Here is a 53,419-nt window from a genome sequence, read left to right on the forward strand (position 1 = left end):
CTGACACCTGCCTTGCGCGTCGCGGCGGCAGCCCGCGCAAACGTATCGAAAGTCGACATGGATATCTTCCTCGCGCTTCAGTTCTGGGGAATTCCGGGAAACTGTGCGAAGCTTCGTGTCCGGAATTGCGTTGGTAAGCGGCCTCGATCAGGAGCCGGAAACGACCTTCAGGTTGCCGCCATGGCTGCCGCCGGCAAAAACCTTCTTGCGGCCGAACTCGTTGTTGAAGCTGAGCCGCTGTTCGTCCCTCGTGATGCCGAGTTCCGGGAAGAGCAGTTCGGCGACGCGATAGGCCTCTTCCAGATGCGGATAGCCGGAGCCGATCACCGTATCGATGCCGACCTCCTGATATTCGCGCAGGCGCGCTGCCACCGTCTTCGGCGAGCCGACGAGCGCGGTGCCCGCACCGGCACGCACCAGGCCGATGCCGGCCCAGAGGTTCGGCGACACTTCGAGCTTGTCGCGGCGGCCGCCATGCAGGGCCGCCATCCGCTTCTGACCGACGGAGTCGGATTCCTTGACGAAACGCTCCTGCGCTTCGGCGATCGTCTCGTCATCGAGATGACGGATCAGGCGATCGGCGGCTTCCCACGCTTCCTCGTCCGTTTCGCGGACGATGAAATGCAGGCGGATACCGAAGGAAACCTCGCGGCCCTTGCCGGCGGCGGCTGCGCGCACTTTCTGCACCTTTTCGGCAACCTGCGCCGGCGGCTCGCCCCAGGTCAGATACTTGTCGACGCGGCCAACGGCGAAATCGATGCCGGCATCCGAGGAGCCGCCGAAATAGAGCGGCGGGCGCGGCGACTGCACCGAGGGGAAGCCGAGGCGTGCTTCGGTCGCCTTGATATATTTGCCGTCATAGCTCGCCACGCCCTTTTCGAGCAGTTCTTCGAAGACATGGAAGAACTCGTCGGCATGGGCGTAACGCTCGTCATGCTCGAGATGAATGCCGTCGCCGGCAAGCTCCGCCGGGCTGCCGCCAACAACGATGTTGAGCAACAGGCGTCCATTGGAGATGCGGTCGAGCGTCGTGGCAAGGCGCGCATAATAGGCCGGAGACGCTGTGCCCGGACGGATCGCCACGAGGAACTGAAGCTTCTCGGTCTGGGTCGCCAGCGCCGATGCCATCACGAAGGATTCCTCGCAGGCGACACCAGTCGGCAGCAGCACGCCGGAGTAGCCGAGGCGATCCACCGCCTGGGCGATTTGCGTCAGATAGCCGATTTCGGGAGCGCGATTGAGATCGGTGGAGCCGAGATAGGTTCCGTCACCGGACGTCGGGATGAACCAGAGGAAATTGATCGGATCGGATGAGGCGGTCATAAGCGCGTTCCTTCTTATGGATATCTGAAATCAGCTTCACTGGGCATATCGTGACATAGACCACAAATTATATCGACAATATCAATTTGCGATTCTGGCTTGGTGTGGAGAATAATTTTGCCCGGTTCCGCGGCATGGCCACGCTCCCATGCCGCGGCCCGCAGACCTCTGCCCCAAGGTGTAGGCGCCAAGAGCTGACGGCGTCAGCTCGCCTTCGGCCGCCAAACGATATCGCCGGTGGTGAGCTTCTTCGGCACGATGCCGAGATTGTAGAACTCGTCAGCTAGCGCCTGCTGATAGCTTGCGGCCGCATCGGTGACGGTCGTCACGCTACCGAGATCGGCGCCGGGCCGCTGCAGCGTCACTCGCGTGATGTTTTCAGGGACGCCGGTAATTTCCGAGAGCTCCTTGACCGTCGCATCGAGATTGTCCTGTGCTGCGCGCCCCACCTTGGCGAGCTCGTCGAGTACACTGACGATGACGGTGCCGCTCTGATCGGTGAAATCTTTGTTGGCGAGGAAGAAGCTGTAGTAATCGACGATGCCTTCGGCCGTCGTCAGGATGCGCGTATCAGGATCGGCCTCGGCGATGGCGAGATACGGATCCCAGATCGACCAGGCATCAATGCTGCCATTCTTGAAGGCGGCCGCTGCATCCGGCGGCGCGAGATCGATCTGCTGGACATCGTCGGGCTTCAGCCCCGCCTTGCGCAAGACCTTGACCGTTACGTTGTGGGCGCTGGAGCCGCGCTTGAAGGCCACCTTCTTGCCCTTCAGGTCTTCCAGCGTCTTAATTGGCGAATCCTTGCGCACGAGAATGGCTGAGCCAGCCGGGCTACCCTTGTAGACGCCAACATAATAGAGCGCCCCGCCGGCCGCCTGGGCAAAGAGCGGCGGCACATCGCCCGTGGCGCCAAAATCGAGCGCACCGGCGCCAAGTGCTTCCAGAAGCGGCGGGCCTGACGTGAATTCTGACCAGCTGACCGTAATTCCCTGATCGGCAAGCCGCTTTTCGAGAGCGCTGCGTCGCTTGGCAAGTGCCAACACGCCGTTCTTCTGCCAGCCGATGCGAAACTCTGTTGCCGCGGCTCGCGCCGCACGGACGGATGGCAGAATGGTGGTGGCGGCCGCTGCCCCGAAAAGTCCCAGTGTCTGTCGGCGTGTAATCATCTCTATCCCCTTCCTTTGGCTGGCGGGTGCTCCTGCTGCCCCGCTCGACCCTTCGATGGATTTATGATGATTTCTATAAATTAGATCGACAACAGAATTTATCATATTCGCGGAATCTGAAACTTTCCCAACCCCGATTTTCGCAGATTGAAGAAATTTTGTTCCAAGGCAGGCCACTTCCACCGCTGCCATGGCTTTCCGTCCCTGGCTGTTTCCTTTAATCCTCTGAGCCTGTTTGCAAGCAGTTATGGAGGACAAATATATGGCGAAAGTCGCTTTCATCGGTCTCGGCGTTATGGGTTTCCCGATGGCGGGCCATCTGAAAACAAAGGGCGGCCATGATGTCACCGTCTATAACCGCACGGCCGAAAAGGCCGCCGCCTGGGCGGAAAAATTCTCCGGCAAGTCCGCCCCTACCCCGGCCGAAGCTGCTGATGGCTGCGATTTCGTCTTCGTCTGCGTCGGCAATGACGATGATCTCCGCTCGGTGACATCAGGCGAAAACGGCGTGCTGAAGAGCATGAAACCCGGTTCCGTGCTGATCGACAACACAACCGCAAGCGCCGAGGTCGCCCGCGAACTCTATGCGGCTGCCAAGGCGAAGGGCGTCGATTTCATCGACGCGCCCGTCTCCGGTGGTCAGGCGGGTGCCGAAAACGGCGTGCTGACCGTCATGTGCGGCGGCGATGAAGCCGTCTTCGAAAAGGCACGTCCCGTCATCGATGCCTATGCCCGCATGGTCGGCCTCATGGGACCGGCAGGTTCCGGCCAGTTGACCAAGATGATGAACCAGATCTGCATCGCAGGCATCGTCCAGGGCCTTGCCGAAGCCGTGCATTTCGGCAAACGCGCCGGCCTCGACATCGAAAAGGTGGTCGATGTCATCTCCAAGGGGGCCGCTGGTTCCTGGCAAATGGAAAACCGCCACAAGACCATGAACCAGGGCAAGTATGATTTTGGCTTTGCCGTCGACTGGATGCGCAAGGATCTTGGCATCGTCCTGACGGAAGCCCGCCAGAATGGCGCCAAGCTGCCGCTGACAGCCCTCGTCGACCAGTTCTACGGCGATATCCAGGCGCTCGGCGGCAACAGGTGGGATACGTCCTCGCTGCTCGCCCGCCTCGAGAAGTGATTGGCCCAGGAATATGAGCCCCTCTTCGAGCGCAACTGAGCTAATCGAGCATCTGCAGACGCTGCGCTCCGAAGACAATATCGCCGGCATGGCGCGTTTCGGCATCGTGACCGAAACCGCCATCGGCATCTCCAATCCCGTCCTGCAGAAGATCGCCCGACTCGCCAAGAGGGATCACGTCAGGGCGAAAGAGCTTTGGGCAAGCGGCATCCGCGAAGCGCGAATGCTGGCGCTCTACACGTTCGACCCGAAAAGTCTGACGGCAGCCGAGGCCAGAACACTGGCCGCGGACTTCAATTCCTGGGAGATCGTCGATTGTGCCGCCGACCTTTTCGTCGAAGCCGGCCTTGATAAGCTGATCGCAGACTTTGCAGCCGACGAACGTGAATTCGTCCGGCGAACCGCCTTCGCCATGATCGCCGGTGCAGCCGTGCACCGGAAGAAGGACCGGGATGAAAGCCTGCTTAGCTACTTGCCGCTGATCGAAGCCCACGCGACGGACCCGCGCAATTTCGTCCGCAAGGCCGTTAACTGGGCGCTGCGCAATATCGGAAAGCGCAGCCGCGCCTGCCACGCTCCGGCGCTGGCTCTTGCCGAACGCCTTGGAGCAAGTGCCGATAAGACTGCACGCTGGATCGGCAAGGATGCGGTCAGGGAATTGACGAGCGAAAAGCTGCTCGCCCGGCTCTAACCTTATTGCGCCGCGATCGCTGCGCTCGTTGGAACGATCTGATGCTGCTTGGATTTCTCGACGAGGAAATCGATTAGTGCGCGCACCGCCGGCGGCATGCCCTTGGTCGTCGTGAAGACCAGATAGAACTGGCTCTCCGCCGTCTGCCAGTCCGGCAGCACGCGAACCAAGCGGCCGGCCTGAATATCCTCCGCGCAGGCACGTTCGAGGATGAGGCCGTAACCGACACCGGCACGAGCCGCATCGAGGATTGCCGTCATGCTGCGGCAGGTCAGCCTCGGCTGATGCCGCACGACCTTCTTCTCCTCATTGGGACCAACCAGCTCCCAAGTATGGAAGGACATCCAGGTGGACATGGCGAGCGTCGGTCCGTTGGCGAGATCATCGACACAGCTGAGTTCACCCATGCGCTCGACCAGCGAGGGGCTGGCAACGAGAATGCGCCGCGCCCGGTCGAGCTTGCGCATCACCAGGCTCGTTTGCGTTTCCGGCTCGCTTGCTGCCCGCACTTCGACATCGATTCGCTCGTTGATGAGGTCGGTACGCCGATCGGAGCCGATGATCTGCAGCTTGATCTTGGGATAGCGCTCCAGAAATTCAGGCAGAACCGCGCCGAGTGAGTTATCGACAAGACCGAGCGGGCAACCCATGCGCACGATCCCCTGCGGATCGGATTGAGCTTCCGTGACGATCGACTTGGCACGATCGGCTTCCCGAAGAATCGTCTGGCACTGCTCGTAGAAGGCCTGACCGATCTCCGTCACCCGGAAGTGACGTGTGGATCGCTCGATCAGCCTCGCCCCAAGACACTCCTCCAGACGGCTGACACGTCTGCTGAGCTTGGACCGAGGTATTTTCAAAGTTCTACTTGCGGAGGCAAAGCCACCGCTGGAGACGACGGCAGCAAAATAGAAGTAATCGTTAAGATCGTCCATAATCGAAACCTACCCGAGAGTAGTAATGAATGCCAGCCCCTAGGATGTTCCACCTGTGACGTTACAGTCACATTATTGGCATCAAATCCGAGAGGATAGAACCTGGCCTGACGCGAAGCTTGCCGGACGGGATGACGCAACCGCAAGATGCATGTCGCACAACGAAATATGGCGCAATCAACCAAGGCAATGAATGCGCTGATAGTTTTGAAATGTGCTCGAAATCAGGAGAAATTCCGGAGGAAAACCTGTTGACCAACAAAACCGGTAAGCGTGGCGGCGCTTCTGGCTTCATACCGGTTCTGAACTGCAAAGGACTGGCCCAGCAGGGAAAACCGGACCAGTCCCTCGTTACTGATCGGAGGTCATTCTGATCAGAAACTCTTGGGATTAGGAGACCCCCGGCACGAGGCCGGGGGTTCCGTCGTTCAAATTAGAACGAGCGCTGCAGACGGAAGTAACCGGTCGTGACGTCGTCGCCATCTTCCGGATCCAGGTACTGGACGGAAGCCTTGGCGTAGAAGTTGTCAACGATCTGGTAGTCAACCGTCAGACCGACCTTCCAGGCATCGCCGAGACCATCGAAGTCGTCAGGAGCGCCAAGCTTGGCCGGGGTGCCCCAGTAGTTACCGTAGTACTGAACACCGGGAGTGATCTTCAGCTTGTCGGTAGCCTTGATGGCGTATTCGGCAGCAACTGCCCATTCAGCCTGCGAGTAGTAGGAGTTCGGGCCGCTGGAGTAGACGGCTGCGAGGCCGAGCGTGCCCGGGCCGAGTTCAGCCGTACCCATTGCACGGATTGCGCCGTCTTCGTTGTCGAAGTCCCAGCCGCCGGTGACCTGGTAGCTGAAGGCGCCAGCCGTGCCGCCGATGCCGAAGGCTACGCCGACATTGTTCGGAGCTTCGTCAGTCTTGAAGACGCCGTCTTCCAGTTCGTCAACGCTGAGGCCAGCGTAGAAGGAACCGGTCTCGTACTGATAACGGATGGAGTTATGCAGCGTTTCGACAGAACCGATATCGTCCGTTTCGCCGGAGAGACCATCGTCCCACCAGGAGTAGAAGAGACCAGCGCGGAAGCCCGCGACGTCGAGGTAAGCGGAGTCGAGCTTCGTTTCCTGGGTCGATGCGTTGTCGGCATTGGCCTGGAGAACGATGACGCCGGTGAGCGGGCCGTATTCGGTGTCGCTCTTGGCGGTGAACTGAACCTGACCACGGGTTACAGCATCCCAATCCGAGTCGCCGCCAACGTTTTCGCCGACATTAACCTGGAAACGGATGTAGCCTTCGATCTTCAGGCAGGTTTCCGTGCCCGGGATGTAGAAGTAGCCGGTGCCGTAAGCGTCGCAGACGCGAACGTACTCAACCGGCTCCGGCTCGGCAGCAACGATTGCGTCTGCTGCAAGTACCGGGGTCGATGCAGCAAATGCTGCTGCCGACGCAAGCAATACCATCTTGATGTTCATTGTAGAATTCCACTCCTTTGTCGATCGGGGCTTTCTCTGTCTCCGAAGATCCAAAGCCGACCCGTTTGAACAGCCTCACGGCGTGCGGATCGATCGAACCGCCAAACGTTCATTCCACAGACATCAGACTGTAGCAATTCGTGAAGGGAGCCAACGCTCATCGCGCACATGCTTTCTGCATGGAGCGTGATTTTTATACAACAATTTCAATAAGTTGGATGGTCAACGCGCGAATGCCGCCGCGATAACCCGTGGTTTTCGCAGGCGGCTGAAATGATCCTCCCAGGCACCGCAAAATGGAGCAGAGCTCAACGATTTCGCGAAGCAACCGAACTCTAGCGCCGGCTAAAGACCATATAAAGATCGGAATTTAGGACATGGTGTTCTGAAATCGAACCTAATGGTGCGGATCGCGACCATTAATCGATTTGAGGCCTGCTTATTGTTGTATAAACAACCGCAGGTTCGCAATTTGACGTCGATTAAACGCTTCGCCAAATGCAAAAAAATCGTGCATCGCGCGATATTGCGCCGCACCAGCATTGATTCAGTGTGCCTGGAACCCCCGGGACCACGTCCTGAGCCGGTACTCATGCCTCCCAACGTGCGGCCAACTCATGACCGCGTGGATCGCATAGTTCCATGACAGGAAGATTACAATTTGGAAAGGTTTTGTACCGCCGTCAAGGGCCTGGCGCTTCACGAGCGGGCTTAGAAATCGTGGATGAACTCTGAGTCGCCTCGTCTGCGGAAGCGCATTCGCTCTCCTGTTCAGCAGGCACGATTCGTTCGCGCCTGCCAGGAATCGTCAGCGCCGTATGAGGCGCGCCTGGCCAATTCAGTCCTCGTTGGACTTGGCGTTTTCGAGAAGCATGTAGTCGAGCGGCAGCTGTGTCGAATACTTGATCTGCTCCATCGCGAAGGCAGACGAAACATCGCGAATCTCGATCTTGGCGATCATCCGCTTGTAGAAGGCGTCATAGGCGGCAATGTCGGGCACGACAACGCGCAGCAGATAGTCCACATCGCCGCTCATGCGATAGAATTCGACGACTTCGGGGAAGTCTGCCACGACCTCCGAGAATCGGCGCAGCCACTCGATCGAATGGGTCGCTGTGCGGATAGACACGAAAACCGTGACCTTGGTGTTGACCTTCTCCGGATCGAGGATCGCCACCCGGCGCTTGATGACACCGTCTTCCTCCATCTTCTGGATCCGCCGCCAGCAGGGCGTCGTCGAAAGGCCCACCTTCTTGGCGAGGTCTGCAACGGCGAGCGTCGAATCTTCCTGGAGCAGGCGCAGTATCTTTCGGTCGAGGCGGTCCATGCGAAAATAAGTCCCTTTCGAATTATTTTCTCTGTATAGCGCGATTCCGGCCAACGAAAAGAATTTTGTTTCAGGAAGTAAGCATTTCGATTCGCCGGCGCAGTTCCGGGAGCAGTTCTTCTTCGAACCACGGATGCCGTTTGATCCAGCCGGTGTTGCGCCAACTCGGATGCGGCAGCGGAAGAACGGCCGGCTTGCCCGGCATGGCAAGACTGTCCCGCCAGGCCCGCACCGTCTCTGTCATGTTCTCGCGCCGCATTTTCCCCATATGCCATGCCTGAGCATAGCCGCCGACAGCCAGCACCAGTTCGATCTGCGGCATGACCGAGAGCACGCGGCCCTGCCAGACGGGCGCACATTCCCGGCGCGGCGGCAGGTCGCTGCCCTTGGCATCGTAACCTGGAAAGCAGAAACCCATCGGCACGATCGCGAATCGATCCCGGTCGTAGAAGGTCGGCCGGTCCACCTGCAGCCATTGGCGCAGCCGGTCGCCCGAGGCATCGTCGAAGGGCAGGCCGCTTTCATGGACGCGCAGCCCCGGCGCCTGGCCGGCGATCAGCACCCGCGCACTCGACGAGAGCACCGCAACCGGCCGCGGCTCGTGCGGCAGGCGATCCTCCATGCCGCGCAGAGGCGCATCGCGACAGATACGGCAGGCGGCAATCTCTGCCCGCAGCCCGTCCAGTCGATCGTCGCTCCAGATGCTGTTCATTGCGCTCCTGTCCACTCACTAATCAGCCGCCGCAAGCCGGAGCTTTCATGCCGTGCCTGATCCCTGACGTCACGCGGCATCTCGAAACGACCGGCCCAAAGCCCAAGCTTCTGCACCCTCGCCTGCTCCTCCTCGCGCCGATAGCCGCCATAGGAAACCGCCATGCCGCCGGCCACCATACGCGCATTGATATCGCCGGCACGATTGCGGCAAATTACCAGAAGCCGGTCGTAACGGTCGCGCTCGCTTCCGCCGCATTGCGTATCATCATCCGAGACGAGCTGCTGCAGCGTATGCTGCGCCAGCCTGCCGCAGGGCCATTCCTGCCCCGCCCGCTCGCATGTCTGCGTCAGTTCCGGCGCATCAATGCCTTTGAGCCGCATGCGCTCGCCATCAAGAACGAGGCTGTCGCCATCAACTGCACGGAAGGCGCCTTGATGCTGGATGTCGGGCCTGTCGTTCAGCTTGGCGGCAATTAATGCAACGAGAACAAGAAAAGCGAACGCGATCGTCCCGTCTCGGATCAACGAGAATAGCCGTGCCACGCTTTTGCCTCCTTGAAAAACAAACCCTTGGCAAAGATGGCAAACATCTTCTTAAGAATTTCCGGTTAAGCTCTTATTCATCTGCAGGAAAAGTTTCAACGTGCACATGAGTACCGGCGTCAGCACATCAACCGACAAGATTATTGTCGACAAGTCGCGCGGCCACCGCAACAAAGCGGTATCCAGGGCTGTGCGGCAGACGCGCGAACGCCTGCAATCTGGCCATGCTTCCCGCTCTGCTTTCGATCGTGACGTGCTGCGGATGTATGTCGCTGCGGTGCTGCAGGGCGCAGCGATCATGCCGCTCTTCGTCATCATCGTCGCGGCACTCGGTACCTACTTCACCGAGGATACGAGCCTTTTCTTCTGGGCGTTGCTGACGCTGACCTGTCATACCGTCAATATCCTTCTGGCGCGTCGTGCCAGGAAGCAGGAAATGACTGCAGATAGCGTGCGCCGCTGGCGCAAACTATTGCTGGCCGGCCAGTTTCTGATCGGCTGCTGCTGGGCAATCTTTGCCCTGCAGAGCTGCTCGGCCTGCGAACCCTCCAGCTTCACGCTCTATAAGGGCGCCACGCTGTTGATCGCGCTGTCGGTCACCACCATGTCGAATTTCATGCTGACCCCAGCCGTGCTCGTCGGCTTTGCGCCGGCGGTCGTGGCGCTCGCCGCAAAAAGCGGCCTGTCACGCGACATTCTGGAAGTCTGTCTGGCCGCTGTCTTCACCACGACAGTGGTCTTCTTCAATTACATCAGCGATCGGCTTTTTCAGTCCAGTCTGAAGATCCTCTCCTTCCAGTCGGAGAAGGACGATCTGATCGCCGAGCTGGAAGTGGCAAAATCCATGTCGGACGAGGCGCGGCGCCGCGCCGAGGAAGCAAACCTCGCCAAGTCGCGCTTCCTCGCCTCGATGTCGCATGAGCTTCGCACGCCGCTGAATGCCATTCTTGGCTTCTCCGAAGTGATGTCGGCGGAGGTCATGGGGCCGCTCGCAAATCCGACCTATAAGGAATATGCCGGCGATATCCATCGTTCCGGCCAGCATCTGCTCGATCTCATCAACGAAATCCTCGACCTCTCGCGCATCGAAGCCGGCAAGTATGAGTTGAGCGAAGAAGCGGTCTCGCTGCTCGATATTGCCGAAGACTGCATCGGTATGGTGCAACTTCGGGCGCGGGCCAAGAACATCATCATTCACGATCAGGTCGAACGCCAGCTTCCAGCAATCTGGGCGGATGAGAAATCCATTCGCCAGGTCGTGCTCAATCTCCTCTCCAACGCCGTGAAATTCACGCCTCAGGGTGGAGAAATCAACGTCAAGGTCGGCTGGACTGCCGGCGGCGGCCAGTACGTTTCAATCAGGGATAACGGCCCCGGCATTCCCGAAGATGAGATCCCGATTGTACTCTCGGCCTTCGGCCAGGGTTCGATCGCCATCAAGAGCGCCGAACAGGGCACAGGCCTCGGCCTGCCGATCGTCCAGGCGATCCTCGCCAAGCATGACGGCCAGTTCGTCCTGAAATCCAAGCTGCGCGAAGGCACCGAAGTCATCGCCATCCTGCCGGCCAAGCGCGTGTTGCAGAGCATTCCGGCCGTGGAAGAGGCGCAGCCGGTCGTCAAGAAGCGCCGCAGCTTCGCCTAGTCAACGTACTCGTTCAGAAGAACAGGTGCCTTACGATGACGAAGCCGAGATAAAGGCAGCATGCGGCAATCATGCAGGTCACGGCGAAGGAGCCGAGATCCTTGGCATGTTTGCCGACGATGGAAATTTCAGGTGAAATTCGGTCGATCACTTCCTCGACAGCCGTATTCATCGCCTCGATGGAAAAGAGCCCGAGGAAAAGCAGCGTCGTGACGACGAATTCGGCAGCATCGGCGCGGATGAGGAAAAGCACGATCAGTGCCGCGACGAAAAAACCGAGTTCCTGCCGGAAGGCCGCTTCCTTGAAGACCCGCAGGAACCCCGCCCAGGAATAGCCGGCCGCAGCTATGAAGTGGCGAAATCCCGTTTCCTTGGTTACGGCAGGTTTCGTCCCAGGTTGCGTCAACGGCGCCTCGTTTCCTCCAGGCCGGCCTTCTTGCCGGCGCTTTCATTCATGAGCGGATACGCAGATATCGCTTCCCCGGTCTCAGCGCAAGCAATGCGCCGGCCGGGCTTCGATTCCTGCCCGAGAGCGGCGGATAACCTCCGACGCATTTTCCCGTAAAGCCTGGGGATTATCGATCCGGACCCGGGACCTATTGCAGCCAGAACGCCCGTATCTCTTCCGGCGTAACCTTGCCATCATTGTTCGCGTCCACAGCGTCGAATATCCGCTTATGGATAGCCGTCACTTCCTCGAACGACAGAGCGCCGTCCTCATCGGTATCGGCAATCGCGAACATGACCTTCATCATAAACCCGCGCATCATCGGCATCCCGCCGCCCGGTTGCATCATGTGCCCACCCATCATGCCGGGCTCCATCATATTCCCGCCCGTCATTCCGCCATACATCATGCCCTGTCCTTCCGGCATTGCCCCCTGGCCTTGTCCCATCATGCCTCCCATTCCCGATTGCGGGGCCGCTTGCGACATATTCAAGGGATGATGGGGATCCGTCTCGTTCGTCTGCGCGAAAGCGGAACCGGCTCCGCCGGTCACAATTAGCGCGGCCAGCAGGACTGCGTTTGGAATGCTCGTCATTCTCATGTCGTTTCTCCTTTGCTTGCGGCTCCGTTCCCCTGCTCAGCCGAAGCGCCGGCCGATGAAATCGAAGATAGTTGCGATCATTGAAACTGTCCATGCGACCAAGACGACACGTCTGACGGTAGACGGTTTCCTGCCGATCATACTTGATTCAGGTCAACAATGCCGTAACGATACCGGTCATCTCGCCTGATTGGCGCCGCCCGAATCCACCTGCGTGGAGCGGTGCGGCGGGAGCGATCCGACGGACTTCGCTCCCGATTCCGAGGGGAATTCGACCCTTAGTGTTTGCCGGTAACGCCGGCCTGGCTGAACGTCGCCATGCCGGAATGGCAGGCGGCCGCCGCCTTGACGATGCCGGCGGCAAGGGCGGCACCCGTGCCTTCGCCAAGCCGCATGCCGAGCGCCAGAAGCGGCGTCTTGCCGAGCTGTTCGATGGCCCGCAGATGGCCGGGCTCAGCCGACACGTGGCCGATCAGGCAGTGGTCGAGCGCGGAAGGATTGGCCGCCCGCAGGATCGCGCCGGCAGCGGTCGCAGTATAACCATCGATCAGCACCGGAATACGCTCCATGCGCGCCGCAAGGATGGCGCCGGCCATCGCTGCGATCTCGCGCCCGCCAAGCCGGCGCATGATCTCAAACGGATCGCCCAGGTGATCGCTGTGCAGTTCCACGGCACGCTCGACGGCATCGATCTTGCGCTCCAGCATCTCGCCTTCCGAGCCCGTGCCCGGACCAACCCAGTCGCGCGCCGTTCCGCCGTAAAGCGCATAATTGATCGCGGCTGCAATCGTCGTATTGCCGATGCCCATTTCGCCGATGCAGAGCAGGTCCGTGCCGCCGGCAATCGCTTCCATGCCGAAAGCCATGGTGGCAGCGCAATCGCGCTCGGAAAGGGCCGCTTCCTGAGTGATGTCACCGGTCGGGTAATCGAGCGCCAGGTCGAAGACCTTGAGGCCGAGATCATTGGCGACGCAGATCTGGTTGATCGCCGCCCCGCCGGCGGCAAAATTCTCCACCATCTGCTGCGTGACTTCCGGGGGGAACGGCGTGATGCCCTGCCGCACGACGCCGTGATTGCCGGCGAAGATCGCCACCAGCGGCCGGTTGACGGCGGGCGACCGGCCCGTCCAGGCGGCGAGCCAGAAAGCGATTTCCTCCAGACGGCCAAGCGCACCCGGCGGCTTCGTCAGTTGCGCGTCGCGTTCCCGGGCGGCGACCAGCGCGCGGGCGTCCGGTCCCGGCAGGTCACGAAGAAGGGCGCGAAAATCGTCGAACGGCAGGCCTGAAACGCTCATCTGAATGGCTTTCCTTGTATTCTTGTCTTTTCCCGGCAAATCGGGTTCTTTGCTTGGCGACTCTCTTAAAGCGACCGGCCCGGGCTCACAATGTCAAAAAGCCGCGTAATGACAAAAGCGCTGGTGAGAGCGGGGACTGCAGAGAATGATCAAGAATACAGTGCTCGATACCGCCCGCGCCGTGGCTTTCCTGAGCCGCATTCCCTTACCGCCATGGCTGTTTGCCGGATATGACGGCAAGCTTGGCCGGCTCGTGCGTGTCTTCCCGCTCGCCGGTCTCGTCATCGGCGCCCTGCCCGCTCTCGTCTTCCTCTTCATGCTCGTGTTTCATGCCGACCGCCTGATGGCGGCCTTCGTGGCGCTTGCCGTGCAGACGATCCTGACCGGTGCGCTCCATGAGGACGGGCTTGCCGATACGGCGGACGGGATAGGCGGCGGCAAATCGCGCGAACAGAGCCTGATCATCATGAAAGACAGCCGCATCGGCAGTTACGGTGCAATTGCCCTCATCCTTTCCTTCGCACTCAGGGCTTCCGCGCTCGCAGCGGTTGCCCGTGAAGCCCCGCCCTTTGCTGCCGCACTTGCCATTCCTGCCGTCGCCGCCCTCAGCCGCGGGGCGATCACCTGGCACTGGCAGCGCCTTCCTCCCGCAAAGTCGGATGGGCTCGCTGCCTCCGCCGGAAGCCCCGCCGAGCCGGCGATGCAGATCGCCCTCGTGTCCGCGGGTTTTGCGACGGCAATGCTCATCTGGCCGGCGCTCGGTCTTCAGCCGCTCGTCGCCGCCCTTCTTGGCGCTGGCATCTCCACGCTTGCCTTCACCTGGTTCATCCGTCGCAGGCTCGGCGGCCATACCGGCGACACGCTCGGAGCCACTCAGCAGATTTGCGAGCTCGCAGCCTTCTGCGCACTTGCCATGGCCCTCTGAAATCCCGATATATCGTCCATGCGAACACCCTGCATCCGCGTATGCTGCCTGGATCCTCTCACTGGTCTTTGCACCGGATGCGGCCGCACAACACGTGAAATCGCCGGCTGGATGCGCATGTCGGATGAAGAGCGCGAGGCCATCATGCAGAACCTGCCGGCTCGCCTCGCCGCCCTAACGTCCGAACCGATGAGAACGCTGGAGGTGGCGGGCTGATGCGCCTCATCCTCCTGCTTGCCGTCATCGGCATCGGCCTTGCCATCCTGCTCTTCAACAGTGATCAGAGCCGGATTTTCGGATTGGAGAGCGATGATTTCGGCCGCTTCGTCTACCTGCTGCCGCTCTCTCTGATGCTGGCTGCCGGCATCTGGGGCAGCCGCCGCAATATCGGCCAGACCATGCGGCAGCTGATGATCTGGCTCGTCATCATCCTGGCGCTCGCCACCGCCTATCTTTATCGCCAGGATGCGAGTGCTGTCGGCAATCGTCTGCTCGCCGGCCTCATGCCCGGCCGCGCTGTCGTCGTCACGACGAGCGAAGGCGGCCAGGAGGTCATCGTGCACAAGATGCTGAACGGCCATTTCCAGGCCGAAGTCTCGATCAATGGCCAGTCCGTGCCGATGCTGGTCGACACCGGCGCCAGCATGGTTGCTCTCTCTCATGAGGATGCGCAGCGCATCGGCATTGATCCGAAGCAACTCACCTATTCCATGACTGTCATGACCGCCAATGGCCGCGCCCGCGCAGCACCCGTTACCCTCGATCAGGTGGCGATCGGCCCGATCCTGCGCAGCAATGTCGCTGCAACCGTCGCCGAAGACGGCAGGCTTGACCAGAGTCTGCTTGGAATGAGCTTCCTCGAAACCCTGGGCTCGCTGCAGATGCAGACGGATGAGCTGAGGATGCGGGACTAACGGCCGCATCCGCCTTGCGGGAGCGACCAAGCCGCCCTAACCTCCGCCGATCTCCGCCAAAGAGGTCTCATCCGCCAATGTCCACCACCATCGCATTGTTCGGCGCCGGCGCCATGGGTAGCGCCGTCGGCCGCCGTCTCGCCGAGTCCGGCGCCAAGGTCATCACTTTTCTGGAGGGCCGCGAAGCGACAATCGAGCGCGCCCGCGCCGCTGGCCTCTTGGCTGCGCCGCTTTCGGCCTTTGCCGAGGCCGATATCATCCTCTCGATCGTTCCGCCGGCCGAAGCACAAAAGGTGGCGGATCTCGTGGCTCCCGTGCTGCGGGAATCCGCGAAGAAACCGGCCTTCGTCGATCTCAATGCCATCAGTCCGAAGACGATGGAAGCGCTTGCGGCAAAACTCGCACCGTCAGGCGTCAAAATCATCGACGGTTCGATCATCGGCGGCCCGCCGGTATCGGGCAAGGCCGGTCCGGTCATCTGCCTCAGCGGCGAACTCGCCGGCGAGCCCGACCTGCTCTCCCGTTTCGGCCTGAAGATTCGCCCGGTAAAAGGCCCGGTCGGTGCCGCCTCGGCCCTGAAGATGTGTTACGCCGGCATCAACAAGGGCATCACCGGCTTGTCTGCCGCGATGCTGCTTGCGGCTGCCCGCAATGGCGCCAGCGAGGCGCTGAAGGTGGAACTGGCCGAAAGCCAGGCCGAGCATTTGCAGCGCCTGCGCCACTCAATTCCGGACATGTATCCCAAGGCCTATCGCTGGGTGGCGGAAATGGAGGAAATCTCCGAATTCCTCGGCGCAGACAATCCCGCTGCCCTCATCTTCAAGGGCATGGCCGGGATCTTCCAAGCGATCGCCGACGATCGGACCGAGGGTCGGGAACTGATCGCCACGCTCGACCGGATGCTGGAGAACCGGCATTAGACCGGTGACAAGCCCCGCATGAAATCCACAATCGCGCGGCTCACCGTCTCCGGCTGTTCCTGCGGCAACCAATGGCCCGCACCGGGCACGAACTGCGTCGTCCGCAGGCGAGGCGCGAGCGCCGGCATCGCCGCGATGATCTCCCGCATGCCGGGAATAGCAAGGCCGGTATCGCGTTCGCCGGTCATGAACAGCGCCGGGATCTCGACCTTCCTGCCTGCAAAGGCTTTCTGCAATTCCCAGTTCCGGTCGAGATTGCGATAATAATTCAGGCCGCCGCGAAAACCCGACTCCTCGAACGCATCGACAAAGACTTGAAGATCGGACTGCGGCAGCCAGCCGGGAAGGCTTTCGCTTTCCGGCAGATCGGCGAGCAGACCGGAGGCGCGCGACACCATCCCGAACGGATTGGGCGTTCGGTCACCCGGCAACCGCGGACCGGCGTCACCGCTGGCCGCGCTGTAGATCTTGCGCAGCGTGACGTCCACATCCCGTTCGAACTCGGCTTCTGCCACTCCCGGCTCCTGGAAATAGAGCACATAGAGCAGGTGATCCGGCGTCGCCGGAAAGATTTTCGTCGGCGGCACGGGTGGCTGGCCCATCAGGGGAACGCTTATGGCGACGATGCCGCGGAACCGGTCCGGGCGCATCAGCGCCGCCTGCCACGCGACCGTTGCACCCCAGTCATTGCCGACGATGACAGCCTTTTCCTCGCCGAGCGCGTCGAGGAGCGCGACCATATCGGCCACGAGATCGACGATCGTATAGACGCCGGTCTCGCGGGGGCTTTCGGTACGGCCATAACCGCGCATATCGGGCGCTACCGCATGGAAGCCCGCCTCGGCAAGTGCGCTGATTTGATGGCGCCAGGCATGTGAGGTCTCCGGAAACCCATGGCAGAGCAGCACCAGCGGCCCTTCGCCGGCCTCAGTGATGTTCATCCTCAAGGTTGCGGTTTCAATCACGCGCTGCTGCATCTCTGCCTCCTCGATACCAGGGCCGTCGCACCCGGAAAAATGGTGTCCGGGCAGTGTTGAATCTTTTATTCCGTATCTTTTTACGTTACAGAAAACAGGAGTCAATAGATCGTAACATCATTTGTTACGCTATCGGGAGGCACAGATGCGGCAAGACGGAAGACTGGCGCGGATGATCCATGTTCTCGTCCATATGGGATTGCTGGGCGGCCGGGAAACGAGCGAACGCATTGCCCAGATGCTAAACACCAACCCCGTTGTCGTTCGCCGCACCATGGCGTCGCTGCGCCAATGCGGCATCGTCGAATCGGAAGGTGGCCGCGGCGGCGGCTGGTCGCTGACAAAACCGCTCGCGGATATCACCATTCTCGATGTGCAACGCGCCCTGCAAGGTGAAACGATTCTCGATGCGCCGCTTTCTAACGATCACCCGTCTTGCCCTGTCGAGCGCGCCGCCAATGCCAAACTGCAGCACGCCTTTGAAAGTGCCGAACAGACGCTGGAGCGGGAATTCCAGAAGGTGACGCTCGCCGAAATCGGCGAGACCGCCATGGCTTCGGCCAGAGCCGGAAAGGCTGGCTGACGCCCACCGGTGCGCTTGCGAATGGCCGGTGAATCTGCCAATTTTCAGCAAAACAACAAGACCACAAAGAACAAGAAGAAACTCCTAGTCTGGTGGCACCCAATCCCGATCGCCTTTTCCAAAGGCTTGGCGTGTCCGGTGCGACAGGAGTTTGACGATGAATGCATTCTGGCCCTTGTTCGTCGGCGGCGTGGCTCCCGCCATCTTCTGGGGCATCACCGCCATTTTTCAGAAGCAGAGTGCGGTGGCCGGCGCCGGCTCTTCCGCCTATCTCATTACTTTCGGGCTGACGCTCGCCATCGCAGGCGCGATCGCCGCATTGCTCTGGCGTCCGGCACCGTGGACACCTGATGGCATCGGCTTCGCCGCCCTTGCCGGCATCTGCTTTGCGCTCGGCACCGGCCTCATCAGCTATGCACTCTTTTCCTATGGCGTGCCGGTTTCGAAGCTTGCGCCGATATGGAGTTGCAACGTGTTGGTGACACTGGCTGTGGGGGCGGTGTTTCTGGGCGAGGCCTCGCAGGTCGATCTCCTGAAATTGTCGGTTGGCACGCTGCTCATCATCGGCGGCGCGATCCTCGTCAGCAATGCCTGACGCCTGTTCCGCCCGGCAATTGTAGCGGCGGGAGATGACGGTCATCAGCAGGTCGTCCCCTTCGTCCTTCGATGACGAAGCAAGCCGGCAGCGATCCGCACCCGGATTGACGCATATTGGCGGGAAAACCCCGAGTCCCAGACCCGTGAGAAGCTCGTGCTGACCCGGATATGGCGGAACCGTCGAATAGCTTCGACGGTTTTTTGAAGACAGACCGCCGATGACAGGAGGGGATTCCATGAGCAACGATATCAGGCTTCTGCACGGCTTTCGCGTACTTGTTTGCGACCCCGACAGCAAACAGCTCGCGGCCGCGAGCGGCATTGACGACCTTATCAGTCACGCACTCAGCGAAGCCGTCGATTGGGTGGTGCTGCCAATCGCTCTATTGCCAGACGGTTTCCTGACGCTCCGGTCCGGCATTGCCGGCGCGACGATCCAGAAATTCGTGAACTACCGGCTGCGCGTCGCCATCATCGGCTGGATCGATGACCCGTTGGCCGCCAGCAAGGCGCTGCAAAACTTTGTTCTTGAAGCCAATTACGGCACGGATTGCTGGTTTCTCGATACAATGGAAGAGTTCGAGGCGAGGCTCTCGGCTTTCAGCACACCGGCATAAGCCACGGTTTTACTGCGACAATGTGAAATCCATAATAAGCATCACGCAACGGCAGCCTTCCAGTCGTCCCACCATTTCAGCACACGCAGCGCCCGCAGGGTCACCCAGCGTGAGGGCTCTCCCTCACCGTCATCCATCACGAACCATGTCCGGCCGGATGCGCGCCAGTCGAGCGGCCAGCGTCCATCCTCAAGCCGGCGGGAGCGGAGGTATTCAGTTGCCTCCGTCAGACGCGGATCGGGTGCGACGCCCGTCAGCATCGCCGAGGCGCGGAAATAGTCGAGGGCCCGCAGCACATCGAAGCGCCAGCGGTTCGGATGCAGGAACTGCAGGAATGTCTCATCGACCAGTTCGCCGGTGCTGAGCCGCCGCATCAGATGTCGCGCCAGCAAATATTCCTCGCCCGAGCGCCGCGCCTCCCGCGATTGCGCCGTGCCGCCGGTCGCCCGCTCAAACTCCAAGAGCCCCTCCAGCACATTGATCGTCGTATGAAATGAGGAGCGCACCGAGCCTCGCGCCCGCTCGCAGTTCCAGCCGCCATCAGCCTGCCGCTCACCGAGCAATCTCTCGACGATGGGCGAGACATCGACACCGAAATAGGCGCCGTCACCCACCGTGCGCCCATTGATGCATTCCTCGACCTCGCCCTCCCAGAAGGGCTGGCCGCCCTCGTCCCAGCGGCAATTGGCGCCGACGAGCGCGACAGTCGCCTTCGCCCGCTCGGATTTCGGATCGAGCCCGAATTCGCGCAGCTGCGTCAACGAAAAATTCGTCGCCGTCCATGGTTGACCGGTCGCCTGCCACTCTTCTCGCGTGAAATCGCTGGGCACAAAAGAGCCGCCCGCCCATTGCCCGTCCTCATCCTGATAGGAGAGCAGCCGGGCGCCCCATCCTTCGGTCTCGACCTTCTGCCGCTCGGCAGACCAGACGGGCTCCGGCGCATCCAGGAGATCGCGCAGCACCTGCCAGCGGATGGCTGGATCGGAGGCGAGCAGCCAGTCGATCACGGATGTCTCTGACGGCATCGGCAAGGCTCCCTGTCGCTTGCAAACACCGCCGCAGCTTGGCCAAGCCGGCGACTGTCGTCAACATCACAGAGCCGGCGGTGGAACAGTATTTCTTGGAGCCAGCTCCTCCTTGAAGCTGCATCCGATAATTGCCGTTCAAAATCGTCTATGCAATTGTCTTGCGGAATAACGGTTTTCAGGCAGTCCCTGAAGCCCAACTGATCGTCCTGCCCAGTAAAGAGATCGCAATCCTCACCTACTCCGGTTAATCTGGGTCAATCAACAGACTGAATTCCGCGATAACCCGAGCATGGTGACGACCGTTGCTGGCCGCAACTGGAGCCCAGAATGAATCCACGCCAACTGAAAACCTTCCTTGCGGTCGCACGGCACGGCAATTTCACCCGCGCCGCCAGTGAGGCGCACCTCGCCCAGTCGAGCCTCAGCGATCAGATGCAGGCGCTGGAAGAGGAATTGGGTGTCCAGCTTTTCGAGCGCTCGCGTCAGGGTGTTTCGCTGACACCACCCGGTGATATGCTGAAGGCTTATGCGGAAGAGATCCTAGCGCTGAACGACGAAGCCATGGCAGCGGTTCGCACTGCTGCCGGCATTGGCGAGCAGATACTTACGATAGGCACACTCGAAACCATTGCGACGGAAAAGCTTGCGCCCTTCCTGTCGCGCTTTCGCCAGGCCCATGCCGATATCGGTCTGACTTTAAAGATCGGCGGCAGCGGTGAATTGCAGCACCGGCTGGAAGACGGCTCAATCGACATCGCCTTCACCTTCGATCGCGGAGATCGGGACGAGCGCTTCGTCAGCCGGCTGGTCTCGCGCGAACCGCTGGTGCTGATATCGGGCCGCGCTGTGGAGGCAGAGCCCCCCAAAAGTCTCGTGGAGATCAGTCATCTATCCTTCATTGCCACCGAAACCGGTTGCGTCTATCGCCGCCTCTTCGAGACCGCCTTTGCCGAAACGGGTATTGCAAGGCCCCGGATCGTAACCCAGGCCGACAGTATCGCGACGATCATCCGCCTCGTCGCATCGGGTGCCGGTTATGGCCTCGTTCCACGCCTCGCACTTGGCGCGGATGCGAAACACAGCGACATCACGGAATTACCCTGGCCTGGCAATCCGCCGGCAGCCTCCCTGATCGTGCTGTGGCGCCGCCGGCGGGTCCAGCCGTCGGCGCTCTCCCTGCTGCTTACCGCGGTCAGCGAAGATCTGCGACCGGTCAGACCAGCCGATGCCCGCCCTCGACGTGCAGGATAGTGCCTGTGGTAAAACCGTTTCCGATCAGGAAGCGGATCGCATCGGCAATGTCCTCGGATCTGCCGACACGGCCCACCGGCAGGCGCTTCGCCATCGCCTCAAGCGTCGCCTGCCTGGCGTCGCCGGCGACGAAACGCCAGATCGGCGTATCAACCCAGCCCGGTGACACGGCATTGATACGAATGGGTGCGAGTTCCACGGCCAACGCGCGCACCAGCCCTTCGAGCGCTGCATTGACCGCCGCGACCACGGTACCCCGCGCCGCCGGCCGATAGGCCGCGACACCCGACGTATAGGTGATCGAGCCCGATGGCCGCAGGCAGGACGCGCCATATTTGGCGAGCAGCAGCGGCCCGTAGAACTTGCTCTCGACCACCCGTTGTGCCGCGCCAAGCTCGATATCCGGCAGAAGCTGATAAGCCCCCTCGATATCCGCCGCCGTGCTGACGATATGATCGACCGGCCCGCGATCGCCGAAGAAAGCCGCGACCTCTTCTTCCCGTGTCAGGTCGAGGACAGCGGTCCGAAGCCTCCCGTGATCGCCGAGTGCCTCTCGCGCCGATGCGAGCTTTTTCTCATTGCGCCCTGCAATCGTCACGCGCGCCCCTTCATCGAGTAGCCGCTGTGCCAGCCCCAGGCCCATACCGGAACTGCCGCCCACGATGGTGATCTCGGCGCCTTCAATTCTGATATCCGTCATCTGCGTCTCCTTCTTGACTGGGAGAGTTGATGCCCGACGCCGGACTGGAAGAAAAACGGGAGAAACCGATGGTGCCATCGGAAAATCCGGCGGCACCGAGAAAGAAGCCCTCGGTTCAGCAGTAGAGCCGAGGGCCTTCAGTTGCAGGATCAACGCGGCGATCGCCAGTGATGTTCGACCTTCTCGAGCGGTCACCACGTACGGTAAAAACGAGCCGCGTCACATCTGGTTCCGGAAAGTCATCAGGCCGGCAGCCGGCTCAGCAAAAAATCTGCACGCGCTGCGACATCGACCTTCGGCAGGATGACGATTTCGTAGCCGATTTCGGGATAGGCCGCGATCAATCGCTCATATTCGGCAACCGCTTCTTCAAATCCATGCCGCCGCTCGGGATCGTTGATATAGATCTCCGGCCAGGGCGGCGTCAGAAAAACCGTCTGGTGATAGCGGTGCCGGTCCCGCAGCGTCTCCAGCGTCGCCTCTCCCGTAAAGGCCTGAAGCGCAGAGGCGGCATCGATCAGACCGCGGTCGAAAAACGTCCAGCCCGCCTGCCTCTCTGCCAGCCTCTGATCCTCGAGCGCCATCGCCATTGCCCTTCTGGCAAAGGCCACCGGATCGACCCACGGCAAGGCCGCGCCCTGCCCGGCCAGCTCCTCCGTCACGATCCGGCGTCCCGGCTCTTCGACGGTGGCGTAACCGCGTCGGGAAAGTTTTTCGAGCAGCGTGGATTTCCCACCGCCCGAGCAGCCGGTAATGACGACGGATTTGATCATGGAACTCTCCGAAGGACAGATGATGCGAAAGGAGGCGCGGCGCAGACGCGGCTATGTGCCGATTTCCAGATCGAAGGCGTGACCCTGCCTGTAGGCGGAGCAACGAAGCGAACCCCTGTGTATTGCGGCGATGCGCTCCACGATCTTGAGGCCGATCCCCATTCCATCGGCATGGGCAGGGAGATCGGCGCCCTGCCGGATGCCCTCCGGACACCTATCCTCGATACGGATCAGATTGTGGCTCACGCGCACGACGATGGCGGTATGTGCCGGCGTGTGGCGAACGGCATTGTCGATCAGGTTGCGCACGGCATCCTTCAGCAGGGCCGGCACACCCTGGACGATAGCCGAATCGACCTGCGCGGAGAGTTCCAGCGAATGGTCGTTCTCATAGACCCAGGGAGCCAGCTGCTTGACGACATCGGATGAAAGTTCGACGAGGTCGATTTCCTCGAACATGCCGTGATCGAACGTATCGAGCCTCGCAAGCGCGGTGATCTGGCTGACGAAGCGCACGAGATCGTCGAGATCGGCCTCCGCCTTGCGTGCCCGCGGATGGTCGATATGGCCGAGCTCCAGCTTGATCGCCGCAAGCGGCGTTCGCACCTCATGCGCAATGCCCGACGTTAGGATCTTCTGGGATTTCATCAGCTCGCCGACACGCTCGAAGGCCCGGTTGACCGCCTCGGCGAGATGGGCGACTTCCCGCGGCATGTCCTGGAATTGCAGATGCGAGCGCGAATCCATCGGATCCATCCGTTCCGCCGCCTCGGCCGCGATCCGCACGGGCTTCAGCGCCTGGCGTACGGAGAGCAGCGTGGCACCGAGCACCAGCACCAGAAGGATGCTCATCGGCACGATCATATGGGCGATCACTTCGTTCCAGAGGACATCCGATATGACATCCTGGAGATCGCCCATCGTCGCGACATCGACGAAGAAATGCTGACCGCCGACCGTGAAGGCCCGCCCTCCGACCAGTGTCAGCGGCTTGCCCGGTGAAAGCGACCGCAGCCAGAAATCCGGCGGGTTCACATCGGGCGGCAGGAAACGGCTTTCGCAGGCCGCATCGCATGACTGGAACACCAGCTCGCCATCGGCCCCGCGGATACGCGCCACGTAGCCGGTCTGCGCCTGCCCATAGCGCCCCTGCACACTATCGGGAAGCCGGTAGCGCACAGTGTCGTTCTCCTCCGCCGTGATGCCGGCGGCGAGCCGCTCGGTCTCCTGCTCCACGAAGAGGCGCGAAAGCTCGCCGACATTCCAGTAATAGTCGGAGAAGATCACGGCGAGCTGCACGACCATCGCCAGCACCGCAAAGAAAGCGATGCGCCGCGTCAGGATTGCGCCCAATGTCGGTGATTTCAGGCTCAACCACGCGCCTCCCGCATCATATAGCCGACGCCCCTTACGGTCTCGATCAGCGCCTTGGTCGGGTGTCCGTCAAGCTTCCTGCGCAGTCTCGAAACCGCAAGCTCCACCGCATTGCTGCTGCGCTCGTCGCCGAATTCCGAAAAGGCATGCTCGATCTTCGGCTTGGGCACCACCTGACCGCCATTGCGCATCAGAAGTTCAAGCAGACCCTTTTCGGAAGGTGCGAGCGCGATCTCGGCGTCGCCGCAGGTCACCCGCCGCGACGCGACATCATATTGCAGCGCTGCGAATTCCAGGACCGGCATGGCGGTGACCGGCGCGCGCCGGGTCAGCGCCCGGATGCGGGCGATCAGCTCGCCATTGTGAAAGGGTTTGACGAGATAGTCGTCGGCGCCGGCATCGAGCCCGGCGATGCGTTCGTCAACCGCGCCGCGCGCCGTCAGCACCAGAACGGGCATCTGGACCTTGGCGGCCCTGAGCGACCGCAAAAATGTGACCCCGTCCTCATCGGGCAGACCGAGGTCGAGAAGCAGCAGATCGTAGTCCGTTCCCGCAAGGGCAAGCCGCCCCTCCTGCGCCAACGCGAAAGCGTCGATCTTCCAGCCGGCATCGCGGATGGCTTCGCAAAGCAGCTCGCGAAGCCGGGAACTATCCTCGATCAGCAGTATCCTCATGCCTTCTTTCGACCCGTGACCATCGACCAGACGAGATTTTCCCTGTGTCTCCAGCTTTCGATGATGGCGGCTCCCGCATGAGCGAAGGCAAGCACCATGATACCATTTGCAATAGTGCCGTGCAGTTTCTCCAGCCACTTTTCGCCCCAGAAGGCGTCAAGCGTCGTCATCCAGCCGGTCAGGGCCGTTGCCGCCAGCAATGCCATCAGCGCAAGCATCATCACCGATGCCAAGGGGTTGTGACCCAGGTAACGTTTCTCGCTGCCGTCGATCATGTCCAGAATCTGATCCCTCACCCTGCGCGGCGTTGGCAGAAAATCGGAAAAGCGAGCGTATTTTGTACCGACGAAACCCCAGAGGATGCGAATGACAATTGCCACAGCGACGACATAACCCGTGATGCGGTGCCAGTATTTGCCCTCCTCGAGGATGAAGAGATTGAGCACGCAAGCCATGACGATAGTCCAGTGAAACAGCCTGACGACCGGATCCCACACCCTGATCGTCCTGCGGACGGTATCGGAGGGCTCGAGGCCCTCCTTCTTCGACGAGATGACCGTCATGGCTCAATCGCCCTTCTGGACGATGTCGCCGGAGACCGGGTTGAAATAGACCTCGGCGCGTTCGCCGTCCTTATCCTTGCCGTAGATCTCGTAGCAATTGCCGGTGACCTCGAAGGTCTTGACCTTGTAGCCCATGGCTTCGATCTTCGCCTTCATGGAAGCCTCCGGCATCCACTTGGATTTCGGCTCCTTCGTGCAGCTTGGACTTGCAAACGCCAAGGCCGGCGAGAGCGACAGGATGGTAAGAGCGGCGATCAGTTTCAGCTTCATGATTTGACCCTTTTGCTGCTGCCCATGTCGGGCGACGGCAGAGGGGTAGCGCGGCGAAGCTGTCTGTTTGCTGTCTATGTCGGCAGCTGGCTGTCGTCTAGTCGCCGCGCGGTAACGGTCGCAGGAACAGGCGCTCGTAACTTTTGAATGGCGGATCGGCCCCGAAGCGCGCATTGGCCGCGATGCTGTCCGGGTCGGTCGCAACACTGGCGCGGTAGCCGAGGTAGGTCTCCTCGTCCGGGAATGTGAAAAGAGCGATTGCAATATTGCCCGCCCCATCCACCCCGGCGCCGGGAAAGCTCAAGCCCGCCCCATGAGGCTTCTCTCGCGGCATGAAATAGCCGTGATGCGTTCCGCCATAGCGTTCGATCAGCCGGACCCAGATCTCGGCATAGGCTTCGAATTCAGTGCGTTTCTTCGGATCGAGGCGATAGCGCACCTCGCAGGTGACGGGTATGGTCGACTTCAAGGATATTCCTCCCATGTCAGCATATAGCTCATAAGAGGACGCCGGCCATGCGCACAGTGCCAGATCTGACGGAATTGCAGCAAACGCGGCTGCGCATGGAAGCGAAATACCTGCCCGCCTCGCCGCTCCGGCAGAGCTATGAGCGGCTTTGCCGGCGTTTCGAGGACGATCTCGCCGACGAACGGGACCGCCTGCTCAGTCAATGCGCGAGCCTGATGCTGATCAAGTTTATTCAGGAGGATATTGCAGGTGTGACGGATTGATGCCGGTCCTGGCGGCCGCTCCTCAGGGAGGCGCAACAGGCGCAATATCGGCGTCAGCCCCAGCCCCTGCCGCCTCCCGTCATTTCCCGCTTGTCGCGAATCGCTGATCCCGCTACCTCTTGAGCAAGGCTCCACCCAAGCCTCCTCCCTCCATCCGGGAAGCATCGTCCATGCGGGGTAATCCACGACAGAACCATCTGTTCGAGCACCGCATAAGGAGGGGTTGCGTTTCCGGCTCGCAATGGAGGTTTCAATGAAATTGTCTGCACCCATCTATCAATTGAAGCGCCGGGCGAAAGTGCTGGCGCGGACCGATACGATTCCGCTCCATCAGGCGCTGGACCGTATCGCGGAGGAAGAAGGTTTTCCGGCCTGGAGCCTGCTTGCCTCGCGCTATGAAATCGAGGGATCGACAACATCCATGCTGTCACAGCTTGCGGATGGCGACCTGTTGCTGATCGCCGCCCGTCCAGGCCACGGCAAGACCCTGCTTGGCCTGCAGCTTCTGCTCGATGCCGTCGCAAAGGAGCGAAGGGCGACCTTCTTCACGCTCGAATACACCGAAAAGCAGACCATGAAGCGCATCCACGCCCTGCCCGAAGGGGAAGCGCTTGGCGATAAGGTGGAGATCGTCACCTCGGACGAGATCAGCGCCGATTACATCATGCGCCATCTCGCCGATGCCCCACGGGGAACGGTCGCTGTCATTGACTATCTGCAGATCCTCGACCAGCAGCGCATCAAGCCGAGCCTTTCGGAACAAGTGACCGCCATCAGAAGCTTTGCCCGCGAAACCGGTATCGTGCTGGCCTTCATCTCGCAGATCGACCGGTCTTTCGAGGCCGAGAGCAAGGGCTTACCGGATCTGACCGATATCCGCCTGCCGAACCAGCTTGATCTCAGGCTCTTCACCAAGGCCTGCTTCCTGCACGATCGCGAAGTCCAGCTTCAGCACGTCGCTTAAAACCAAAGGGGCCGGCCTCGCTTGGGCGCCGGCTCTCGGCTGCAACGCACGCACCTTCAGCACAAAGTTGCATAAATGCCGCATATCGCAGCTCCCGCGCCGGAGCTGCGATATGACGCTCCCATTCAGCCAAACCATTTGCTATCCCTGCTGTCGAAGAGCATTGGCGCATCGAGGTAGACTTTGCCTAAGTAAGAACCGGTCTCAATCCAGTTTCACCCGTACGGCCTGACAGCGACAGCTGTCGGCGTATGAATGCGTTCATCGGGTGGTGGCAAGAGACCGGTTTGGCATTGTTCCGATCGCCAGTGCAGCCCCGCTGTGTCTGCTCTTCAACCACCCAAGGCATCGCCACACCGCGCCCTCAAGGTATTCTCTCGCGCCATCTTGGTGGACTTCCGAACGGAAGACCAAGGCTTATGTGCGATACTTTACGGGTTCGATGGACTGTTACGCCGAAAACTGCTCCCCAACCCTGGATAGCGTGCGGCGGATGCGGCGGATTGAGAGCCTTTCAATCTAGCGGCAAGACCCGGCTCAATGCCAACGGCCGCAAGCTGGATGCCTGGCTGATCTATAAATGCCTTACCTGCGACAAGACGTGGAACCGGCCGCTCTTCGAGCGCCAGAACGTCCGCGATATCGATCCGGCCACTCTGGAAGCGCTGCAGTCCAACGATGTCGAATGGATCCGGATGGAGAGCTTCAACCTCGATGCCTTGAAACGCAAATCGCAGCGCATCGACGAATTCCCTGAATTCGACATCGCCAGGCAGGTGATGCGAGAAGCTGTCGGCTGGACGCGGCTGGAAATCGAACTGCTGGTGCCGTTGCCTGCGAGCATACGCCTCGACCGTCTGCTGGCATGCGAGCTCAAGTTTTCGCGTACGCGGCTCCAGACGCTCCACGAGAAAGGCCTGCTACAGGTCAGTCCTGATCGCGCCGATATCCTGCGGCGGCGTATCAGGAGCGGTACCGAGGTGACGATCGACCTTGCGACGACAGCGGATCGGAAGCTCTCCTGGGGACCTTTGGCGACAGGCAGCCCCCGGTAAAACAATCGAAGGCCCGCATGTCGGGCCTTCGTCACTCCAATGCGCATTCCGCATCGGTCGAATGCTGTCAGTGCGAGCTCGGCAACGTGGCGAGCGAGACTGCCGCGTCGGCCGTTGGCCGCCGCCCGGCAATCCGGCGCGGCTTCAGCCTGTCCTGCGACGTAAGCGGATTGTCCGCATCGATCAAGCGGAAGAGCGCCTGCAGCTCGGGCTCCTCGACGAGCAGAGCCGCCTCTGCCGGAGCAATCCAGATCTTCCGCCTCTGGGTGCATTCCGGAAAGCGGTCGCTTTCCTCTTTGAACCGCAGCAGGTGGACCGAAACCGCCAGCGATGTCTCCTGATCCTTCAGGTAGGTGTAGTAGCCAAGGGGCCTCTTCCTGACCTTGCCGATGATACCCGCTTCTTCGAATGCTTCGCGCTGGGCGCAGCGATAGGGCTTTTCCTTCCTCTGCAGATAGCCCTTCGGGATCACCCATCGTCCGGTATCCCGGCTGGTGAGGAGCAAAACACTCAACTTTCCGCCCCTCTCGACCCGGCAGCAGATGGCGCCACTCTGGTCGACCTTGCGGCCACCCGCGCTCGCCGGCATTTTCGCGTTCAATTCAGGTGGATGCCTGGGTGGATGCATAGGCCGCTCGGTTTCTCCCTTTCCTTGCATAGAGAATAGAGCGCAACAGAAAATCGAAAATAGCGACCCGCAAAATTAGGGTATGAGCGCATCGAACGCCCCCGCTGTCAGGCAAACAGGCTTGCAATGCCATAGCAGGCGGCGGCAATGGCAGCGGCAGCCGGCATGGTGATGACCCAGGCAATCACGATATTGCCGGCTATCCCCCATCGCACGGCCGAAAGACGCCGCGCGGCGCCGACGCCGATGATCGCTCCAGTGATCGTATGGGTCGTCGACACGGGAATACCGAGCCATGTCGCGCCGAACAGCGTCAGCGCCCCGCCGGTTTCGGCACAAAAGCCCTGCATCGGATTGAGCCTCGTGATCTTCGAGCCCATCGTGTGAACGATCCGCCAGCCGCCGAAGAGCGTACCCAGCGCCATGGCCGACTGGCAGGATATGACCACCCAGAGCGGCACATGGAAGCTCGGACCGAGCTGCCCCTGGCTGAAGAGCAAAACGGCGATGATGCCCATTGTCTTCTGCGCATCGTTGCCGCCATGGCCGAGCGAATAGAGCGAGGCTGAGATGAACTGCATGAAGCGAAAGGTGCGGTCGACCGCAAAGGGTGTCTGGCGCACGAAGAGCCAGGAGACGACGAGGACGAAGAACAGCGCGAGCAGAAAACCGATTGCCGGCGACATGACGATCGCGCCGACCGTCTTCAACAACCCGCCCCAGACGATGGAGCTGAAGCCCACCTTTGCCCATCCCGCCCCGACAAGCCCGCCGACCAGCGCATGCGACGAAGACGAGGGAATGCCGAACAGCCAGGTGACGATGTTCCAGACGATCGCTCCCATCAGCGCCGCAAAAATCACCTGCGGGGAAACGATCGAGGGATCGATGATGCCGGTGCCGAGCGTTTCGGCGACATGCAGGCCGAAAAACAGGAAGGCGATGAAATTGAAGAAAGCCGCCCAGCCGACGGCGTAATGCGGCCGCAGAACCCGGGTGGAAACGATGGTCGCAATCGAATTTGCCGCATCATGGAGCCCGTTGAGGAAATCGAAGAACAGCGCCACACCGACGAGAGCGATCAGCAGCGGAAGGGAAAGAGAGGCTTCCATCAGACGTTCTCGATGACGACGCCGCTGATTTCATTGGCGACGTCCTCGAACCGGTCGACGATCTTTTCCAGATTGGAGTAGATCTCGCTGCCGATCATATAGGCCATGGCATTGCCGCTGGCGCCATGGCGGTGATAGAGCTCCTTCAGCCCTTCGTCATGCAGCTCGTCGGCGCGGCCTTCCACTCGTGTGATCTCCTCGGCGATGGTCGAAAGCCGCGAGGCATTGGCGCCGATCTTGTCGAGCAGGCCTATCGCCTGTTGCATCAGGGCCGCCGCCTTGACGATCTCGCCGCCGAGTTGCTGCATCAGCGGATCGAAACGCGATTGCTCGAAGAGGCGAATGATCTTCACGGTCTTGTGCATCATGTCGATCGCATCATCCATGGACTGGATCAGATCCTTGATATCGCCGCGGTCGAAGGGCGTGATGAAGCTGCGGCGGATGGCAAGCAGCACCTCGCGGGTAATCTGGTCAGCCTCGTCTTCCAGCGCGATGATGCGATCGCAATTCTCCTCGACCGCCTCGCCTCTCAGGAGCTTCTCCATCGCTTCGGCTGCCGCTACGACGGTTTTCGCATGCCTGCAGAACATCTCGTAGAAGCGGTCCTCCCGCGGCATCATCTTGCGAAACACGCTCATCATCTCAGGCGATCCTTCCCTGTGTGCACGACGGTCATGAGGGAATGTCATAAATGTGTCATAAACCGTCGCAGGCAATTGATCGAAAAAGTAAAAATTGGCAATGCTGGATGTCATGAAATCCAGTAAAAAAGGCGCAAAGTCTCGCGCCGGTTCATCAAGCCCCCTGCTGAAGCAGCTTGCAGAACGACCGGAGAAGCTGTTCTCCGGCGCCTTTCGCCAGCAATATGGCGCGCTCTGCTTCCGCTACAGGAAAGGCGGTCCGGAGACCGATCACCCCGAAATCGAAGTCCTCGTCGTCACCACGCGCGACAGCGGCCGCTGGATCATTCCCAAGGGCTGGCCGATGAAAAAGAAGAAGCCGCATGAGGCAGCCGCCATAGAGGCCTGGGAGGAAGCCGGCGTGCGCGGAACCGTCAGAAAACAGCCGGTCGGCCGCTACACCTACCTCAAGGAACTGGATGATGGCGACGTTGTTCCCTGTATCGTCGATATCTTCCAGATCGAGGTGGAGGCCGCACAGAGCCAATTCAGGGAAGTCGGCCAGCGCGTGCTCGACTGGGTGAGCCCGGACGAAGCGGCCCGGCGCGTGCGCGAACTCGAACTGAAATCCCTGCTCGTCGATTTCCGCCCCCGGCACGACAAGGGGCGGCGCAAGAAGAAGGGCTGATGAGCAGCCTACTCTCGGTCGACCTGCTTCTCCTGCGACATGAGCCGGCTGAGGGTGGCCGCCGGGATCGCATCGGCGGCATAAGTGAAGGTGCCCGATGACTTCACTTCCTCGGCCGCCCGCAGCAGCGCGCCAAGTGCGGCGCGCGCAAAGGATCCGCCCACACTTACCCGGCGCACACCTGCCGCCGAGAGTTCGGCAACGCTGTAGCGCGGCCCCTTCAGCCCCATCACCACATTGACGGGTTTGTCGACAGCCGCGCAGACCGTTCGGATGGCGTCGATGTCAGGCAGGCCGGGCGCATAGAGAACATCCGCGCCGGCTGCCGAGAAAGCCTGCAGCCGCTGGATCGTGTCGTCGAGATCGGGCCGCTCCCAGAGAAAATTCTCCGCCCTCGCCGTTAGCAGGAAAGGCAGTTTCCGCGACGCCTCCGCGGCGGCCTGCACACGCTCGACGGCCTGCGCGAGATCATAAATAGGCCTTGCCGGATCGCCCGTGGCGTCTTCGATCGATCCGCCGACCAGCCCGATGGCGGAGGCGAGCCGGATCGTCTCGGCGCAGATCTCGGGTGCCGCGCCAAATCCGTCTTCGAGATCGGCCGATACCGGAAGATCGCTTGCCCCGACGATCTCGGCAGCGTTGTCGAGGATCTCGCTGCGCGTCAGGCTCGCGAAGGAATCCCGCTTGCCCTTCGAAAAGGCGTAACCGGCGCTGGTTGTCGCCAAGGCCTCAAAACCAAGGTTCGCCAGAATTCGCGCCGAGCCAGCATCCCACGGGTTCGGAATGACGAATGCCTCGCTCCGTTGATGCAATGCCTTCAGTCGCTCGAACTTCACCTGCTGTTCTGCCACGACTCTCCTCCTCTGCAAATGACAGTGAGAGACAGCCTAGCAGCTAAGAACAGAATATGAACAAACAAATGCTGCTTTAGCGGATTTCACCGCTGGCCGTCGCCATGCGTCAGTTGCGCAGCCTGTATCCCGTCTTGAAAATCCATCCGAGCGTCGTGAGGCATATCACCAGAAACAGCGAGATCATGCCAAGGCTGATCAGCGGGTTGACGTCGGCAATGCCGAAGAAGCTCCAGCGGAAGCCGCTGACGAGGTAGAGCACCGGGTTGAAATGGCTGACTGCCTGCCAGAAGGGCGGCAGCATGTTGATTGAGTAAAAGCTGCCGCCGAGGAAGGTCAGCGGCGGCACGACGAGCATTGGGATGAGGTTGAGCTGCTCGAAATTCGTCGCCCAGATGCCGATCATGAAGCCGAACAGGCTGAAGCTGATCGCCGTCAGCAGGAAGAACAGCACCATCATGAAGGGATGCTCGATCCGCACATCGACAAAAAGATTGGCAGTCAAGAGAATGATGACGCCGATGATAAGTCCCTTGGTGGCCGCCGCCCCCACATAGCCGATCAGGATTTCCACCATGGCGACGGGAGCCGACAGGATCTCATAGATCGTGCCGGTAAATTTCGGGAAATAGATGCCGAACGAGCCGTTGCCGATGCACTGGCCGAGCAGCGTCAGCATGATGAGGCCTGGCGTAATGAAGGCGCCGTAGGAGACGCCCTCCACCTCCTGGATGCGCGAGCCGACGGCGGCCCCGAAGACGATGAAATAGAGCGAAGTGGAAATAACGGGTGAAACGACGCTCTGCAGGAGCGTGCGCCGCGTGCGCGCCATCTCGAAGAAATAGATCGACTTGATCGCCTCGAAGTTCATTTTGCCGCTCCCACCAGCGATACGAAGATGTCTTCGAGCGAGCTCTGGCGCGTCGAAAGATCCCGGAAATTGATGTTGTTCTGGCCAAGCCGCGTCAGCAGCGAGGCGACGCTTTCGTGCTCGTTGCGCGTATCGAACTCATAGACGAGCCTGTTACCTTCCGCCTCGATCGACAGGCCGTTGCCGGCAAAACAGTCGGGGAGTTTATCCAGGGGATCGTTGAGCTCGAGGATCAGCTGCTTGCGGCCGAGCTTGGCCATCAGCGCCACCTTGTCCTCGACGAGCAAGAGCTCGCCGCCATTGATGACGCCGACGCGATCGGCGATCTCTTCCGCCTCTTCGATATAGTGCGTCGTCAGAATGATGGTGACGCCCGAGGCCCGCAGCTGCTCGACGACATGCCACATGTCCTTGCGCAGCGTCACGTCAACGCCCGCCGTCGGCTCGTCGAGGAAGAGGATTGTCGGCTCGTGCGACAGCGCCTTGGCGATCAGCACGCGCCGCTTCATGCCGCCCGAAAGCTGGCGCAGCGTATTGTCCTTCTTGTCCCAGAGCGACAGGGCGCGCAGCACCTTCTCGATATGGGCGGGGTTTGGCCCCTTGCCGTGCAGGCCGCGCGAAAAGCTGACCGTGTTCCACACCGTCTCGAACTGATCGGTCGTCAGCTCCTGCGGCACGAGGCCGATCATCGCGCGCGTGGCGCGAAAATCCCTGACCACATCGTGGCCGTCGACCGTGACGGTGCCGCCGCTCGGATTGGCGATGCCGCAGATGATCGAGATCAGCGTCGTCTTGCCTGCCCCGTTCGGCCCGAGCAGCGCCAGGATTTCGCCGCGCTCGATTTCGAGGTTGACGCCCTTCAGCGCCTGAAAGCCATTCGAATAGGTTTTCGTGAGGTTTTTAACGGAAATGATTGGTGCCATGGGGCTCTTCGCGGATATCAGATCGAATTTCGCCCGCTATATAGCCCCTTTGTGAACCTTTGACATCCCAAGGGGGCTGAACACAGAATTCACACCATCGCGCTTTCCGCCGATCATAGCCGGTATCGGATGCCTATCCACACGGCAAATCGGCTGATGAAAAGAAAATCATCTCTCCCTTGCCGATGTCATCAATCGGTGATGTTCGTCCCTCATAAACACACCCGAGGACAGCACCGGCATCCGCCCGCCGCCCACCCCTTTGCGGAGCCGCCCTCATGGCGATCTCGTTGCGCCTTCTCCGCTGGCCTCGGCGTTGTAGTGAAATTTATTGTCAGTCACGAAATGCCTGGAACCGGCCAGTATCCCCTGTTCAGCCGCGTTCGTCTAAGCCGGCCCTGTGCCGGCTTTCTTTTTCTGGTGTCGGCTGCTTCGTCCGAAAAAACGCAGCCTAAGGCACCGCCGCATGCTCCTCCCGAGCCGCCTCCCAGACTTCCCTCGCCGCATCGAGGTTCATCAACGCAATGGCAAGCCCGACGATGAGGTCGGGCCAGATCGAATGCCAGAGATAGGCCGTTACCAGACCAGCGGCGATGATAGCGACATTGGCGGCCGCATCGTTGCGGGCCGATAAAAATGCAGCCCGCGTCAGCGAGCCGCCGACATGGCGGTGGACTGCAAGAATATAGGCGCAGAAGAGATTGACCGCGAGTGCACCAAGCCCCGCAAGCGACAGCGGCAAGGGCAGCGGCGGCACCGGATGGACGATCTTGCCCCATGCCGTCAGCAGAAAGGCGAGCGCCGGTACCAGCAGGATGCCTGCCATGCCCATGCCGACCCGCGCCCGGCTTTTCACCGACCATGCCATGGCAAAGAAGATCAGCAGATTGACCGACGCATCTTCGAGGAAATCGACGCTGTCGGCGAGCAGCGAGACGGAGCCGATCGCCAGCGCTACGGCAAATTCCACACCGAAATAACCGAGGTTCAGAAGCGCGACCGTCAAGACGGTGCGCCGAAGAGCCTGCTCCATGTTGCCGACCTCTTACCCGAATCCCGCTGGCTTAGTGTTTTGAATACCCGTCCCAACTCCTCCCCACAAGGGGTCGGGACTCATCCTGGCATCGCCTCGATCATCCTGAAACGTCGAGGATTTAGAAAGCAGGTGCGGCAGGTTAAGCCCTTCCCGTTGTGGGGCGGGCCTTAACTCAGCACCCTATAGTTCCCTGAACATCACAAGCGCATCGACAAATCCGAGCGTCGGATGCCGAAACGCTCCCGGAAGCCGGCCGACCACCTGAAAATCGAGCGATTGCCAGAGCCGCACCGCTCGCTCGTTGGAACTGACGACGAAATTGAACTGCATGGCCCGGAAGCCCCGCTGGCGGGCATGGGCAAGCGAGTGCTGATGCATGATGCGCGCGACACCCTGCCCCGCTGCTGCCGGCGCGGTCATATAGCCGCAATTGCAGACATGATCGCCGCCACCCGCCTGATTGGCCCTGATATAATAGGTGCCGATGATGCTGCCGCCGTCATCGGCGACAAAGGTTTCCTTGTCTGCGCCGAGCCAATAGTCGAGCGCATCGGCCTCGCTCATGTCGCGATCGAGCGTATAGGTTTCGCCTGCCCGGATGACAGGCTCCAGGATCATCCAGATGGCGCTGCGGTCTTCCGCTCTGGCAGGTCGGATCAGCATGGCCGCATGTTTGCATGAGCCGATGGCGCTCCGCAACTGCAATGGCACCCGCAAGCGTCAGGACGAAATAAGACGGCGTGGAAGGAGTTGTTCAGTCGTTGAGGCTATCGAGGATATCGTGGAGAAGCCGCTCGGCATAGCGGATCGTTTCGAACTGCTCTTCCGGCGACAGCTTATGGGTAACGCATTCAGACCGGATGGCGGTCCTCAGCTTTGCCAGCAGCGCCGCCTGTTCATAGGGAGTGAAGGCGCTGTCGCGAACGGTGATCTTCGCGATCGTCTCCAGAATGGCGATCCTTCCTTCTACCTGCCTTGCCGAGCCGACATAAGATGGCCGTGGCGTCCGCAGGTTTCGGCGCGGAAATGTGACGATATTGCCCATTCACCCCTCACAGGGCCGGTGTCTTGAAATCGGAACCTGACAGCATGGTGTGCAGCTTGTATTCGCTGTCGGCGCCCTGCCGGTAAAGGTCGATGGTTACACGAGCGAGTTCACGCGCTTCCTTGCAGTCGCGCGACAGACCCCGCTCTGCACAAAGCCTGTTGAAGGCCTTCTGCACGATCGCAAGCTCCACGGCACCAATCCAGCGGTCAGGCGCATCCGTTCTGATATTCGGCTGCATTGTTTCCTCCCGATCGCTCCTTGAAGATGCTGCCAAACGCGCGAAGGACCAGAGAGTTCCATGCAAAATGCAGAACGCAAAAATTTTTTCCCTATCTGTCATATACCCAAGCTCAGGGCCTGCAAGCGCGCCTCCCGTCGTCGGCGAGAGAAAAAACATACGCGTTTGAAACTTTTTTGCTCCACCGTTGTTCGGCAACATCCTGCAGGCGGCGCTCGTCCCGCGCCGTCGCCCGCCAGGACGGCAGGGAACCCGCCCCGTCCCTTCCCATATGGGGTTCCCTGCCTCGCAAACCCTTGCTGAGGCGTCCTTTCAACCGCGAAACAGCGACAGGACGCCAAAAGATCTGCCCTCACCCGATCCTTTCCTTGCGCGCTGGAACCTGCGAGCGCGCCCAATGTTCGGTCGTGATCGGGAAAGGAAAGGCATGGCCATGACAGAGGAAAAATCCGCTTCTGCCGACAGCGGTGATACCGAAGACAGGGTCTTTTCCGCACAGGATGCGCGCGGCGGTGAAATCATCCTGCGGACGAGAACGCGGCGCGTAATCTTCATCGCCGGCCTTGCCGGCTGTGTCCTGCTGGGGTTGGTGCTCTATGTCTTTACGTGAAGCTCGCGCAGGCGCATCCGGTAAAGAGCGGTTCATTCCCGGCCTCGGCATTGCAACGCTGTTTCTCGCCGCCCTCAGCCTCGGCCCATCCTACGCCCATGTTCTGGAAGCTGGCCCGCGGCTTGCAGTCTGGTCGCCAGAGCTCTGGCGGGAAGCGACTGTCTTCAACGGCCAGTTCGAATATTTCGCCCTCATCGGCGCACCGGTCGATGTTGCGGCAATTCTCTGCAGCGTCCTGCTTGCCTTCCTGCTTTATGACGAGCGACCGGCCTTCGCGCTCGCTCTCTGCGGGACAGCCCTTTTTGCCGCAGCGCTTACGGCATGGTTCGTGCTCGTTGCCCCCATGAACGCCATCCTGTCCCTCTGGACGGCCGGGCCGTTGCCCCCGGATTTCGAGGCGGTGCGGCACCGCTGGGAAACGGGTCACATGGTGGTGGCGGCGCTGAAGGGATTCGGCTTCCTGTTCCTCACGGCGGCGTTGCTCATGCCCCAGCGGCATGACGCATGACGGCGATCAGGCATCGCTCAACCAGCGGACGCCGGCGGCATCCGCCGCATCGATGAAGGCTTCCCGCGCCTCGTCGGGCCGAAGCTGGCCTTCCGTGACGGCAGCAAAAGAAGCGAGCGCACGCTCGAAGGCAAGACCGTGGGTAACGGGCCATTTTTCGGCGAGAAGCGCTGCCGCGTGGCCCGTTCCACGCACGGTGATGAGGCTCTCCTGGCCTGGGAGCCGGATTTGCAGGGGTGTTGTCCAATCTGGCATGATGAATAGCGCCGCCGCCCGGTATCGATCGTTTCGCCAAACGCGAAGATCAGCACAAAGTTCCCGCAGAATGTCCCAACCAGGATCACCATTTGGTGACAGGCCGGAGCCGCAGGATCGCCCACCGAAATCGATCGCAACCGGGAACTATATGCTGTTCTCCGCGTCTGTTTCACGAAGAGGAAAATCGTGGACAAGACCTTCTACGCAACGGGCCATAATATATTGCTCGGAAGGATGGACGACGAGGCGAGACGGCATCTGGCCCCACACCTGGAGCCGTTTGCCCTGCCCCGCGGCCTCGCGTTGTCCACATCAGGCGATCTGGTGAAACATTGTTACTTCATCGAAGACGGCATCGCCTCGATCATCGCGAAGTCGGCGGACAAACTATCGAGCGAGGTTGGCGTCGTCGGGCGAGAAGGCATCGTGCCGCTGATGCCGATCCTCGACGGCACGCAGGCGTCCTTCGACGCTTTCATGCAGGTGGAAGGGCACGGTTCTCGCATCGCCGTGGAGCCGCTGCAGGAAGCCATGAGGGCCGCACCGTCGCTGCGCAGGCTCTTGAACCGCTATGTCCAGACATTCATCGTCCAGACGGCTTTCACCGCGCTTGCCAACGCAAATCATTCCATCGAGCCACGGCTGGCGCGCTGGATTCTGATGTGCCACGACCGCATAGACGGCGACCGTATCGACCTGACGCACGAGTTCCTGGCTCTCATGCCGTCCGTCAGGCGCGCCAGCATCACCACCGCGCTGCATGGGCTCGAAGGCAGGCTGCTCATCTGGTCGGAGCGTAGCATGGTCACTGTTCGCGACCGGACGGGCCTTGAAGAATTTGCCGGCGACTCCTACGGTCGCGCCGAGCAGGAATATCGCCGTCTGATCGGCGAACTCAGGCAGCCGGATACCGTTTAGCGTTCGTTCGGACCAGCGCGATCCACCTACTGATAATAGCCTATGTCATGCGCAATGCGCTGGCGTGCGCGGTTCACCCGGCTCTTGATGGTGCCGATCGGGCAATGGAAATGCACTGCGGCCTCCTCATAGGAGCGTCCATCCACGAAAATGTAAGCGAAGGCGGCGCGATAAGGTTCCGGCAGGCGTCCACAAGCAGCTTCCAGCTCATGGCCGCGCAGATGCCATTCCTGATCGGCAGGCACGCTGCCCTCTAATGAGACGCATTCCTCCGCGCCAAGCGGCTCGCGCTGTCTGAGGCGGAAGCGGGTGCAGAAGGCATTGCGCATGATCGTGAACAGCCAGGATTTCATCCTTGTACCCTGCTTGAACTGCTCGATATTGCCGAGCGCCCTGACGAGCGTTTCCTGCACGAGATCGTCTGCATCTGCGGGCGAGCGATAAAAGGTGCGGGCAAAGGCCCTGAGCGCCGGAATGAGATTGACCACTTCCTCTTGAAGAATGCCGTCGGAATGCTTCATCTCCCAGCTCCCCGACCCTGATATGGAGGGCCTCGATTTGAGACCCCCGGATATCGAGGGCCTTCGATCTTCAGGGAAAGTGGGCAACCTTCTGTTCGTTCCATAAACAGAGGCCTTGGTACGATATCGCACAATCGGCAGGTATGCGGGATCTGAATGACCGGTCTTAGCCGGCGTCCTCGGGCGGCCCAAAGAGCGCCCTGGCGATCTCGGCCAGGGCGGCGGGACTCTCGCTCAGCCGGTACCCGCCGTATGACGTGGCAACATCAGCATCGGCGTGCGATATAGCGAAAACAAAGGGAATCCTCGCATCCTGCAGCCGCTCGACGAGCGAAAACACCGTTTCGGCTTCGATGCGGATATCCATAATGGCGCCATCGATCCTGGCAATTTCCAATAGCGCCAGCCCGATTTCAACCGATGACGCAGGCCCGACGATAATGACCCCGGCCCGCTCCAGAGCAAGCCGCACTGCGTCGGCGATTAGATTGCCGCCTTCCACGATGAGCAGATGCTTTTCCGCCAGGAGCCCGAGGTCGCCGATCTCCATCCATCCCCGCAATCACCTGATCCCGGGACCAGGTTGCGTGTCCTAACTGCTCACCGCACCAATTGTTTCCGGCGCTAGATCTCTGGATATCCGGCCGGCCGCGGCGGACGGATAAAAGCGGTCTCTTTCGCCATGACGACGATGGCAAGCCTGGTTGAACTGCCGGCACGCACATTACGTTCAGCTGGCCGCCAGCCGAAACAGCGGGCTCAGGTTTTTGGCAATGGTGAACTTGCCGGTGCCTGGAAAGCCGACGAGCGGAGGAAGATGCCGGTCATGTCGAGACGCTCTGAGAATATCAATTGATCTACGCCGGCAATCAATGATCGAGGTAACTGATAGCTTCCCTTGATACGGCCTACTTGCAGACAGTCTTCCCGCCTCGGCGCGACATCAGATCGAAGTGGAAATGGTTCCAGTGCTCCGGATTGTAGCCCGGGCCGAGCACGGTCGTGAAATAGGCGCAACTGTCGCTGCGCACCGCCTTCAGCAGCCGGCCTTCACGGAAGGAGAACAGCCCCTTCTTGCGCACGTCGATCTCATGTCCGTCCTTCAGCACGAACTTGCCGACATCGATCGCATTGCCCTTCGCATGTTCGGAAATCGGATTGTATCTCTGCAGGCTGTTGTTCATGCGCCGGCAGGAGTAGCCGCCGAGCGGCTCGATGGTCTGGATGCCGGTCCAGTAGCGGAAGCGGGCCGAGGGGGCGAGCTCGTTCTTCACCCATTTGGCGAAGGCGAGCGTCACCTGACAGTTCAGCGTCACTGCCGGCTTGACGCCGATATTGCCGGAAAGGCCTTTCAGCGACACAGGATAAGGCACCTGGCAGGCCGGACCGTTGGAGATCGGCGGCCGGTCCTCGAAGATCACGCCCATGCGCTTCAGCTCACGCCGGCAGGCAAGCTCGGAGGCCGGCATGACGCTGGGGTCGACGGGGGCCGCCGGCTCGCTCATCATGGGATTGTTCGGCCTGAGCATGGCGACCTGTTCCGGCTCATCCTCTTCAGGCACACGCGCCGGCGCCACGACCGGGCTGCCATCACTCCAGGTCTGGGCGCGATTGCCGGCTGCCCGCATAGGCGCGCGGCTCATCTGGCTGGCTGCGACCGGCTGCGGCATGGATCGCTGGTTGAGCTGCCTCGGACTATCCGTGCCGATGCCATCGACGACGGGCTCGGTGGCATTGCCCTCGGCGATCTGCTGCTGCTCGTCCTGCGCCAGCCCGACGACCGGCTCATTGCCCGCCCCGGCGCCGAGCTCCTCATCCATATTGACGCCGCCTTGCGGAATCGCGAGTGGCTTCACGCCGCCCCAATTGCCATTCGAGGCCACCTGCCGGCCCGGCTGCTGACCTTGCTGCGCGAGCGCCTCGTCGCTGTCGATCATCGGCAGGCGCCGCTGCCCCTGTTGCTGCGTGCTCATAGGCGCCGATTGCCGCGTTCCCGTTCCGGCAAGATTCGGCGTGTTGAGATAGTCGATCTGCCCTTGCGTATTGCCGACCGGCGCGCTGGTGACGGGATAGGGCTGCTGGCTCTGGACCGGCGCCATGCGCGCGGCCCCGCCGCGTGCCGGTGAAATCGAGCTGACGCGCGTGCTGCTATCGACATTTTCAGGCGGCACCAGTCCGTCGCTGATCGAACAGGTCGTCAATGCCGCAGAAAGCAGGAGCGGCAGGGCGGTACGCTGGAGAAGGGAGACAAACGCCATACTTATCGCTTCCGCGTTCCATTCTTATTCAGGGCGGCCTGTGATCTGAAAACCTCGATTCAAATTTAATTAAAAACGGTGAATGAAAGCTTTACGCGTGAGGCGTCGCTGTTTCCGGCGGTAAACAGCCACCGCCTGATTACCCGCAACCAGACGCCTGCCGGAAGCCTCATCTAAATTCGGTGGAAAAACAAAAGGGCCGCGCTGCCGCGGCCCTTTTTTCGTCAGATCATCAACGGCGGTCATGCAGCCCGACCGTATCGCACATCCTGCCCCGCCTGCCCACGCAGCCGGAATTTCGACAGAAGCGCCCGCAACTGCTGGCTCTCCTCCGCCAGCGTCTGGCTGGCAGCGGTCGTCTCTTCCACCATTGCCGCATTCTGCTGGGTCATCTGGTCCATATGGTTGACCGAAGTGTTGATCTCCTGCAGCCCGGTCGCCTGTTCGCGGGCGGCCGTTGCAATGGAATCGACATGAGCATTGACCCGGTTGACCAGCGCCTCGATCTCGACCAGCGCGTCACCGGTGGAGCGCACCAGTGCCACGCCGCCCTCGACTTCGGCAGCCGAGCTCGAAATCAGCGCCTTGATTTCCTTGGCGGCATTGGCCGAACGCTGTGCCAGTTCACGCACCTCCTGCGCCACGACCGCAAAGCCGCGGCCCGCTTCGCCGGCACGTGCCGCTTCGACGCCGGCATTCAGCGCCAGCAGGTTAGTCTGGAAGGCGATCTCATCGATCACGCCGATGATCTGGTTGATGCGGCTGGAGGAGTCTTCGATGCGGCTCATCGCCGAGACGGCGTTGCGGACGATCTCGCCGGATTTGCCGGCGCTCGTTTTCGTCTCCGCCACCATGCTGCGTGCCTCGTTTGCGCGTTCGGAAGCAGTGCGGACCGTGGCGGTGATCTCATCGAGCGCGGCGGCCGTTTCTTCCAGTGCGGCGGCCTGCTGTTCGGTGCGCTTGGAGAGATTGCCCGTCGCCTCGCTGATATCTCGGGCGCTGTCGTTGACGATATGGCTCGATTCCGCGATCGCGCGGATGACGCCGTTGAGTGCATCGACGGCGTCATTGAAGTCGGAGCGGAGTTTCGCATAATCCTGGCCGAGATCGTCGATCACAACGGTCAGATCGCCGGCAGCCAACCGCTCGAGGCCGGCCCCAAGCGCCCGCATCGCTGCGCTCTGGCGTTCGGAAGACGAACGCAGGCTCGCCTCGTTGCCGCGCCGCTCGCTCTCGATCTCCCGCTGGCGTTCATCTTCGCGGACGCGCAGCTCGGCGCGCTCGGCGACGGAATCACGCAGCACGATCAGTGATTTCGCCATCTGGCCGATCTCGTCGCGCCGGTCGGCATCTGTGATTTCGATGGAAGCATTCTCGTCGGCTATCGCATTCATCGCCGCCTTCAGGCGGGCGACGGGCGCGGTGACGCTATGCACGATCGCATAGGCGATGGAAAGCGTAGCGGCGGCGCCGAGCAGACAGAGAACCACGGCCCAGATCGCATTCTGGCGATAAAGCGCGGCAAGGTCGTCCGCATAAACGCCGGTGCCGACGATCCAGCCCCAGGGCTGGAAGCCCGCCACATGCGAATATTTCAACACAGGCTGATCGGCGCCCGGCTTCGGCCAGTAATAGTCAACGAAGCCCTGCCCGCTCGCCTTCACCGTGTTGACGAATTCCACGAAGAGGAACTTGCCGTTCGGATCCTTGTTTTGCGAAAGATCCGTGCCGTTCAGCTCCGGCTTGACCGGGTGCATCACCATGTTGGGATGCATGTCGTTGATCCAGAAATAGCCGGTGCCGTTGCCATAACGCATGGAAGCGATCACTTCCTTGGCCGCCGTCTGTGCCTGTTCGCGGGTCATCGTGCCCGCCTGCTCCAGCTTGTAATATTTGTCGAAGATGGCAAGCGCCGTCGCATCCATCTGCGCCAGACCGGCTTTGCGCTCGGCTTCCAGCTCGGAATAGGAATAGTTGAGAAAGAAGGTCATCGTCGCGGCAAGCACCGCAAGTGCAAAGGCGACGAGGCCGTAGAGGCGAGTTGAAATCCTGATGTTGCGCATGGGGTTCCGGCGGCTCTCATATGTGACAATCATCAAATACTCATATGAGCCGCTTACCGGACGGTAAAACTTGATTAGAATATCATTAAATAACGTTACGTGAGGCAATTGAACGAGGATCGTCAGAAAGATCAAATAACTGAATCTGAACGGAATTTCACTTGATGAAAATTTTAGGCAATAGGCGCCCTTCTGGCCGCAATGCCACTGCGAATCCGATTTTTACGGGCCTTCGCACCGCTTGGCCTTTGCATTACGGTGATTCCAGATGAATCACCGGCGAGATAAGGAGCCCTTGATGACCGATGCCGCCAAGCCGACAGGCGAACTCACCTTGCGTACGCTTGCCATGCCGGGAGACGCCAATCCGGCCGGCGATATTTTCGGCGGCTGGGTCATGGCGCAGATGGACTTGGCATCGGGCATCCGCGCCGCCGAGCGCGCAAGGGGCCGCGTGGTGACGGCGGCAGTCAAGGAAATGGCTTTCGAACTGCCGGTCAAGATCGGCGATACGCTTTCCATCTATACCCATGTGGAGCGCGTCGGCCGCACCTCGATCACGCTCAGGGTCGAAGCCTGGGCGCATCGCTCTCGCTATAACCAGCAGGAAAAGGTCACCGCCGGCACCTTCATCATGGTGGCGCTGGACGAGGAAGGCAAACCCAAGGTCGTCCCGAAGGAGTGACGTCATGCAGGCGGCGACACCGGAGGTCTATGTCTATATCCGCACCGTCATGTCGATGGTGATCGGCCTCTCGCTCGCCCGGCTGCTCACAGGCCTCGGCGGCATCGTACAGTCTCCCGGCAAGTTCAGGGTCTATTGGGTGCATCTCGGCTGGGTCGCCTCGATGTTCCTCTTCATCATCCATTTCTGGTGGTGGGAATATCGCCTGCAGTCGCTCGCCGTCATCTCCTTCGGCGTGTATCTTTTTCTGATCAGCTTCTGCTGTCTGTTCTTTTTCCTCTGCGTCCTGCTCTTCCCGACAACACTGGAGGAATACGGCGGCTACGAGGAATATTACATCTCGCGGCGCGGCTGGTTCTTCGGCATGCTGGCCGTGACCTATGTCGTGGATTTTCTCGATACGCTGTTGAAGGGCAAGGCGTATCTGGCCGCACTCGGGTGGGAATATCCGCTGCGCAATGCGGTGTATATAGTGCTGTGCATTGTTGCAGCCCGGACGGCGAACCGGCGGTTTCATGCGGTGTTCGTGAGCGCGGGACTGCTCTATCAAATCACCTGGATTTTCCGGCTTTATGATTTGATTTGAAGGCACTTGAACGGTTTTTCCGTCGCAAGGCCCTCCCCAACCCCTCCCCACAAGGGGAGGGACTAACCTCGGGGCAGCGCCTCTCTCCCATGGAAACGTTGAAACTTGGAAAGCGGGCGCGGCAGATTAAGCCCCTCCCCCTTGTGGGGAGGGGTTTGGGGCGGGGTCTTCATTGGAACATTGAAAGAACAGACGCACCCATCGACCAGCCTCGCGCAAGTACAGGCAAGCATTGTCCGTCCCATCAGGATGATCCCGATCAGGAGACTATCAATGCGCGTCGATGGAAGCACCGCGAATTACTCTATCTTTTCGACCCAGAAGAAGAGCACGACAACCGGCTCGGCCTTTTCCGACAGCCTCGACGATTTCGACCAGCCTATCGATGCCGATAGCTCGGCCTACGAAGAAGGCGGCTCCTACGATTTTACCCATATGACACCGGCCGAAATGCGCGATCTGACCGGCGATCTCTATGATTCCGGCGATCTCGATCTCGCTCAGGTGCTGCAGCTGCAACTGTCCGGCGTGCCGCTCGGCAAGGTCGGGCCGAACGGCAGCCTGATCCCTTTCTCGGACGCTGAAAAATCCGCCTATGACAATAGCTCGCAGGATTTCCTCGGCATTGCCAGCAACGCGATGGACGACATCGAGTCACAGGGCCGCGCTGGCGATCCGACATCGGGTTATCAGAGCTGGCAGGGCATTCTCTCTGTGCTGAACAGCCTGCAGGTGAATGGCGCGGTTGAGGATGAGGCTGTTTGATCGGTGTTGGAAAACATTCTGTTCCTGTCGCGTAGCTTGAGATAAGGCAGCGTCCTCTCCTCCGTCATTCCTGTGCCTGTCACAGGAATGACGGAGGTTGGGGATGCCGTGTCACATCCCAAAACCGCTCGCGCATCTCATCAACCCCGCAAAAACTGCGACCCCCTATCGAAACTCAGTCCCGGGAAAATCTTCCCCGTCAGATCCTCGGCAGACACATCGAATTGCCGGTAAAGCATCGCCGCCGCCAGTTCCCGCACATCCGCCGTCGGCATCAGGTCGCGGTCATCGAGCAGCGCGCCATCGCCAAGCCCCGGCCATTTGCCGAGAACGCGCCCGCCATTGACGGCACCACCCGCCAGCACAGCGCAGCCGCCGGTGCCGTGGTCCGTGCCGGCAGAACCGTTCTCCCGCACCGTGCGGCCAAACTCCGTCATGGCCAGCACCACCGTCTTCGACCAGAGATCGGCGCCCATCGTGGCCTTCAGCGTCGTGATCGCCTGCGCCAGATCCTGCACTGGCCGCTTGAATTGGCCACGTTGGCCGACATGCGTATCCCAGCCTGTGATCGAGAAGCTGGCGATGCGATAGTCGCCCTTCAGCATGCTGCCGGCAAGGGCGGCGACATCGGTGATCTTCTCGCCGCGCTGGCCGGAAGGTTCGGCCATCATCGACGCGCTGTTGGCGCGGGTCGCGTCTTCCATCGCCTTCGCAAAGGGTGGATCGCCGGCATAGAGCCGCATGAGAAACTGCATCTCGTCCTTGGCCGGTCCCAGATTGGAATCGGAGGCCCAGACATCGACATTGTTCGGCCCGGTCAGGATCAGCTCGGTGGATGTATTGACGTCGATCGCCTTCCTCGCATCCGGACGCGGAATAACGGCGAGCGCCCGGTTCAGCCAGCCCGTCTTTTCCTCGGCCACATGCTCGCCGCCGGATTCGAGCATGTCCTGTCCATCGAAATGGCTGCGCTGGTCGCGATAGGGCGTGGAGACGGCATGAACGAAAGCAAGCTCCCTCGCCTTCCAGAGCGGCATCAGATCGGCCGCGGCCGGATTGAGCCCGAAATACCCGTCGAGATCGATGAGCCCCTTGTCCGGCGTCAGCGACAGCGTCGGCCGCAAGGCGGCAAAACGGGCATCTCCGTAAGGCTGCACCAGATCGAGCCCGTCCATCGCCCCGCGCAGTACGATCGTCACGAAGCGGTTGTCCCCGGGCATGGCCGCGAAGGTAACCGGCGTAAAAATGGGGGCTGCGGCAAGGCAGCAGGCCGATGTCAGAAAACCGCGGCGGGAAAGCGTAAACTCTGTCATGGCGGGCTCCTAGGCAATTCCAGCAGATGCTTGAGCGTTTTGCGTGCGAAATTGCGTGAAAACAGATTCTATCGACGATTGAATTCGGGAGACGCCAAAACCAGCGTCAGCCCGCTGATCTTGTTCGGCGCCTGTGAGACGACGCGGATCGTCTCGTCGCGGGCGGCATCCGCCAGCGTCGCCTTCAGGAATTCGCGCGGATCAACATCCCTACCGAACTGGGCGCTGGCGCGCCTGGCCCAGGCAAGCCGCTCCGAGAGTTGGCTGGCGGTAATCCAGGCCGAAAAACTCTCCTCGAAACCGGCCGGGCTCGGCGGCAGCCATGTCGGCTGGCCCATGCGGCGAAGAGCGCCCTGCCCGAGCGCGCGCGCCATCTGGAACGCCTTGCGCCGCTTGATGCGCGCCTCGTCGTCCGGGCTCGGCGGCGCCTTCATCGCCTGCATATCGGCGTCGGGGGCCGCATTCTTGTTTGGTGCCATGTCTTTGTCAGGTGACATGGCTTGCGCCGTCGCATCGTCGCCGGTGGCGCCATTCTCCTGATAAGCCTGCATGAAGGCGGCGACATCGCCCGTACCCGAACCGCTGTTCAGCGCCCGCAAGCCGGTGACGATATAATCGAAAGGCTGGCGCGCCTTGGCGCCTTCGTCGGCCCAGGCGGCTGGGTGATCGAGCATGGCGCGGTAGACGGCGGAGAGTTCGCCATCGGTCTTCTTCCACGTCTCGCTCATGACCTGGATCATCTCCTGCGGCGGCTGGTCCGAGATGAAATGCACCGCAAGCTTGCGGCTGATATGCTCAGCCGTCTTCGGATGGGCGGCAAGATCGTCGAGCATGGCAAGGTAGTCCTTGCGCGTGCGCTTCGCCCCGCCATAGCTGACGCCGAGCACTTGATATTCGCCTGGTTCGGAGATCTGCGGGCGAAAGGCCGTCTCCATTTCCTTCGGGTCGATCGTCAAGCCCGTCAGCACCATCGCCGCAGCGCGCACGTCGGCCTGCGTGTAACCGCTGCCCGCACCCAGCGTGTGCAGTTCCAGAAGCTCGCGGCCGAGATTTTCGTTGAGCCCCTTGTTGCGCCGCATGCCACCCTTCGAATCCGGGCCTAGCGACTGCGCCTGATCGAGATAGATCAGCATGGAAGGATGTTCGGTGGCGCTGCGCAACAGCGTCGCAAACTTGCCGCCCATATAGGGCCGTATCGCCTCGGCCTCGTAAAGCGGCACGATCAGCCGCATCGGCAGGCTCTTTGCCGCACTGGTGGAGAAATGGTTCGTCCAGAAGGTGGCAAGCCGCTCGTTGAAACCATTGGGCGAAAGCACTGCCTGCAGCAGCCGCGCATTGGCATCCATCTGAAAGAGCACCTGGGCGCGCCGCTGCAACAGGCGCCGCTGCTGTCGGCGGGCAAGATCGTCGCCGTCGGCCTGTCTGATCTGCCTGAGCCTGTCCTGCAGATCGAGGATCTGCGTATGCCGCGCCTCGATCCCGCCGACCGGAAAGGCCGGCACGATGTCAGCACCGCGCGTCACCTGCCCGATCAGATCATCCTTGGTCTGCAGCGGCGCCTCGCCCGGCCGCAACCCATAACCGAACCGGATCGCCGCCATCGTCGGAAAAGACAGGCTCATGACCGCTCACCTCTTCATCGTTAGATGGTGATAAGGTCTCAGTGAATTACGACGGCAATCTGTAGGAATTGCGGCAATTTGCCGACATGGACGATTTGTAATCTGTTGAAATCGTTGAGATCATGCGCGGAAAATGAACGAAGCACCAACCGCGATCAGAGCGAACCCTATCGCATGGTTCCAGGTTAGATTCTCGCCGAGCCAGAAGATCGAGAAACCCGAGAACACCAGTAGGGTGATGACCTCCTGCATCGTCTTCAGCTGCGCCGTCGAATAGACGGACGAGCCGATGCGGTTGGCCGGCACCGCCAGGCAATATTCGAAAAAGGCGATGCCCCAGCTGGCGATGATGGCGAGGAAGATTGCGCTGCCCTTATGCTTCAGGTGCCCGTACCAGGCAAAGGTCATGAAGATATTGGAAGCAAAGAGCATGATCACCGGCCAGAAGGCTGCCGGGTTGAGGGAAAAGGGCATTGTTGATCCTATGACTGAACCCAAACGAATAGAGGGCGCACGTTTAACAGCGGCTTTCGGCCAATCAAGTCACGATTGGCTAATATTCGCTCAACAGCCGTATTTCTCGGATGCGTAATAAAGACGCGGCCCGGACATGTCGCTTGGCGGCTCGCCCTCGACCATCACCCTGTTGCGCCCGGCCTCCTTGGCGGCATAGAGCGCTTTATCGGCCCGTGCGATCTGCTCGTAGAGAGAACGATCGGCAGCATCGGCGCCGGCAACGCCGAAGCTGGCGGTGATCCCGCCGTCGAAACCGATCGGCCCGCCGTCGAAACCGATCGCCGTGCGGTCAATGGCGGCAAAGGCAAGCCGCACCCGGTTGGCGAAATCGGCACCCGCCACCAACGGCGCCGAAGGCAGGACGATCACGAATTCCTCGCCGCCGAAACGCGCCGCAAAGCCGCCTTCCGGCAACCGCACCTGCAGCATCTCCGCAAAGGCGCGGATCACCTCGTCGCCGGGTCCGTGGCCGAACGTGTCGTTCACCCATTTGAAATTGTCGATGTCGCAGATGATGACGGCGCCTTCCACGCCCCTGCTTTCCTCGATCATACGGTCGAAGCCGCGCCGGTTCAGCATGCCGGTCAGCGGATCGCGTTCGGCTGCGTCGCGATGGGCGATGATCGTGTCGAGCGTTGCGGCCGCAAGCGCCGATAGCGCAAAGACGAGCGCCAGAATGGAGGCTCCGGCCTGCATGGCGAAGGCATAGTTCGAGGCGAGAAAGCCGTCCGGCCCGCCATAGGAGGGTGCAATGAAAACGAAAGCGACATTGCGGATAACCGTCTCGGCGACCACGAGCGTCGCTGCCACCAGCAATGCCCTGTCGGCCACATGGCGCACGCGCCGCAGGCTCATGACAATGGCAAAGGTGAGCAGCAACACGCAACCGAGATCATCAAGCAGGAATTCGATCGGCGTGCTCTCGGCCACCAGCGCCGCGTAGAGGATGCCCGCATACATCACTCCGGTGAAAACCAAGCGCGGCAGCAGATAGGAAGGCCGGCCAAAACGGCAAAGCAAAGCACCGGAATAGAAAACGAACGATATCAGAAACAGCGCATCTGCAATCAGCGAGGCCGTGCGGTCGGCGATGAAACCATCGATCAGCGGAACGCCGAAGGCGGCCGCAGCAAAGAGATAACCCGGTCCCAAGGTTTCGCCTCGCGCGATCCAAACCGGCCGACGATCAGAAACGTGCTGCCGAAAATCAGCATCATGACCGGCAGCAGGAAGGCGAAATTACTATCCATGAACCCTCGCGGCGGGATGCAATATATAGTCAGCGCGATATGAAATTAGACCGATTGCGTTAAGAAAGACCTAGGGGAAGATTTCTTTGTACGGGATCGAAACGGCATGAACCAAGAGCCCGTCCGACCGCGAAAAATGGAGAAGGCCGCGCACCGGGCGCGGCCTCCATCGAGAAGAAGTCAGGCGCGATGCATCGCGCCATCGGGTGCTTCCGCTTCCTCCGTGCCGAATCGCACATCCTTCTTCTCGTAACCGAAGCCCGAAAGCGCCGCGACGATGACGGCGACGATCACGGCCACAATGACCAAAGCGGTCGCGTAATCTCCATTCCAGCGGGCCGCGAGCCCCGCCTGCATCGTTGCATTGCCCGAGGCCAGCAGATTGCCGAGCTGGTAGGCGAAGCCGGGGAATGTGCCGCGCACTTCGTCAGGCGAAAGCTCGTTCAGATGCACCGGCACGATGCCCCAGGCGCCCTGCACGAAGAACTGCATCAGGAAAGCGCCGGTCGCGAGCAGCACCGGCCCCGGCGCATAGGCCCAAAGCGGCGCCACGGGCACGGCGACCAGTGCCGCAATGACGATTGCCCGCTTGCGCCCGATGCGCTGCGACAGAGCGCCGAAGAACAGCCCACCCACGATGGCACCGATATTATAGACAATGGCGATCGCGCCGACCGTATAGCTAGAATAGTTGCGCTGGCTTTCGAGGAAGGTCGGGTAGATGTCCTGCGTGCCATGGCTGAAGAAGTTGAAGGCAGTCATCAGCAACACCGCCCAGATGAAGAGCGGAATGTTGCCGCGCAACACCGTCAGGAACGGCCGGCCACGGCCTTGCTGCTGGCGTTTCACGAAGGCCGGGCTCTCCTGAACATGGCTGCGGATGTAGACGACCAGCAGCGCCGGCAGCACGCCGACGAAGAACATGCCGCGCCAGCCGATGACCGGAAACAGCAGGAAGAACAGGAGCGAAGCGAGCAGATAGCCGGAGGGATAACCCGCCTGCAGGATGCCCGAGACAATGCCGCGGCTGTCCCCCGGCACGGTCTCCATGACGAGCGAGGCGCCCACACCCCACTCTCCGCCCATGGCGATGCCATAGAGGGCGCGCAGCACCAGGAACATCGTGAGCCCGGTCGAAAAACCGGTGAGGAACTCGAAGAGCGAATAGGCCAGCACATTCACCATCAGCGTGATGCGCCGCCCGTAGCGGTCTGCCGCGAGCCCGAAGATCAGGGCGCCGAGCGCCCGCATGGCAAGGGTGAGAAAGATCGCTACGGAAACAGTGGGAACGTCGGTATGAAACTCCTCGGCGATATATTTGAGAACGAAGACGAGAATGAAGAAATCGAAAGCGTCGAGCGTCCAGCCAAGATAGCTGGCGATAACGGCGTTGCGCTGCTGCGGCGTGAGCGCGCGCAGGTTTGCCAATGCGGACATATGCATTTCCTCCGTCCGAAAGCGGCGGCGAAGCGGGGCAATTCCGGGTGCCGTCGGAAGGGGTGTCAGGGTGAGCGTGCTGTCGGAAGACAGCGCCTCGGAAACGTCAGGGTTGCTGACCGGGTTCCATCACGTTGGCGCGATTAGGGGGATTGGTGAATAATTGGGAACGCTGAGCGCTTGGCACCCCCCTCTGGCCTGCCGGCCATCTCCCCCACAGGTGGGGAGATCAGCTGGAAGCGCTGCTTTCCCAAACAATTGGCGTAGCAGCCCGGCGAAACGGGGAAGATGTGCGAAGGTTACGCCGCTTGTCGATCTCCACCCTTGTGGGGGAGATGGCCGGCAGGCCAGAGGGGGGGTCTCCCACGGTATGCCGTCGCGTATTCATATCGTCACGAGCACCGAAAGCCTCCCTCACCGCCCATCCACCTGAGCCAGGGCCCGACATGAAATAGGCTCATCAGCAGATACATCGGCACCATCCCGCTGAAAAGCGACGCTCCATCCATCGGCATGCCGCCCATCGAGCAGATCATGTCGGCTGCCGGCTCGCTCGCCGAAAGCGCTGCCATGGCCGCAAAAGTCGGAGCCGCCGCGAAGGATAGGCCGCGCGCGATGGCCGATGGCAGGTGGAAGCCGGCAGAATTGCCGGCCTCTGATACGGATGCTGACGGGCACATCAGGCTGCCTCGTAGCGGTCGTGGTGGCGCCACCAGACGCCCTCCTCGTTGCGCCCCAGCGGTGCGCGGTCGAGCCACTGGTACATGGCCCAGACACCATCCAGCCCGCGGGCATAGGAGGAATAGGTGTGGTAGATGTCGCCGTCCTGCATGATGAAGGCGCTGAGGCCTGGGCGCTCGCGGGCGAACGTGTTGATATCCGTACCGGTCATCGAGGCGATCAGATCGGCCGGGCTCTGTTCGGCGCCCGGTTCCTGCTTCTGCAGCACATTGGGGATCGGCGGTTCGCGGCGGAAGTTATATTCGATGCCGCCGCTCTGCTGTTCTTCCGGCGTGAACCATACATTGAAGTCTCGGTTGAAATCGCTACGCTCGGACGAGGCCCAATCGAAGCTCCAGCCCATGCGCTTCTTGAAGTCGAGAAGCTTGGCGAGCGGCGCGCGGGAAACGGCGCTGAAGGCGACATCGTGATTTTCAAGATGCACGGTGACGCCGTTGAAGCCGTCGGCGATCGACGAGCAGGATGGGCAGCCGGCGGTATAGTCGGGGCCGAACATGAAATGGTAGATCAAGAGCTGCGAACGGCCCTTGAAGAGCGCCGACAGCGGCACCATGCCGGCTTCCGTCTCCAAGTGGTAATCCTTTTCGATCTTCACCCAGGGCAGTTCCCGACGCTTGGCAGCGATCTCGTCGCTGCGGCGCGTCAGCGCCTTTTCCTCTTCGAGCAGCGCCAGCCGCGCCTTGAGCCAGTCTTCCCGTGTTCCGGTCTTGTGCATCATCATGGTTCTTCTCCTCACTTGCTTTGAAACATGCGTGACGGCGGGCCGTTGCCTGCCGATGAGGAATAACTTAGGTCTTGATGAACGAGGGGTGGGAGTTACAAGTGTGACGGGATTCCGATGGACTCGCTGATAACAGCGGCCGCCCACGCGCTCGCCAAGGGTGATCCGATCGGGGCGATGAAGCGCGTGGCGCTGCGCGACGACCCGCCGGCGCTGGCGCTACGCGGCATTGCCATGGCCCAGCTAGGCGATCTCGGCCGCGCCAAGGCGCTGCTCAAAAGTGCCGCCAAAACCTTCAGACCGCGGGAAGCGGTGGCGCGCGCCCGCTGCATCGTCGCGGAAGCCGAAATCGCCCTTGTTTCGCGCGATCTCGCCTGGCCGGAAAAGGCGCTGGAAGCAGCGCGCTCCACGCTCTCAAGACGCGGCGATC

The 53,419-nt window shown here is 60.9% G+C and carries 65 protein-coding genes (2 of these 65 running past the window's edge); 23 read left to right on the forward strand and 42 right to left on the reverse strand.

Annotated elements, in window-relative coordinates:
* From ssuC to EV281_RS04735, 3 genes are all read right to left on the reverse strand, one after another.
* On the reverse strand, positions 1–59 hold the 5' portion of the coding sequence (gene ssuC / locus EV281_RS04725; RefSeq protein ID WP_132651746.1) for an aliphatic sulfonate ABC transporter permease SsuC. Its footprint begins 790 nt before the window's first position; only the first 59 of its 849 coding nucleotides appear in the window; the start codon lies at positions 57–59; the stop codon falls past the left edge of the window.
* 88 nt (positions 60–147) lie between these two features.
* Entirely contained in the window at positions 148–1,323 is a 1,176-nt protein-coding gene (gene ssuD / locus EV281_RS04730) for an FMNH2-dependent alkanesulfonate monooxygenase (protein WP_132651747.1), read from the reverse strand.
* Between the two features lie 203 nt (positions 1,324–1,526).
* Complete coding sequence (locus EV281_RS04735; RefSeq protein WP_132651748.1) at positions 1,527–2,492, reverse strand: aliphatic sulfonate ABC transporter substrate-binding protein; 966 nt, start codon at positions 2,490–2,492, stop codon at positions 1,527–1,529.
* Positions 2,493–2,739: 247 nt separating this feature from the next.
* Here EV281_RS04735 and EV281_RS04740 point away from each other — a divergent pair, with 247 nt between their 5' ends.
* A complete protein-coding gene (locus EV281_RS04740) occupies positions 2,740–3,624 on the forward strand; it encodes an NAD(P)-dependent oxidoreductase (protein WP_281026249.1) in 885 nt (294 codons plus the stop codon).
* Positions 3,625–3,637: 13 nt separating this feature from the next.
* Positions 3,638–4,315, forward strand: coding sequence for a DNA alkylation repair protein (locus EV281_RS04745; RefSeq protein WP_132651750.1), 678 nt, complete (start codon positions 3,638–3,640; stop codon positions 4,313–4,315).
* Between the two features lie 2 nt (positions 4,316–4,317).
* On the opposite strand, the gene EV281_RS04750 is transcribed toward EV281_RS04745, so the two are convergent.
* The 5 genes from EV281_RS04750 to EV281_RS04770 form a co-directional block, all read right to left on the reverse strand.
* Positions 4,318–5,250 carry a LysR substrate-binding domain-containing protein gene (locus tag EV281_RS04750; RefSeq protein ID WP_132651751.1) on the reverse strand — a complete coding sequence of 311 codons (933 nt, stop codon included), beginning with the start codon at positions 5,248–5,250 and terminating at the stop codon, positions 4,318–4,320.
* A gap of 433 nt (positions 5,251–5,683) precedes the next feature.
* A complete protein-coding gene (locus tag EV281_RS04755) occupies positions 5,684–6,712 on the reverse strand; it encodes a porin (RefSeq protein ID WP_132651752.1) in 1,029 nt (342 codons plus the stop codon).
* A gap of 838 nt (positions 6,713–7,550) precedes the next feature.
* The gene (locus tag EV281_RS04760; RefSeq protein WP_132651753.1) at positions 7,551–8,039 is read right to left on the reverse strand and encodes an Lrp/AsnC family transcriptional regulator; all 489 of its coding nucleotides are present in this window, start codon (positions 8,037–8,039) and stop codon (positions 7,551–7,553) included.
* 70 nt (positions 8,040–8,109) lie between these two features.
* Entirely contained in the window at positions 8,110–8,751 is a 642-nt protein-coding gene (locus tag EV281_RS04765; RefSeq protein WP_132651754.1) for a uracil-DNA glycosylase family protein, read from the reverse strand.
* Positions 8,748–9,296, reverse strand: a complete 549-nt coding sequence (locus EV281_RS04770; protein WP_132651755.1) for a thermonuclease family protein — start codon at positions 9,294–9,296, stop codon at positions 8,748–8,750. Before EV281_RS04770 ends, EV281_RS04765 begins: the two co-directional genes overlap by 4 nt.
* A 106-nt stretch (positions 9,297–9,402) precedes the next feature.
* Here EV281_RS04770 and EV281_RS04775 point away from each other — a divergent pair, with 106 nt between their 5' ends.
* Positions 9,403–10,938, forward strand: coding sequence for a HAMP domain-containing sensor histidine kinase (locus EV281_RS04775; RefSeq protein WP_132652012.1), 1,536 nt, complete (start codon positions 9,403–9,405; stop codon positions 10,936–10,938).
* A gap of 13 nt (positions 10,939–10,951) precedes the next feature.
* On the opposite strand, the gene EV281_RS04780 is transcribed toward EV281_RS04775, so the two are convergent.
* Positions 10,952–11,344 carry a diacylglycerol kinase gene (locus EV281_RS04780; protein ID WP_132651756.1) on the reverse strand — a complete coding sequence of 131 codons (393 nt, stop codon included), beginning with the start codon at positions 11,342–11,344 and terminating at the stop codon, positions 10,952–10,954.
* Positions 11,345–11,534: 190 nt separating this feature from the next.
* Positions 11,535–11,987, reverse strand: a complete 453-nt coding sequence (locus EV281_RS04785) for an EF-hand domain-containing protein (RefSeq protein ID WP_132651757.1) — start codon at positions 11,985–11,987, stop codon at positions 11,535–11,537.
* Positions 11,988–12,042: 55 nt separating this feature from the next.
* Here EV281_RS04785 and EV281_RS31985 point away from each other — a divergent pair, with 55 nt between their 5' ends.
* Positions 12,043–12,177, forward strand: a complete 135-nt coding sequence (locus tag EV281_RS31985) for a hypothetical protein (RefSeq protein WP_281026250.1) — start codon at positions 12,043–12,045, stop codon at positions 12,175–12,177.
* A gap of 88 nt (positions 12,178–12,265) precedes the next feature.
* Here the strand turns inward: EV281_RS31985 and cobT are convergent, their stop codons facing one another.
* Entirely contained in the window at positions 12,266–13,282 is a 1,017-nt protein-coding gene (gene cobT / locus EV281_RS04790; RefSeq protein WP_132651758.1) for a nicotinate-nucleotide--dimethylbenzimidazole phosphoribosyltransferase, read from the reverse strand.
* A 145-nt stretch (positions 13,283–13,427) separates the two neighbouring features.
* Here cobT and EV281_RS04795 point away from each other — a divergent pair, with 145 nt between their 5' ends.
* The 4 genes from EV281_RS04795 to EV281_RS04810 all read left to right on the forward strand — a co-directional run bounded on the left by EV281_RS04795 (position 13,428) and on the right by EV281_RS04810 (position 16,041).
* A complete protein-coding gene (locus EV281_RS04795) occupies positions 13,428–14,207 on the forward strand; it encodes an adenosylcobinamide-GDP ribazoletransferase (RefSeq protein WP_132651759.1) in 780 nt (259 codons plus the stop codon).
* Positions 14,208–14,225: 18 nt separating this feature from the next.
* On the forward strand, positions 14,226–14,423 hold the full coding sequence (locus EV281_RS04800; protein WP_132651760.1) for a DUF1289 domain-containing protein: 198 nt from the start codon (positions 14,226–14,228) through the stop codon (positions 14,421–14,423).
* Positions 14,420–15,121 carry a TIGR02281 family clan AA aspartic protease gene (locus tag EV281_RS04805; protein WP_132651761.1) on the forward strand — a complete coding sequence of 234 codons (702 nt, stop codon included), beginning with the start codon at positions 14,420–14,422 and terminating at the stop codon, positions 15,119–15,121. Before EV281_RS04800 ends, EV281_RS04805 begins: the two co-directional genes overlap by 4 nt.
* Before the next feature lie 77 nt (positions 15,122–15,198).
* Positions 15,199–16,041, forward strand: coding sequence for an NAD(P)-dependent oxidoreductase (locus EV281_RS04810; protein WP_132651762.1), 843 nt, complete (start codon positions 15,199–15,201; stop codon positions 16,039–16,041).
* On the opposite strand, the gene EV281_RS04815 is transcribed toward EV281_RS04810, so the two are convergent.
* A complete protein-coding gene (locus tag EV281_RS04815; protein ID WP_132651763.1) occupies positions 16,038–17,018 on the reverse strand; it encodes an alpha/beta hydrolase in 981 nt (326 codons plus the stop codon). The genes EV281_RS04810 and EV281_RS04815 overlap by 4 nt on opposite strands.
* 145 nt (positions 17,019–17,163) lie before the next feature.
* Here EV281_RS04815 and EV281_RS04820 point away from each other — a divergent pair, with 145 nt between their 5' ends.
* The 3 genes from EV281_RS04820 to EV281_RS04830 all read left to right on the forward strand — a co-directional run bounded on the left by EV281_RS04820 (position 17,164) and on the right by EV281_RS04830 (position 18,815).
* Positions 17,164–17,601 (forward strand): Rrf2 family transcriptional regulator, encoded by a 438-nt coding sequence (locus EV281_RS04820; RefSeq protein ID WP_132651764.1) that lies wholly within the window; start codon positions 17,164–17,166, stop codon positions 17,599–17,601.
* A gap of 157 nt (positions 17,602–17,758) precedes the next feature.
* Entirely contained in the window at positions 17,759–18,196 is a 438-nt protein-coding gene (locus EV281_RS04825) for an EamA family transporter (RefSeq protein WP_132651765.1), read from the forward strand.
* Between the two features lie 238 nt (positions 18,197–18,434).
* Complete coding sequence (locus tag EV281_RS04830; RefSeq protein WP_165911835.1) at positions 18,435–18,815, forward strand: DUF4180 domain-containing protein; 381 nt, start codon at positions 18,435–18,437, stop codon at positions 18,813–18,815.
* A gap of 41 nt (positions 18,816–18,856) precedes the next feature.
* Here EV281_RS04830 and EV281_RS04835 read toward each other — a convergent pair whose 3' ends face one another.
* Complete coding sequence (locus EV281_RS04835) at positions 18,857–19,840, reverse strand: squalene cyclase (protein ID WP_132651767.1); 984 nt, start codon at positions 19,838–19,840, stop codon at positions 18,857–18,859.
* 330 nt (positions 19,841–20,170) lie between these two features.
* Here EV281_RS04835 and EV281_RS04840 point away from each other — a divergent pair, with 330 nt between their 5' ends.
* Positions 20,171–21,094, forward strand: coding sequence for a LysR family transcriptional regulator (locus tag EV281_RS04840; RefSeq protein ID WP_132651768.1), 924 nt, complete (start codon positions 20,171–20,173; stop codon positions 21,092–21,094).
* Here EV281_RS04840 and EV281_RS04845 read toward each other — a convergent pair.
* The 7 genes from EV281_RS04845 to EV281_RS04875 form a co-directional block, all read right to left on the reverse strand.
* Positions 21,057–21,794, reverse strand: a complete 738-nt coding sequence (locus EV281_RS04845; protein WP_132651769.1) for an SDR family oxidoreductase — start codon at positions 21,792–21,794, stop codon at positions 21,057–21,059. The genes EV281_RS04840 and EV281_RS04845 overlap by 38 nt on opposite strands.
* A 242-nt stretch (positions 21,795–22,036) precedes the next feature.
* Positions 22,037–22,567 (reverse strand): AAA family ATPase, encoded by a 531-nt coding sequence (locus EV281_RS04850; protein WP_132651770.1) that lies wholly within the window; start codon positions 22,565–22,567, stop codon positions 22,037–22,039.
* Between the two features lie 51 nt (positions 22,568–22,618).
* Positions 22,619–23,941 (reverse strand): ATP-binding protein, encoded by a 1,323-nt coding sequence (locus EV281_RS04855; RefSeq protein WP_132651771.1) that lies wholly within the window; start codon positions 23,939–23,941, stop codon positions 22,619–22,621.
* Positions 23,938–24,615, reverse strand: a complete 678-nt coding sequence (locus tag EV281_RS04860; RefSeq protein ID WP_132651772.1) for a response regulator transcription factor — start codon at positions 24,613–24,615, stop codon at positions 23,938–23,940. Before EV281_RS04860 ends, EV281_RS04855 begins: the two co-directional genes overlap by 4 nt.
* Positions 24,612–25,178: a cytochrome b/b6 domain-containing protein gene (locus tag EV281_RS04865; RefSeq protein WP_132651773.1), complete on the reverse strand. Its 567-nt coding sequence runs from the start codon at positions 25,176–25,178 to the stop codon at positions 24,612–24,614. The genes EV281_RS04860 and EV281_RS04865 overlap by 4 nt, the downstream gene beginning before the upstream one ends.
* Before the next feature lie 3 nt (positions 25,179–25,181).
* Complete coding sequence (locus EV281_RS04870) at positions 25,182–25,448, reverse strand: PepSY domain-containing protein (protein ID WP_132651774.1); 267 nt, start codon at positions 25,446–25,448, stop codon at positions 25,182–25,184.
* A 97-nt stretch (positions 25,449–25,545) separates the two neighbouring features.
* A complete protein-coding gene (locus EV281_RS04875) occupies positions 25,546–25,917 on the reverse strand; it encodes an NIPSNAP family protein (RefSeq protein WP_165911836.1) in 372 nt (123 codons plus the stop codon).
* 47 nt (positions 25,918–25,964) lie between these two features.
* Here EV281_RS04875 and EV281_RS04880 point away from each other — a divergent pair, with 47 nt between their 5' ends.
* The 3 genes from EV281_RS04880 to EV281_RS04890 all read left to right on the forward strand — a co-directional run bounded on the left by EV281_RS04880 (position 25,965) and on the right by EV281_RS04890 (position 28,199).
* A complete protein-coding gene (locus EV281_RS04880; protein WP_132651776.1) occupies positions 25,965–26,180 on the forward strand; it encodes a hypothetical protein in 216 nt (71 codons plus the stop codon).
* A gap of 253 nt (positions 26,181–26,433) precedes the next feature.
* A complete protein-coding gene (locus tag EV281_RS04885; RefSeq protein WP_132651777.1) occupies positions 26,434–27,144 on the forward strand; it encodes a DNA helicase in 711 nt (236 codons plus the stop codon).
* A gap of 419 nt (positions 27,145–27,563) precedes the next feature.
* Complete coding sequence (locus EV281_RS04890) at positions 27,564–28,199, forward strand: DUF1062 domain-containing protein (RefSeq protein ID WP_132651778.1); 636 nt, start codon at positions 27,564–27,566, stop codon at positions 28,197–28,199.
* Between the two features lie 67 nt (positions 28,200–28,266).
* Here EV281_RS04890 and EV281_RS04895 read toward each other — a convergent pair whose 3' ends face one another.
* The 3 genes from EV281_RS04895 to EV281_RS04905 form a co-directional block, all read right to left on the reverse strand.
* On the reverse strand, positions 28,267–28,827 hold the full coding sequence (locus EV281_RS04895) for an NUDIX hydrolase (protein WP_132651779.1): 561 nt from the start codon (positions 28,825–28,827) through the stop codon (positions 28,267–28,269).
* Between the two features lie 107 nt (positions 28,828–28,934).
* Entirely contained in the window at positions 28,935–29,939 is a 1,005-nt protein-coding gene (locus EV281_RS04900; RefSeq protein WP_132651780.1) for an inorganic phosphate transporter, read from the reverse strand.
* Positions 29,939–30,583 (reverse strand): DUF47 domain-containing protein, encoded by a 645-nt coding sequence (locus EV281_RS04905; protein WP_132651781.1) that lies wholly within the window; start codon positions 30,581–30,583, stop codon positions 29,939–29,941. The genes EV281_RS04900 and EV281_RS04905 overlap by 1 nt, the downstream gene beginning before the upstream one ends.
* Positions 30,584–30,695: 112 nt before the next feature.
* On the opposite strand from EV281_RS04905, the gene EV281_RS04910 reads away from it, so the two are divergent.
* The gene (locus EV281_RS04910; RefSeq protein ID WP_132651782.1) at positions 30,696–31,250 is read left to right on the forward strand and encodes an NUDIX hydrolase; all 555 of its coding nucleotides are present in this window, start codon (positions 30,696–30,698) and stop codon (positions 31,248–31,250) included.
* A gap of 8 nt (positions 31,251–31,258) precedes the next feature.
* On the opposite strand, the gene EV281_RS04915 is transcribed toward EV281_RS04910, so the two are convergent.
* From EV281_RS04915 to EV281_RS04945, 7 genes are all read right to left on the reverse strand, one after another.
* A complete protein-coding gene (locus tag EV281_RS04915) occupies positions 31,259–32,101 on the reverse strand; it encodes an isocitrate lyase/phosphoenolpyruvate mutase family protein (protein WP_132651783.1) in 843 nt (280 codons plus the stop codon).
* A gap of 109 nt (positions 32,102–32,210) precedes the next feature.
* A complete protein-coding gene (locus tag EV281_RS04920; protein WP_132651784.1) occupies positions 32,211–32,972 on the reverse strand; it encodes an ABC transporter permease in 762 nt (253 codons plus the stop codon).
* Positions 32,969–33,895, reverse strand: coding sequence for an ABC transporter ATP-binding protein (locus EV281_RS04925; RefSeq protein WP_132651785.1), 927 nt, complete (start codon positions 33,893–33,895; stop codon positions 32,969–32,971). The genes EV281_RS04920 and EV281_RS04925 overlap by 4 nt, the downstream gene beginning before the upstream one ends.
* A gap of 451 nt (positions 33,896–34,346) precedes the next feature.
* Positions 34,347–34,928 carry a cation transporter gene (locus EV281_RS04930; RefSeq protein ID WP_132651786.1) on the reverse strand — a complete coding sequence of 194 codons (582 nt, stop codon included), beginning with the start codon at positions 34,926–34,928 and terminating at the stop codon, positions 34,347–34,349.
* A gap of 183 nt (positions 34,929–35,111) precedes the next feature.
* The gene (locus tag EV281_RS04935; RefSeq protein WP_132651787.1) at positions 35,112–35,594 is read right to left on the reverse strand and encodes a GNAT family N-acetyltransferase; all 483 of its coding nucleotides are present in this window, start codon (positions 35,592–35,594) and stop codon (positions 35,112–35,114) included.
* A gap of 91 nt (positions 35,595–35,685) precedes the next feature.
* Positions 35,686–35,976, reverse strand: a complete 291-nt coding sequence (locus EV281_RS04940) for a hypothetical protein (protein ID WP_132651788.1) — start codon at positions 35,974–35,976, stop codon at positions 35,686–35,688.
* A gap of 7 nt (positions 35,977–35,983) precedes the next feature.
* Positions 35,984–36,217: a hypothetical protein gene (locus EV281_RS04945; RefSeq protein WP_132651789.1), complete on the reverse strand. Its 234-nt coding sequence runs from the start codon at positions 36,215–36,217 to the stop codon at positions 35,984–35,986.
* 433 nt (positions 36,218–36,650) lie between these two features.
* Between EV281_RS04945 and EV281_RS04950 the strand changes: the two genes are divergently transcribed.
* Positions 36,651–36,827, forward strand: coding sequence for a peptide ABC transporter permease (locus tag EV281_RS04950; RefSeq protein WP_132651790.1), 177 nt, complete (start codon positions 36,651–36,653; stop codon positions 36,825–36,827).
* Positions 36,814–37,335: a DUF1772 domain-containing protein gene (locus EV281_RS04955; RefSeq protein WP_132651791.1), complete on the forward strand. Its 522-nt coding sequence runs from the start codon at positions 36,814–36,816 to the stop codon at positions 37,333–37,335. The genes EV281_RS04950 and EV281_RS04955 overlap by 14 nt, the downstream gene beginning before the upstream one ends.
* Before the next feature lie 6 nt (positions 37,336–37,341).
* Here the strand turns inward: EV281_RS04955 and EV281_RS04960 are convergent, their stop codons facing one another.
* The gene (locus EV281_RS04960) at positions 37,342–37,590 is read right to left on the reverse strand and encodes a DUF982 domain-containing protein (protein WP_132651792.1); all 249 of its coding nucleotides are present in this window, start codon (positions 37,588–37,590) and stop codon (positions 37,342–37,344) included.
* A 189-nt stretch (positions 37,591–37,779) separates the two neighbouring features.
* Here EV281_RS04960 and EV281_RS04965 point away from each other — a divergent pair, with 189 nt between their 5' ends.
* Entirely contained in the window at positions 37,780–38,511 is a 732-nt protein-coding gene (locus EV281_RS04965) for a Crp/Fnr family transcriptional regulator (RefSeq protein WP_245508215.1), read from the forward strand.
* Positions 38,512–38,537: 26 nt separating this feature from the next.
* On the opposite strand, the gene EV281_RS04970 is transcribed toward EV281_RS04965, so the two are convergent.
* From EV281_RS04970 to EV281_RS04985, 4 genes are all read right to left on the reverse strand, one after another.
* On the reverse strand, positions 38,538–39,032 hold the full coding sequence (locus tag EV281_RS04970) for a sigma-70 family RNA polymerase sigma factor (protein ID WP_132651793.1): 495 nt from the start codon (positions 39,030–39,032) through the stop codon (positions 38,538–38,540).
* A gap of 166 nt (positions 39,033–39,198) precedes the next feature.
* Positions 39,199–39,582, reverse strand: a complete 384-nt coding sequence (locus tag EV281_RS04975; protein WP_132651794.1) for a response regulator — start codon at positions 39,580–39,582, stop codon at positions 39,199–39,201.
* A gap of 358 nt (positions 39,583–39,940) precedes the next feature.
* On the reverse strand, positions 39,941–41,290 hold the full coding sequence (locus tag EV281_RS04980; protein WP_132651795.1) for an extensin family protein: 1,350 nt from the start codon (positions 41,288–41,290) through the stop codon (positions 39,941–39,943).
* A 242-nt stretch (positions 41,291–41,532) separates the two neighbouring features.
* Entirely contained in the window at positions 41,533–43,353 is a 1,821-nt protein-coding gene (locus EV281_RS04985; RefSeq protein WP_132652014.1) for a methyl-accepting chemotaxis protein, read from the reverse strand.
* 298 nt (positions 43,354–43,651) lie between these two features.
* On the opposite strand from EV281_RS04985, the gene EV281_RS04990 reads away from it, so the two are divergent.
* The 3 genes from EV281_RS04990 to EV281_RS05000 all read left to right on the forward strand — a co-directional run bounded on the left by EV281_RS04990 (position 43,652) and on the right by EV281_RS05000 (position 45,389).
* The gene (locus EV281_RS04990; protein WP_132651796.1) at positions 43,652–44,038 is read left to right on the forward strand and encodes an acyl-CoA thioesterase; all 387 of its coding nucleotides are present in this window, start codon (positions 43,652–43,654) and stop codon (positions 44,036–44,038) included.
* Positions 44,039–44,042: 4 nt separating this feature from the next.
* Positions 44,043–44,624: a hypothetical protein gene (locus EV281_RS04995; RefSeq protein WP_132651797.1), complete on the forward strand. Its 582-nt coding sequence runs from the start codon at positions 44,043–44,045 to the stop codon at positions 44,622–44,624.
* A 273-nt stretch (positions 44,625–44,897) separates the two neighbouring features.
* Positions 44,898–45,389 carry a hypothetical protein gene (locus EV281_RS05000; RefSeq protein WP_132651798.1) on the forward strand — a complete coding sequence of 164 codons (492 nt, stop codon included), beginning with the start codon at positions 44,898–44,900 and terminating at the stop codon, positions 45,387–45,389.
* Between the two features lie 140 nt (positions 45,390–45,529).
* On the opposite strand, the gene EV281_RS05005 is transcribed toward EV281_RS05000, so the two are convergent.
* The 7 genes from EV281_RS05005 to EV281_RS05040 all read right to left on the reverse strand — a co-directional run bounded on the left by EV281_RS05005 (position 45,530) and on the right by EV281_RS05040 (position 52,989).
* The gene (locus tag EV281_RS05005) at positions 45,530–46,702 is read right to left on the reverse strand and encodes a DUF1501 domain-containing protein (protein WP_132651799.1); all 1,173 of its coding nucleotides are present in this window, start codon (positions 46,700–46,702) and stop codon (positions 45,530–45,532) included.
* Between the two features lie 68 nt (positions 46,703–46,770).
* Positions 46,771–48,324 carry a DUF1800 domain-containing protein gene (locus EV281_RS05010; protein ID WP_132651800.1) on the reverse strand — a complete coding sequence of 518 codons (1,554 nt, stop codon included), beginning with the start codon at positions 48,322–48,324 and terminating at the stop codon, positions 46,771–46,773.
* A 120-nt stretch (positions 48,325–48,444) separates the two neighbouring features.
* Complete coding sequence (locus tag EV281_RS05015) at positions 48,445–48,798, reverse strand: DMT family protein (protein WP_132651801.1); 354 nt, start codon at positions 48,796–48,798, stop codon at positions 48,445–48,447.
* 90 nt (positions 48,799–48,888) lie between these two features.
* On the reverse strand, positions 48,889–49,992 hold the full coding sequence (locus EV281_RS05020) for a GGDEF domain-containing protein (protein ID WP_245508216.1): 1,104 nt from the start codon (positions 49,990–49,992) through the stop codon (positions 48,889–48,891).
* A gap of 278 nt (positions 49,993–50,270) precedes the next feature.
* On the reverse strand, positions 50,271–51,527 hold the full coding sequence (locus EV281_RS05025; RefSeq protein ID WP_132651802.1) for an MFS transporter: 1,257 nt from the start codon (positions 51,525–51,527) through the stop codon (positions 50,271–50,273).
* Positions 51,528–51,919: 392 nt separating this feature from the next.
* Positions 51,920–52,207 (reverse strand): hypothetical protein, encoded by a 288-nt coding sequence (locus tag EV281_RS05035; RefSeq protein ID WP_132651803.1) that lies wholly within the window; start codon positions 52,205–52,207, stop codon positions 51,920–51,922.
* Positions 52,207–52,989, reverse strand: a complete 783-nt coding sequence (locus EV281_RS05040) for a thioredoxin family protein (protein WP_132651804.1) — start codon at positions 52,987–52,989, stop codon at positions 52,207–52,209. Before EV281_RS05040 ends, EV281_RS05035 begins: the two co-directional genes overlap by 1 nt.
* 117 nt (positions 52,990–53,106) lie before the next feature.
* Between EV281_RS05040 and EV281_RS05045 the strand changes: the two genes are divergently transcribed.
* A protein-coding gene (locus EV281_RS05045) for a helix-turn-helix domain-containing protein (RefSeq protein WP_132651805.1) crosses the window boundary here: on the forward strand, positions 53,107–53,419 show its 5' portion. Its footprint extends 908 nt past the window's final position; only the first 313 of its 1,221 coding nucleotides appear in the window; it begins with the start codon at positions 53,107–53,109; its stop codon lies beyond the right edge, outside the window.

It is taken from the genome of Rhizobium sp. BK418 (genome assembly GCF_004341105.1).
In the GTDB taxonomy this organism is placed as follows: domain Bacteria; phylum Pseudomonadota; class Alphaproteobacteria; order Rhizobiales; family Rhizobiaceae; genus Rhizobium.

Coding starts and splice junctions, on each gene's coding strand:
- ssuD (WP_132651747.1), bottom strand. CDS start 1,323: ATGACCGCCTCATCCGATCCGATCAATTTCCTCTGGTTCATCCCGACG.
- EV281_RS04735 (WP_132651748.1), bottom strand. CDS start 2,492: ATGATTACACGCCGACAGACACTGGGACTTTTCGGGGCAGCGGCCGCC.
- EV281_RS04740 (WP_281026249.1), top strand. CDS start 2,740: ATGGAGGACAAATATATGGCGAAAGTCGCTTTCATCGGTCTCGGCGTT.
- EV281_RS04745 (WP_132651750.1), top strand. CDS start 3,638: ATGAGCCCCTCTTCGAGCGCAACTGAGCTAATCGAGCATCTGCAGACG.
- EV281_RS04750 (WP_132651751.1), bottom strand. CDS start 5,250: ATGGACGATCTTAACGATTACTTCTATTTTGCTGCCGTCGTCTCCAGC.
- EV281_RS04755 (WP_132651752.1), bottom strand. CDS start 6,712: ATGAACATCAAGATGGTATTGCTTGCGTCGGCAGCAGCATTTGCTGCA.
- EV281_RS04760 (WP_132651753.1), bottom strand. CDS start 8,039: ATGGACCGCCTCGACCGAAAGATACTGCGCCTGCTCCAGGAAGATTCG.
- EV281_RS04765 (WP_132651754.1), bottom strand. CDS start 8,751: ATGAACAGCATCTGGAGCGACGATCGACTGGACGGGCTGCGGGCAGAG.
- EV281_RS04775 (WP_132652012.1), top strand. CDS start 9,403: ATGAGTACCGGCGTCAGCACATCAACCGACAAGATTATTGTCGACAAG.
- EV281_RS04785 (WP_132651757.1), bottom strand. CDS start 11,987: ATGAGAATGACGAGCATTCCAAACGCAGTCCTGCTGGCCGCGCTAATT.
- EV281_RS31985 (WP_281026250.1), top strand. CDS start 12,043: ATGAAATCGAAGATAGTTGCGATCATTGAAACTGTCCATGCGACCAAG.
- cobT (WP_132651758.1), bottom strand. CDS start 13,282: ATGAGCGTTTCAGGCCTGCCGTTCGACGATTTTCGCGCCCTTCTTCGT.
- EV281_RS04795 (WP_132651759.1), top strand. CDS start 13,428: ATGATCAAGAATACAGTGCTCGATACCGCCCGCGCCGTGGCTTTCCTG.
- EV281_RS04800 (WP_132651760.1), top strand. CDS start 14,226: ATGCGAACACCCTGCATCCGCGTATGCTGCCTGGATCCTCTCACTGGT.
- EV281_RS04810 (WP_132651762.1), top strand. CDS start 15,199: ATGTCCACCACCATCGCATTGTTCGGCGCCGGCGCCATGGGTAGCGCC.
- EV281_RS04815 (WP_132651763.1), bottom strand. CDS start 17,018: ATGCAGCAGCGCGTGATTGAAACCGCAACCTTGAGGATGAACATCACT.
- EV281_RS04820 (WP_132651764.1), top strand. CDS start 17,164: ATGCGGCAAGACGGAAGACTGGCGCGGATGATCCATGTTCTCGTCCAT.
- EV281_RS04825 (WP_132651765.1), top strand. CDS start 17,759: ATGAATGCATTCTGGCCCTTGTTCGTCGGCGGCGTGGCTCCCGCCATC.
- EV281_RS04830 (WP_165911835.1), top strand. CDS start 18,435: ATGAGCAACGATATCAGGCTTCTGCACGGCTTTCGCGTACTTGTTTGC.
- EV281_RS04835 (WP_132651767.1), bottom strand. CDS start 19,840: ATGCCGTCAGAGACATCCGTGATCGACTGGCTGCTCGCCTCCGATCCA.
- EV281_RS04840 (WP_132651768.1), top strand. CDS start 20,171: ATGAATCCACGCCAACTGAAAACCTTCCTTGCGGTCGCACGGCACGGC.
- EV281_RS04845 (WP_132651769.1), bottom strand. CDS start 21,794: ATGACGGATATCAGAATTGAAGGCGCCGAGATCACCATCGTGGGCGGC.
- EV281_RS04850 (WP_132651770.1), bottom strand. CDS start 22,567: ATGATCAAATCCGTCGTCATTACCGGCTGCTCGGGCGGTGGGAAATCC.
- EV281_RS04860 (WP_132651772.1), bottom strand. CDS start 24,615: ATGAGGATACTGCTGATCGAGGATAGTTCCCGGCTTCGCGAGCTGCTT.
- EV281_RS04865 (WP_132651773.1), bottom strand. CDS start 25,178: ATGACGGTCATCTCGTCGAAGAAGGAGGGCCTCGAGCCCTCCGATACC.
- EV281_RS04870 (WP_132651774.1), bottom strand. CDS start 25,448: ATGAAGCTGAAACTGATCGCCGCTCTTACCATCCTGTCGCTCTCGCCG.
- EV281_RS04880 (WP_132651776.1), top strand. CDS start 25,965: ATGCGCACAGTGCCAGATCTGACGGAATTGCAGCAAACGCGGCTGCGC.
- EV281_RS04885 (WP_132651777.1), top strand. CDS start 26,434: ATGAAATTGTCTGCACCCATCTATCAATTGAAGCGCCGGGCGAAAGTG.
- EV281_RS04890 (WP_132651778.1), top strand. CDS start 27,564: ATGTGCGATACTTTACGGGTTCGATGGACTGTTACGCCGAAAACTGCT.
- EV281_RS04895 (WP_132651779.1), bottom strand. CDS start 28,827: ATGCATCCACCCAGGCATCCACCTGAATTGAACGCGAAAATGCCGGCG.
- EV281_RS04900 (WP_132651780.1), bottom strand. CDS start 29,939: ATGGAAGCCTCTCTTTCCCTTCCGCTGCTGATCGCTCTCGTCGGTGTG.
- EV281_RS04905 (WP_132651781.1), bottom strand. CDS start 30,583: ATGATGAGCGTGTTTCGCAAGATGATGCCGCGGGAGGACCGCTTCTAC.
- EV281_RS04910 (WP_132651782.1), top strand. CDS start 30,696: ATGAAATCCAGTAAAAAAGGCGCAAAGTCTCGCGCCGGTTCATCAAGC.
- EV281_RS04920 (WP_132651784.1), bottom strand. CDS start 32,972: ATGAACTTCGAGGCGATCAAGTCGATCTATTTCTTCGAGATGGCGCGC.
- EV281_RS04925 (WP_132651785.1), bottom strand. CDS start 33,895: ATGGCACCAATCATTTCCGTTAAAAACCTCACGAAAACCTATTCGAAT.
- EV281_RS04930 (WP_132651786.1), bottom strand. CDS start 34,928: ATGGAGCAGGCTCTTCGGCGCACCGTCTTGACGGTCGCGCTTCTGAAC.
- EV281_RS04935 (WP_132651787.1), bottom strand. CDS start 35,594: ATGCTGATCCGACCTGCCAGAGCGGAAGACCGCAGCGCCATCTGGATG.
- EV281_RS04940 (WP_132651788.1), bottom strand. CDS start 35,976: ATGGGCAATATCGTCACATTTCCGCGCCGAAACCTGCGGACGCCACGG.
- EV281_RS04945 (WP_132651789.1), bottom strand. CDS start 36,217: ATGCAGCCGAATATCAGAACGGATGCGCCTGACCGCTGGATTGGTGCC.
- EV281_RS04950 (WP_132651790.1), top strand. CDS start 36,651: ATGACAGAGGAAAAATCCGCTTCTGCCGACAGCGGTGATACCGAAGAC.
- EV281_RS04955 (WP_132651791.1), top strand. CDS start 36,814: ATGTCTTTACGTGAAGCTCGCGCAGGCGCATCCGGTAAAGAGCGGTTC.
- EV281_RS04960 (WP_132651792.1), bottom strand. CDS start 37,590: ATGCCAGATTGGACAACACCCCTGCAAATCCGGCTCCCAGGCCAGGAG.
- EV281_RS04970 (WP_132651793.1), bottom strand. CDS start 39,032: ATGAAGCATTCCGACGGCATTCTTCAAGAGGAAGTGGTCAATCTCATT.
- EV281_RS04975 (WP_132651794.1), bottom strand. CDS start 39,582: ATGGAGATCGGCGACCTCGGGCTCCTGGCGGAAAAGCATCTGCTCATC.
- EV281_RS04980 (WP_132651795.1), bottom strand. CDS start 41,290: ATGGCGTTTGTCTCCCTTCTCCAGCGTACCGCCCTGCCGCTCCTGCTT.
- EV281_RS04985 (WP_132652014.1), bottom strand. CDS start 43,353: ATGCGCAACATCAGGATTTCAACTCGCCTCTACGGCCTCGTCGCCTTT.
- EV281_RS04990 (WP_132651796.1), top strand. CDS start 43,652: ATGACCGATGCCGCCAAGCCGACAGGCGAACTCACCTTGCGTACGCTT.
- EV281_RS04995 (WP_132651797.1), top strand. CDS start 44,043: ATGCAGGCGGCGACACCGGAGGTCTATGTCTATATCCGCACCGTCATG.
- EV281_RS05000 (WP_132651798.1), top strand. CDS start 44,898: ATGCGCGTCGATGGAAGCACCGCGAATTACTCTATCTTTTCGACCCAG.
- EV281_RS05005 (WP_132651799.1), bottom strand. CDS start 46,702: ATGACAGAGTTTACGCTTTCCCGCCGCGGTTTTCTGACATCGGCCTGC.
- EV281_RS05010 (WP_132651800.1), bottom strand. CDS start 48,324: ATGAGCCTGTCTTTTCCGACGATGGCGGCGATCCGGTTCGGTTATGGG.
- EV281_RS05015 (WP_132651801.1), bottom strand. CDS start 48,798: ATGCCCTTTTCCCTCAACCCGGCAGCCTTCTGGCCGGTGATCATGCTC.
- EV281_RS05025 (WP_132651802.1), bottom strand. CDS start 51,527: ATGTCCGCATTGGCAAACCTGCGCGCGCTCACGCCGCAGCAGCGCAAC.
- EV281_RS05035 (WP_132651803.1), bottom strand. CDS start 52,207: ATGTGCCCGTCAGCATCCGTATCAGAGGCCGGCAATTCTGCCGGCTTC.
- EV281_RS05040 (WP_132651804.1), bottom strand. CDS start 52,989: ATGATGATGCACAAGACCGGAACACGGGAAGACTGGCTCAAGGCGCGG.